The organism is Cysteiniphilum sp. (assembly GCF_057495195.1).
In genome coordinates this window covers 1-43,815 of the sequence record NZ_JBXTEF010000062.1, presented here as the reverse complement: position 1 = coordinate 43,815, position 43,815 = coordinate 1, and the positions used below count along the sequence as shown (strand labels likewise).

Sequence of the window (43,815 nt, the reverse complement as noted above, 5' to 3'; positions counted from 1 at the left end):
CTAGCTTGGTCGAGCTTTCAGACTTTACAAGGAGAAGAATTAAATGAATAGAAAAGATCCCTATAAACCTATGCTTGCAAAGAGGGGAATTAAAATCACCGTCGCCCCATTCCCCTTTTTGCAAGAGGGGTGGCAGCCGTAGGCTGACGGGGTGTTTATAAAATCATAGCTTTTTCTAAAGTGCGTAACGCCAGTCACTAAGTAATAATTCAAAAATAAGTTGAGTTTTAATTATTCCCCTCACCCGTGCAGCTTAAGCTGCACGACCTCTCCCGCAAGAGGAGAGGTAATAGCTGACGCAAATTATTCTTGATTTATTACTCAGTTTGCTATGGATGGCAATAAATTCGCTTTATCTAATGCATAAGAAATTAAACTGCTGTTAAACTTGCAATAGGTGAGTAAACCTCTACAATCGAGCAATAAAATTTCATTCACACATTGGGAGTGTCCACACATGGATATGACACAATTGTTTGTCGATTTATCACGTACTCAATTTGCGTTTACGGCTATTTTTCACTTTGTTTTTGTACCATTGACACTTGGGCTGTCATGGATGCTTTTTATTATGGAAGCTGCTTATGTCAAAACGGGTAAGCAAGTATACAAAGATATGACTAAATTTTGGGGCAAACTTTTTGCGATTAACTTCGCAATGGGTGTTGTTACTGGGATTACTATGGAGTTTGAGTTTGGCTTAAACTGGGCATATTTTTCGCGCTTTATTGGGGAGAGCTTTGGTACAGTATTAGCCATTGAGGGTTTGACAGCCTTTATGACGGAAGCCACGCTTTTTGGTTTGTTTTTCTTTACGTGGAATAAGGTCAGTAAAAAAACACATCTATTGATTACCTTTTTCTTGGCATTGGGTACTAATTTGTCGATTGTTAATATCTTAGTCGCAAACAGTTGGATGCAGCACCCTGTAGCAACATTCCTAAACCCTGAAACAATGCAGATGCAATTAACAAGCTTTGTGCAGATCTATATGCAGGAGCTAGCACAAATTCGTATTGGGCATGTTGCTTTTGCGGGTTATTTAGTGTCAGCAGCATTTGTTGTAGGGATTAGCGCATGGTATTTATTACGTAAGAGAAATACTGGATTTGCGATGCGTTCACTTGCTGTGGGTCTTGGCTTTGGTTTATGCTCTTCGATCTTTATTTTCTTTTTGGGTGATGCTAATGGTCTTGCTGTTGATAAGTATGAACCCGCTAAAATGGCTGCTATTGAAGGGCAGTGGGAGACACAAAAAGCACCTGCTGCTTGGTCAGCTGTTTCTTTTCCATCACAAGAGCATGAGAAAAATTATTTTGAGATTCAAATTCCATGGATGTTGAGCTTAATTGCGGGGCACAGCTTGTCTGCAACAGTGGAAGGATTGAAGCCTATTATGCGCGAAAATAAAGAGCGCATTTATGATGGCTTAGTCGCATTAAAAGCATTGGAGCAGATCAGAAATGGCAAAGGGACAGCTCATGATTTTGATATTTTTGATCCGAAAAACCCAGAGACCAAAAAGTATCGTGACAATATTGGCTATGCCTTTATATTGCAGGCGCATGCCAAAGATCCACACAATGCAAGTGCGGCAGAGGTTGCTAAGGCTGTTAAGGATACTATTCCAGAAGTGTGGCCAGTATATTGGAGCTTCAGAGTGATGCTTGCCTGTTGGGCCATTGTGTTTTTTGTTATGGTTTTTGGTGCAGTACATGTATTGCGTCGTACATTGCTTAAATATCGCTGGTTCTTATGGTTAGCAGTTTTTGCGATTCCATTACCTTATATTGCGGCTGAAGCAGGTTGGATTATTGCTGAAATGGGGCGTCAACCATGGGTGGTGCACGGTATATTGCCAACAAGCATGGGGGCGTCAACCTTGGCATCATGGAATATTGTGGTCAGCCTTGCCTTTTTTGCATTGCTATATGTTGGGCTGTTTGTTGTGGAGTTAATTGTTATGTTCAAGGTTGCACGCAAAGGGCCAAAATCATTAGGTAATGGCAATTATGATTATAAGGAGCATCAATAATGTTATTTGATTATATGACCTTACAAATTATCTGGTGGGCAATTATTCTTTTGGTCCTTATTCTTTATGCGACAACTGCAGGATGTGACTTTGGCGTGACGATCATGATGCCGTTTATGTCTAAACATAAAGGCTTTAAAGAAAATGATGTTGAGAGACGCTTAGCGCTAAATACCATTGCCCCTACGTGGGATGGTAATCAAACGTGGATTGTTATCGGTGGTGGTGCCTTATTTGGGATTTGGCCAGCTGTTTATGGCACGATTTTCTCAGGGTTATATCCGGCATTACTATTAGTGCTATTTACCTTTTTCCTGCGTCCTCCTGGATTTGATTATCGTAGTAAACTTGATGGCGATGGTTGGCGTAAATTCTGGGATTGGGGGCTTTTTATTAGTAGCTTTATTCCCGTGCTAATCTTTGGCTTGGTGCTTGGCGCGCTATTCCATGGGTTACCGTTTTATCATGATGACTTCTTATTAAGATCGGTATATGCCGGTAATGCCTTTGCTAGTGTGTTATCACCTTTTGCTATTTTGTGCGCATTGTTAGCATTAAGCATGGTATTGATGCATGCATGTTTGCACTTAAATCGGCGTTTGTCAGGTGAGTTAGGCTTGCGTTTTCGTCGTTTATCTAATCTGTTTATCATCATTAATTTACTTCTTATTACCATTGGCTTGATTATGTTGGCATATGTTATCCCTGGGATGATTATCACCGGGACGCCAGCAAGCCTTGCGTTTAACACACAGGTGGATGTGGTGACAGGTGGATGGCTGCATAATTACGCGTCACATCCATGGATGTGGATCGCACCCATTTTATGTTATGTGATGCTATTACTTGCTGCCATTACCAAAGAGAAAAATGAAGCGCTTGCTTACTGGTGTTCCGCTTTCGCAATTGCTGCAATTATGTGTGCGGCAGCATTTGCCTTGTTCCCGTTTATAGTGCCTTCCAACTGGGTTGGGAGTAATGGCTTTGGTAGCCAGAGTTTGACGATTTGGAATGTATCAGCCTCTGAATATAGCCTGATGGGTATGCTATATATTACGTTTGCATTTATGGTATTGATTGTTGCTTATAAACTTTGGGGCTTTCGTGCTGCATGGCGCGGTAAGTCTAAACTTGATAAAGATGACTTAGAGCAAAATAGTCATACATTCTACTAATTGGGTTAATAGAGGAATTTAATATGTGGTATATCACCATTATGATTATGTTAGCGATTTCAATGTATGTTGCTTATCGCTTTACACTGTACGTTGATGAAAAAATTGAAAAAGGGAAGTACAAAGAAATCAGTGATGATCCAAATCATGTGGCTAATAAAGGGGATCACCCTGAATAAAAACGGATAAAAAATAAAATATCTAAGGATTAGATTAGGCTTTGATAATGCCTTGCGTTCTTTCTTGATGCTCTTGAATTTCTTTGGCCTGTACCGATAAGGTCGCTGTTGGACGTGCCAGTAAACGCTGCACACCAATTGGCTCACCAGTCAACTCACAATAACCGTATTCACCGTTTTCAATATGCTTTAGTGATTCATTGACTTTGCGTAATAACTTACTCTGGCGATCGACAGTACGCAAATAAAGTTGCTGCATCTCCTGTGAGGTAGCAACATCATTTAAATCGGTGTTACGTTCAGACTCAGCCAAGCTTTTCTTCGCGCTATCAATTGCTTCACTTAACTCTTGTTTTTGCTGAAGTAATAGTTCCTTGAAAAAAGCCAACTGCTCTTCATTCATATATGCATCTTCAGGCATATTTAGTAGTTCTTTTTCTGTCAGCATAGCGGCCTCCATTAACGAGTTAGTTTTTTATTAGGGCGTTTTTATATCATAAAAAATAATCGATCACTAATAAATTTACTGCATATAAGTAAAAAAAGTAAAACTTAGTCATTAAGTCAAGAAAAGTGCTGAAAAAAGCGCAGGAATTTTATGGGATCTTTGATTGGAAGATGATAAGCAATAAAGAGGTTTCAAAGGTTATGAGTTATGGATTTTACCGCCCAAAAGCATCACAAACTTCTTCAACACTGAACACCGTAACATGATTTACGATCGGTATATATTGCGATCAATTTGCTTTTCACTATTAGCAACAACCGCAGTAACAGAGATATCACCTGTGACATTCACAGTTGTTCTGACCATATCAAGAATGCGATCAATACCGATAATAAGTGCAATACCCTCAACCGGTAAGCCGACTTGAGTTAATACCAGCGTTAACGTAATTAAACCAATACCAGGGACACCCGCAGTACCAATTGAGCTTAAGGTGGCGGTGAGTATGACCATAAGATACGCGCCTAAACTTAAGTCAATGTTGTATATATGTGCGATAAACACGGTAGCCACACCTTGCATAATGGCAGTACCATCCATATTGATCGTAGCACCTAAAGGAATCGTGAAGCTTGCGACTTTATTATTAATGCCAATTTCTTTCTCAGCGGTTTCTAATGTCACTGGCAAAGTCGCGTTACTACTTGCTGTAGAGAAGGCAAATAATTGCACGCGCAGCACTTTCTTAAAGAAGGTAATCGGGTTGAGACGTGCTAATATGCCTACAAGAATACCATTGGTAACAAAAAGGTGGATAAACAGCACAATGAGTACGGTAAAGAAGTAACCCAATACATAAACAAATTTATCAAGATCAGTTGTGATGACAAGCTTAGCAATCAGAGCAAATACACCATAGGGCGTAAGTGCAATAATGATGCTTACAAGTGACATGATCACCTCATTAATATCATCAAACCAATATTTGATCCGTGTACCGGCTTCTTTAGCAAAGTTAATGGCAATACCAAACAACAGTGCAAAGACGATGATTTGTAACAAACGCCCTTCTGCTAGTGAGTTAATGGGGTTGGCTGTAAATAAGCTTAGAATTGTTTCCAAGAAGCTTTGCGCAGGTGCTGCATGAAAGCTCAAATTTTCCGTTGAAATATTCGCACCTTTACCAACTTGAAACAATATTGACACAACAATTGCCAGTGTGATGGCAATGGCAGTAGTGCAAACATATAAGATAATCGTTTTGCCACCAATACGTCCTAAGGTTTTAGGGTCAGCAACGTTGCTTGCACCACAAACAATAGATACAAAGACTAATGGGACAACGAGCATCTTCATCAAAGTCAGAAATATTTGCCCTATAAGATGCAGTACCCCGCCGGTGATATAGGTGTTAACCCAATAGCTATCAGCAAAGGGGTGAAAAATAAGCCCAACGATAATACCTAACGCCATACCAATTAAGATGTTGCGAGTGAGTTTCTTGTTTGTCATGAGATCTCCCTTCTATTTTTATACCTTTCTTATAGCACTATATACCGTTCATAAAGCATTTTACAGTATTTCTGTCATTGAATTTTTCAACATTAAACACGGAAAAATGATGCACGAGCGGCATAGTATAAAAGTGGATTAATTCAAGCGCAGAACTACTGCAATGGTTTACGCAACCAGATCCATAAAAAGGGAATAAGAATAATGATAATATCAGCAATAACGATGGTCGTAACATAAGCATAAATATTTTGTATATGTGAAAAAGCCGGCGGAAAAATCCCTAAGAAAATGCCACTTAAGCAAGCAAGGATACCAAAAATACAAATGGTATTTAAAAGCAGGTTGTTGTTGGCGCCAACATGAAAAATTCGCTCAATATGCGGTTCTTTATAACGTAAACGCATGGCTGCAGCAAAGACCAGAATCCACATGAAAACTGTAAACTGTGATGTTAATGCGATCAATAATGCAAAGGCAGATTGAATTGTCGGCATAAACAAAAATACAAAGGATAGCAGACTACCAATAATACCTTGAATCAACAGCACATTGGTTGGCATGTGATTATTGTTAAGTTTAGCAAAAGCTTGAGGTAAAAGTTTCTGTTGAGCGACCTCTTGCATGGCGCGAGCAGGACCTAATATCCAAGTGCTAAGGGCTGCGATCATGCCAACGACGATAAGTAAGGCAATAAGTCCTTGAAACTCACCAAGACCGGCAAGATTAAGTACGGCACTAATCCCTTGAATTAATCCACTCATAGGGTTAATTGAGTTTTGAGGTGTGATAATCACCAAGGCAAGTGTTGAGATGATCGACAGTAGCACAATAATCACAATTGATAAGATCATTGCCTTGGGAATACTACGTTTAGGGTTTTGCACATTTTTAACATGAAAGCTTGTTGCTTGAATGCCTGAGTAGCTTGCCAAAGTTTTGACAAATAGCGCAAAAGTCACAAATGATAACTCGGGTAACCAATTATGGAAGTGGTTAAAATGAGCATTATCTTGTCCCATGATCAGAAAATAAATCGCGCCAGCAAGTAACAATACACTGGGTAAAATCATGCCCAACAGTGCACCGATGACATTAAGAATAACAACTCGTCGCATGGGTAAACAGTTAAACAGGGTTAATATCCAGAAAATGGTAAGCATAGTAAGACAAAGGGTGAGCTTACTATGTTCGATCTGATCAAAGCCGATATAAACAATCGTGGCTGCAATTGCCGATAGACTTGCTGGGAAGCTTATGACATTATTAAACCACTCCATCCAGATTGTGATTAAGCCAGTTTTCTCACCAAATGCACGCTTCACCCAAGTGTATACGCCGCCATTATCTTTCACTAACATGCCGCCTAATTCAGCACAGACTAGAGCGCTCGGAATCAGAAAAAAGATCGCAGCTAAAAGATAAAAGAAAATAGAGGCCAGGCCAATCGTTGCCATAAAGGCGATGGAGCTCAGACTAATGATTGCAGTGATGTTCATGAGTGTCAATTTCGACACCGTCAGTGTTTTATCGTAAGACATAAATTTAAATGTACTATAAATATTAGGCGCTATCTTGCCGTATAAAAAATAAATAGCAAGTTGGGGTATGCATTTGTAAATGCGTTTACTTATACCCATCGTAAATCATTTTGCGGTGTTTGGTTGTAAAGGAGTTTGTGATGGGTATAGATAAATTCAGCAAGAAAAAGTGGCTAAAATAGACGAAATTCGCTAGGCTTTAGCTTACTTTTGATTGGATGAAATGGACTGAATTTATGGTAAGACGTATATTACTGCTATTGGTTACATTGATTATTATTTTGGGTGGTGCTTATTACTTTTTTGGCGCGCATGATAAGGGAAGTAATCAGGCACAAAGGATCGATTTAAACTCAATTGATCCAGCGGCTCAAAAATTATATCAAGCGTTGCAAACAGCTAACTTCATTGAGCAGGGATCAAAAGCGACAGAGCGCAATATGTATGTGATCTTTGATCCCAATTGCATGTTTTGCCATGCATTATTTGAGGCCACTCAAAAGCAAGTAGATGCTGGCAATTTGGCAATTCGCTGGGTACCCATTGGCATTATTAAGCGTTCAAGCCCATTAAAAACAATGGCTATTTTAAGTGCAAAATCACCGCTTGACGCACTAAAGCAAAATGAAGCGAGTTTTAATTATGCCAAAGAGGAAGGAGGCATCACACCAGTGACCAATCCGACAAGCAAAGAAATTGAGCAATTTAATCATAATATGATGATTTTAAAAGGGTTAATTAACTCAGTGCCTGTCGTGGTTTATAAAAATGCAGCAGGTCAAGCAAGAATAAGTGGTGGAGCATTGCTCCCCTTAAAAGCCGATAGTGCTGCATTGACAGAGAATGAACAGAAAGTTGATGTGTTTGTAAAAAGCGTTGCAAAAAGTTGGTAAATAAATGATTGTATTTGTTATTTATGCCGTTGTATTGGCATTTTTCTGGATTAAAACCTTAATCTCAAGTTGCGCCAGTGATGATGATCATCAGATCAGTTATTTTCTTGAGCAAAAATACCTTAAGATCAAACGTTATAAACAATATGGACTGTTGTATATCGTGACATTATTTTATCTGGTGTCTGTGTCAATGGTGTCAGCACGTTATATGCCGACAGAAAAGCATGTATTTACAAATACGGCCTCACAGCTTAATCATGCGTGGCAGGTGATGCGCTCTTTTCCGTGGTGGTTGCAGTTATTGTTTTTTATCGCACTTGTATTATTTGTTGGTATGTTTGCATTACCTTTAGCGAATTACCTGAAAGATAAGAAGCGTAAGAAATCATGAGTGGCAAGTATTATATTGGCATTATGTCGGGCACCAGTATGGATGCCATTGATTGTGTTGTCGTTGAATTTAAAGACGATTCATTTAGTCTTAAAGCACAGCACAGCTTCGCCTATCCCGCGGAGATTAAATCGAGAATTAAAAATATCTTCGCGCAAAACTATCAGTTATCGTTATTTGATTTCGGTGATTTAGACTATCAATTAGCCGAAAGCTATGCGCAGTGCGTTAAGCAAATGCTAATAGCAAATAACCTCAATGAAAAAGATATTATTGCTATTGGTTGCCATGGGCAGACGGTTTATCACCAGCCACAAGGCGCGCGTAAATTCAGTATTCAATTAGGTAGTGGTAATGTGCTCACAGCACTGACAGGTATTCCAGTTATCAATGACTTTCGCAATAAAGATATGGTTTTTGGTGGGCAAGGTGCGCCTCTCGTACCGGCATTTCATCAAGCATTTTTCGCGGATAAAGATCTGCCGCGAGTCATTCTCAACTTAGGCGGCATCGCTAATATTACTTGTCTACACCCTAAGAAAACGCTTATTGGTTTTGATACGGGACCTGCCAATACCTTGATCGATCAATGGATTAATAAACATCGTGGTGATGCTTATGATCAAGCAGGTCATTGGGGGCGCAGTGGTCTATTATTGCCAACATTATTAGATCAGTTAATGCAAGATCCTTATTTTGCGCAAAGTGCACCTAAAAGTACGGGGCTTGAGTATTTTAATCTGCAATGGCTAGAGAATCATTTGTCTACCGATGAGCATATACAAGATGTGCAAGCAACCTTACATCATTTAACAGCACGCTCGATTGCTGAGGCTATTTTAGCTTATCAAGCAGATACTAAAGCGCTTTATGTCGCAGGTGGTGGTGTGCGTAATGAGTTTTTATTGGACTTGCTTCGAGAATATTTACTAGATATCAATGTGCAGGCAATCAATGCTTTGGGTGTTGATGAGGAATGGATTGAGGCAATTGCCTTTGCGTGGTTTGCTTATTGTCATATCAATAAGATAAAAATACCATTCTCGTCGACAACAGGAAGTAAAAAGGATGTTATTGCAGGAAGTTATCATGCTTGTTAATACAGTGTGATATAGATACCCACGAGCGCAGCTCGTGGGTATCTATTTTAGTAGTGATCTACCCCGTCAATTTGGGACACTTTTGGTTTTCGGATTTCATACTATCTTCAAACTGTTTTGGTGTCATGTAATTTATCGTTGAATGTTTCCTTTTGGTGTTATAGTAAACTTCAATATACGAAAAGATTGATGTTTTTGCCTCAGCTCTTGTTTTATAGTTTTCATCATGTACTAACTCGACTTTTAAAGTGCCAAAAAAGCTTTCGCAAGCGGCGTTATCATAGCAGCAGTCTTTACCGCTCATGCTTGAAATTAATGCGTGCTTGCTTAGCAAATTTTGAAAATCAGATGAACAATATTGGCTGCCCTTATCTGAATGAATAATAGTGCCAGTAGGAAAATGTCTTCTAAACAGAGCCATTTCTTACGCATCACATACTAGTGTAGCCTTCATGCGTTTATCCATTGCCCAGCCAATAACCGCGCGTGAATATAGGTCGATTACGACACACAGATATAGCCAACCTTCGTCTGTGGGGATATAACTAATATCCGTTACCCATTTCTCATTAGGCTTTTTCGCATTAAAATTCTGTTGTAGAAGGTTATCACTAACATGTTTATTATGATCAGAATCCGTTGTTACCTTATATCGTCGTGCCGCTTTAGAAACAAGACCCATCAGTTTCATGCGCCTAGATACTCTATCTTCTGTAACCTTCCAACCTTGGTCTTGTAAAGTACGATGGACACGTGTTGCACCATATCTGGCCTCATGCTCATTAAAAATGGTTACAATTGCTGTGTCTAACTGGTTATCATTGACCTGACGTTTGCTAAGAGGCGTTTTTAGCCAGCGATAATACGCCGATGTGCTAACACCAGTGACTTTGCATAATGTTGTCACGGGAAGTTGTGACCTATACTGATAGACAAATGCGTACTTTACGTGTTGTGGTTCGCAAAGTACGCTGCTGCCTTTTTTAAAATTTCACGCTCCGTTTCCGCTTGTTTTAATTTTCGTTTTAACTGAGCATTTTCAGCAATCAGTTGCTGATAACAGGTTTTATAATCAATTTTTTCTGGTGGTTGGTCAGACATGCTCTGTGCTATCCAGCTGCATAGTGTTTTATAGTTTATGCCCAGATTATCCGCTATTTGTTTACGATTAGCATCTTTTTCTAGAGCTAATTTAACTGATTCATTTTTAAACTCTTGTGTGTGACGAGATTTTGCCATTTTTTGCTCCTCATTCTGGTGGACTTACTGTCCCAAATTGAGGGGGTACATCAGTTTAGCAATTTCTTTTTGGGTTATCATGATTGTCTTTGAATGTTCGCGTGAACATTAAGGTAAATCAATAAAATGCAAGTGTCAAATATTTGTGTAAATTAAATACATTATCATGTTTTATGTTATTTATATGTTTCGTGTGATGTTGTAAGGTTTTATATTTTTTTTATATTTCCGAATAAAAGCCCTATCGAATTTTTATTCTCATCACTCGTACAATTTAGCCTGAGTGATTATTGTCAACATTAAGAGAGGTGTTTTAGATGACAATATTTTCAGGGGTGATAATGGCTTTATTAGCCATTTATATGATTATTGTTTTAATTTTCCCAGAGCGATTTTAGGTAAAAGTATGTATCACAACATTTGGTTATTCGTTATTTTTATTGGCGTTTTGTTAGTTATTACAAAGCCATTAGGAACATATATTTATAATGTTTATCATGGACGAAGAACGTTTTTAGATTGGTTTGCCTCACCACTTGAATGTGGGTATGGCAAGCTAATAGGCGCTAATCTTAATAAAGAGCAAAGCGCTAAACAGTATTTGTTGAGTCTATTCGTGTTTTCAGCATTTGCATTTTTGTTTGTATTTAGTCTGCTGATGTTGCAAGCTTTTTTGCCCTTAAATCCACAGCATATTGACAATATGACCTGGCATCAGGCATTTAATATCGCAGTTAGCTTTGTTTCTAATACCAACTGGCAAAGTTACTCGGGTGAAACTGGGGTGAGTTACTTATCACAGATGGCAGTACTTGCTGTACAAAACTTTGTATCAGCAGCGGTAGGCATATCAGTGGCTATCGCTTTGTTTCGTGGCATTGCGAGAAACAATGAAACAACGATCGGTAATTTTTGGTCAGATGTAGGTAAGGCGATATTTTGGATCTTACTACCGCTTTGTATTGTCATTACTATTGTTTATATATTGCAAGGAGTGCCACAAAACTTCATGGATTATGTGCATGCACATACTTTATCAGGTGCCGAGCAAATTATCCCACAGGGTCCTGTGGCATCACAAGAAGCAATTAAATCATTAGGTACTAATGGCGGTGGATTCTTTAATGCCAACTCGGCACATCCTTATGAAAACCCAACAGCATTAACCAATTTTATTCAAGTCTTAAGTATCTTCTCCATTGGAGCAGCACTAACTTATACTTTTGGTAAGTGGGTAGGAAACACTAAGCAAGGCTGGTTTATTTTGGTAGTAATGGGGGTGTTGTTCATAACCTCATTAAGTATTATGACCTATGCTGAATTAAAAGGCATGCCCAATCCACAAAGCACGCATATTGCCGATATCTATGGGCAATCTGGACATTTGGCTAATCTTGAAGGTAAAGAGGTGCGTTTTGGTATTTTCCAATCCACGCTTTATAACACGGTGTCAACATCAGCTTCAGATGGTGGTGTCAATAGCATGCTTGATAGCTACACACCAATTGGTGGAGCAGCGGCATTGGTCAATATGGCGCTGGGTGAGATTATTATCGGCGGCGCGGGCACGGGGATGTATAGCTTTTTACTGTTTATGTTGTTAAGTGTTTTTATTGCCTCACTCATGGTGGGAAGAATTCCAAGTATATTAGGTAAACGTATTGAAGGCACGCAAATGAAATGGGTGATGCTTGGTGTGCTTATTTCTCCTTGTTGTGTGCTTATATTTACCGCGATTGCTGCCGTGTTACCAAGTACTTATGCAAGTCTTACCAATACAGGTGCACACGGGTTTAGTGAGATTTTATATGCTTACACTTCGGCCGCTAACAATAATGGTAGCGCGCTTACAGGTTTAAATGCCAATACACTGTTTTTAAATGTCACTCTTGGTGTGGCTATGTTATTAGGGCGGTTTGTTACGATTGCTGCGGTAGTTATGCTTTCAGGCAGTTTAGTTGCAACAAAACGTGCCACGGGTCAAGCCGGTTATAGCTTACTCTCAACAACAAGTATTTTATTTGGTGTATTAGTATTATTTACCATTTTAATCGTCGGCGGTCTCACGATTTTCCCAGCATTATCACTGGGACCGATTCTTGATTACGTCACGTTTTAATTTTTTTAATCTTTTAGATCATTGATATCTTTTATAGTTTGGAGTTTATGAAAATGGCACATCAAAATAGATCAATCTTTTCAAAAGCATTGATCACGCCGGCGATTAAAGCGGCATTTATAAAGTGTAATCCAAAAGAGATGTATTGCAATCCAGTGATGTTTTGTGTTTATATCGTTACAATCTTATGTTCGCTCTATCTCATACAAGCATTCGTTAGCAGCAAAGAGATTGGCTTTACATTACAAATCACTTTATGGTTATGGATAACCCTTTTATTTGCTAACTTTGCTGAGAGCATTGCCGAGGGCAAAGGCAAGGCGCAAGCTGATAGTTTACGCGCCACAAAGTCACAGTTAAGTGCCAAGCGTTATAATGAAAGTGGTGAGCTGGAAGTACTTGCTGCTGAGTTATTACGCGCAGGGGATATTGTCTTAGTGCAAACCGGTGATTTCATGCCGGCAGATGGGGAGGTGATCGAGGGCATTGCAACGATTGATGAGTCTGCAATTACTGGGGAATCACAACCAGTGGTTAGAGAAGCAGGCTCTGATAGCTCAGCAGTCACAGCAGGCACCAAGGTGACTTCTGATGAGATCAAAGTGCGCGTTACCTCTAATCCCGGTGAAAGCTTCTTGGATAAGATGATTGCTTTGGTCGAGAATGCCAAACGCTTGAAAACGCCGAATGAAATTGCTTTAACGATTTTATTATCAGGGTTGACGCTGATTTTTATCGTGGCTGTTTGCGCGCTTTATGGTATGGCACAATTTAGTCATGTAACACTATCTGTTGTCGTATTGATTGCATTATTCGTGACCTTGATTCCAACGACGATTGCAGGACTGTTATCCGCCATTGGTATCTCGGGCATGGATCGTTTAATGAAAGCAAATGTTGTAGCACTTTCTGGTCGTGCTGTCGAGGCATCAGGCAATATCGACGTATTGCTGTTGGATAAAACTGGTACGATCACCTTAGGTAATCGCTTTGCCACCGAGTTTTTGGTTATTAATGGTGTCAGTGAGCGCGATCTAGCTTATGCTGCATGGTTATCTTCATTAGCGGATGAAACACCAGAGGGTAAATCGATTGTCAAACTTGCCGAAAAACGCTTTGGTTTTAAGCGTGAGGGTATTGATTTAGTTCACGCACAGATGATCCCTTTCTCAGCCTATACACGCATGAGCGGGATTGACTATAACGCGCTTAATATCCGCAAAGGGGCCGTGAGTGCCATTACTAAGCATCTGGGCAATCACTCGCCAGATACGGTAAGTCACAGTTTTACTTTAATGGTTGAGCGTATTGCTGAAGAAGGAGGTACACCATTAGCAGTTTGTCAAAATAATGAATTATTGGGGGTGATTTATCTTAAAGATGTGATTAAACCCGCGATTAAAGAGAAGTTTGATGAGCTAAGAAAAATGGGAATTAAAACGGTGATGATCACGGGTGATAATCCTTTAACGGCAGCGGCAATTGCTGCTGAAGCAGGCGTTGAGGATTTTATCGCGCAAGCCTCACCGCAAGACAAATTAGACTACATCAAAAAGGTGCAAAAAGAAGGCAAAACCGTGGCAATGTGTGGCGATGGCACTAATGATGCGCCTGCTTTAGCTCAAGCTGATGTCGGTGTTGCCATGGCAAGTGGCACAACGGCAGCACGCGAGGCGGGCAATATGGTCGATTTGGATTCAGATCCTAAAAAGCTGATTGAAATCGTGCGTATTGGTAAGCAGATTCTGGTGACGCGTGGGGCATTAACAACCTTTAGTATCACCAATGACGTGGCTAAGTATTTTGCGATTATTCCAGCATTGTTTGTGGTCAGTTTCCCAAGCTTAAATGCGCTTAATATCATGCATTTACATTCGCCGGTGAGTGCAATCTTATCAGCAGTAATATTCAATGCATTGATTATTGTATTTTTAATTCCGATGGCACTGGTTGGTGTTAAAAATGTCAGTGTCAGTGCGCATAAGCTGCTGCAGCGTAATCTGTTGTTATACGGTTTAGGGGGTATTTTAGTACCATTTGTTGGCATTAAATTAATCGACATGATCATTACAGCTGTTGGCTTAGTGTAAGGAGAGAAATGATGTTTTATGAAATTCGTCGTGGGTTGATAGCAATGCTTTTTTTCACGATTATCTTAGGTGTTTTTTATCCCTTATTGATGGCGGGTATTGGTTTTGTCGTTGCCAAAGATCAGGCACAAGGCTCGTTGGTTAAATACGATGGGCAGGTTGTTGGCTCAAGCCTGATTGGACAAAATTTTGCCGATAATTTATTTCAATCTCGACCATCGGCAAATAACTATGATGGGCTTGCCTCAGGTGGCACGAGTATGGCGCTTAATAATGTAAATTTAGTTAAAGGTGTACAGGCTCGAATCGAGGGTTTGCAGCAAAAATACGGGACTAACAAAATCCCTGCTGATTTGGTGTTTGCTTCAGGTAGTGGCTTAGATCCAGATATTTCACTGATGGCAGCAAAATATCATGCGCCATATATCGCCAAGGTCAATCATTTACCAGTTGCTAAAGTTCTTCAATTGATTGATGACAATACAGCGCATCACCTGTTTAATCCAGCAACGGTTAATGTGCTTAAATTAAACTTGGCGCTGCAAGCATTTAAACAAAAGTTGGGTTAAACTAGTGCATATATTGTTTAGCGGAATCATCTATGGCGAATGAGCACATGCCGACTTATGAAAATTCTAACGATCATAAAGTCGATGCGTTACTGAATCTTGCAAAGAAGTCGGAGAGGTCTAAACGTGGACGATTAAAGATTTTCTTGGGTGCTGCTCCTGGTGTAGGTAAAACCTATGCGATGTTAACACGTGCCCAAGAACTTAAGCATGCAGGACATGATGTGGCTATTGGTTTGGTGGTAACACATGGACGTAAAGAGACGGAAAATTTAGTTGAGGGTCTTGAGCAAATTCCACTAAAAGCCTTAGCTTACAAAAGCAAGGTGTTTAATGAGCTTGATGTTGATGCTATTATTCAACGCAAACCTGAAACGGTGATCATCGATGAATTACCGCATAAAAATCTTGCAACCGAACGTAACAAAAAGCGCTATTTAGATATTGTTGAAATTCTAGAAGCGGGGATCAATGTCTATACCGCAATTAATATTCAGCATATCGCAAGTTTGAGCTATGAAGTCGAGGAGATTACTCAGGTCAACGTTGAAGAAACTGTTCCTGATAGTTTTATTCAATCAGCCGATGAGCTGATGATCGTTGATATCACGCCTGAGGAGTTGATCAAGCGCTTAAATGAGGGGCGAGTTTATCATCACGACATGGCAAAACGCGCATTGTTACGCTATTTCCAATATACCAATCTGGCAATACTTCGAGATTATGCGCTACGTTTAGCCGCTTCGCATGTTGGTGAAGATGTACGCTCATATAAGAAGCTTTATGATTCACATGCCAATATTGCCGCTTCACCTTGTGTGCTGGTTTGTTGTGCCTATGATGCGTCAACGCCAAGACTGCTTAGAAAAGGCAAGCAGCTTGCCACGATCGCCAATGCGCGATTATTAGCGATATTTATCCATAACCCGCAAAAGCAACTATCGCGTGTCAAATTACGAGAAATTAGGCGTTATAAAACGTTGGCAATTGAGTTAGGTTATCAATTAGAACATATCTCAGGTGGCAGGCTATCAAAAGCGATTATTCGCTATGCCAATGATCACAATGTCACTGATATTGTCATTGGTAAATCAAGACGAGCTAAATGGCTAGATTGGCTGTTGGGTTCAGTTGTTTATGATGTTATTCGTCATAGTGAGCATAAGCAGGTGCATGTGATCAGCACATATAAAGCGCGCCTCTCTGATCTTTTCTCGCGCTTTAAAGAAGCTAAGCAAAGTAGCAATACAACGTGGATGAATATCATTAAAGCATTAGCAATTACGTTTGTATCAGGGCTCTTTATATTCTTTGGATTAAGTTTTGTCGGTTTATCTGGGCAATCACTTATTCTGGTGTTGACTTTAATACTATGTGCTTATCGCTATGGGCTTAAGGCATCAATTGCCTCGTCAATTCTAAGCTTCATAATGTACATGTATATGTATTTGACGCCTACTTTCCAATTTACGATTGGCACTTTTTCACAAGTCATTACCTTTATCATATTTATGTTAGTTGTTTTGATAGTGAGCCAACTAACGGCACGTACGCGGCGCTCATTAAAGGTATTACGGTCACGTGAAAAGACTTTATCGATGCTTTATAAATTCTCCAATGAGATTACGATCAAGCAGAAAAATCAGTCGTTTTACCAACGCTTTTTAGAAGCATTAACGCAATACTTTGATTATGAGTTTGCATTTATCGTTGCTGATGATCATAAGTTATATGAGACCATTCCCAATTCATGTCAGTTAAGTGATAAAGAGCAAGCCGCTGTGCGTTGGTGTTGGAGTAATAAAACGGCTTGTGGCAAAAGCACGCAAACCTTTAGCGCATTACCATGGTATTTTGAGCCATTGATTGTTGATGGGCGTATGCTTGGCATTATTGCCATTTGTGTGAAGTTTGAATATAAAGTCGAAGCTTTCATGTTTGATCAAATACTCATTAAAACGATGCTGTCACATGTTGCTAATGCATTATTGCAGCAGCGTTTATCTCAACAAGAGCAAGAAGCGATGATTTTAAAAGAGCAGGAAAAGCTGCAAAAAACATTACTATCATCGGTGTCTCACGATTTTAAAACACCGTTGGCATCGATCACTGGTGCCTTATCTAGTGTATTAAGTTATGGCGAGATGTTTTCCAAAGAGGATAAAGCCGAGATGCTTACTGTTGCTTTAGAGGAAAGCAAACGCTTAGATCAATATATCGATCATATTCTGCAGATGTTGAAGTTTAGCGCAGGTATCACCATTAATAAGCAAAACGTGCCGTTAAAGACATTAATTAACGAGGTGCTGGCTGTTGCCAAAAAACGTTTTGTAAGTCACCAGTTTAAGCTGCAATGTCTTGATAAAGACCTTGTCATTAATGGCGATAAGCTGTTATTGGAGCAAGTTTTACTTAATCTTATTTCCAATGCGGTTAAGTTTAGTGCGGCTAACAGTCAAATCACTTTGAGCTTAAAGTATATAAACACTTGGGCAGTTATTGAGGTCATTGACCAAGGCATTGGACTTGAGCAGGAAGAGCTAGAGAGTGTATTCTCAATTTTTCATCGACTCAAAAAATCAGATAGTTATACTAAAGGGCATGGACTAGGTCTTGCCATTTGTAAGGATATTGTTACAGCCCATCATGGTGAGATTTATGCCACCAGTGAAGGTGCTCATAAAGGCAGTACATTTATTGTTAAATTACCGATAGTGAATCCATATGAACAAGAAAATATTATTAATTGATGATGAAGCGCAAATTCGCAAATTCTTAAAGAAAACCTTGTTGGTTCTTGGCTATGATGTCTATGATGCCGTCAGTGCTGAACACGCGACAGAGATTTTAAACCAGCAGCATCCTGATCTTATTCTATTAGATCTAGGTTTGCCTGATCAGGATGGACAAAAATGGTTAGCAAATCTAAGAGTTAAACACCTGCATGTACCAGTGATTGTGGTATCTGCCAGATGTGATGGTGATGAAGTGGTCAAAGCACTTGAGAATGGAGCTAATGATTATGTCAGAAAACCGTTTGATATGCCCGAGCTAGTTGCGCGCATTAAGCGCAACCTTGAGCTTGTTGATGCGTTTAAAGCTGAGGACAAGGCAGCAGAGTCTGTTTATCAGTTTGAAAATATGCGTGTTCATATTGCCGATCATCGCGTGATGATCAATGATGAAGTGGTTCATTTATCAAAAAAAGAATTTCTGCTGTTGAGTGTGTTTTGTCGAAATGCGGGTAAACTATTGACCCAAAATCAGATCTTGCAGCAGATATGGGGCGAGTATTTTGCCGATGAAGTACAGTATCTGCGTGTTTACGTCGGACAATTGCGCAAAAAACTTGCTGCCTGCACCAAACAGCCATTGATTACAACCGAGTCCGGCGTGGGATATCGGTTTGTTAAGGTGGATGTTTATCAATAGAGAATGATCAAAAAATAGATGGTACTATTTTTCACCTCTTTCCTTGCGGGATAGGTCGTAGAGTATAGGCGACACGGGTGAGGAGTGATTCAACTTATTTATTCATCTATAATAGTTTGCCTTACATCATCTTCTTAACAATATCATCCTTAGCAATATACTTATGATAAAGTGCCGCTAAGATGTGTAGTATGACAAGCACGAGTAGAATATAGGCAAACCAAGGATGCCAGCTAAAAATTTCACTGCCAAGCTCTGGGTTTTGCGGCAACAAGATAGGCACATTAAACCAATAGAAAAATTGCCATTGACTTTGAAACAGTTGTGAGGCGATAAGTCCCGTCATTGACATGCAAAATACACAAAGATAAAGACCGAAGTGGACAATCTTGGCAAGAAAAATATGTAAGGATGACATCGCTTTAGGGTAAGGGATTTTCTTTGATAATAAGCGGGTAATGATCAGTAGAATCACCACAACAGCTAAAGACAAACCGATTGATTTGTGTATTGTCATAAAAAATGCACCATTGAGCTTGGCAAATAAATCATCAAAGAAAAAACCAATTAAGAGTTGCAAGATGACACCAAGCGCAATGAGTAAGTGAAGCAGTCGAATAAGAAAATTGTACTTCATTGTTTCTGATCCTTATCAAGTGAGTTTTCCAAATTATATGGCTCTATACCCATCATAAACCGCTTTACAGAATTTCTTGCTTTGTATTCTGCGCGCTTTTACCAAGTTTGATTTTGATAATAGTTCTAGCTATTACCTGCAATCCAACTTGCCAAAATCTTCACAGGCTACTTTACAAATAAACACCGCAAAATGATTTACGATGGGTATAGTATAAACAAAAAAACATAAATCACCATCAACTGCTAGGCGATGCTCGAAATAGTTTCTATACTTAGTGCTATCATTGGTAAAGAAGGACTAAGCTGCAATGAAGAAATTATTTGGTTCATTAAATAAAAAAGCAGACAAAACACAAGATCAAGCATCTGATGTAGAGCTAGAAAATGACGAATTTGATTCTGAGGTATCAAGCCAACAAAAAGGTAAAACGCCGCTAACAAAACAGCAAAAGCTGATGGTGCTAGGTGGTGTGGGTGTGGCATGTGTGCTAGTATTTCAATTGTTTATTATTACTAATCAAAAAGAAATCCAAGCGCATCAAAAGGTACTGCAGTCTCATATTGAGGATCAGGCAGGTGCCATTAGAAATACGCTATCAAATATCATTCACGCGGAAGCTGAGCAGGTGAGAAAGTCTGCAGATGCCAAAATTGCTGAATTAAAACAGATGATTTTAAACAGTAATACTGAGGCAGTAACGCAGTTACAGCAAATGCAAATGAAGTTAGATGAAGTGCAAAAACAGACCAAAAGCTTAGATAAAGTCAGTGATGATTTGGCGAAGCAGTTTTCAGCCAAACTTGCGCAAATAGCAGCAAGTAGCACATCAAATGATAAGGGTCAAGCTATGCAATCAATCATAACTATGCCAACAACGACGGATAAAGTAGCGACAAACTATAAGATTTACTCTGCTAATAGTTATGGTCTTGTGCTGCAATCTACCAATGGGACATTTACGATTGCTAATATTGGTAAGATGTTGCCAGGCTTGGGCGAGATTACGTCAATAACTGCCAATGAAGTGATTGCAGGGGATTATAAGATTATTAGTGACCCCAAAGGATTTAAGCTTGATGAGTCTGCTGCAATTTCAGCATACCAATAGTTATAACGCTAGCATGTGACGCAGTTATTTGCCATAGAGAGAAATAAAGATGGATCTTATTGTATTTGAGCTGATTATTATAGCTGCATCGATGTTTGCAGGTATCCTTGGTGCCCTAGCAGGTCTTGGTGGTGGGGTGATTATCACGCCTTTTTTAGTTCTTGGATTTGGCATTGATATCCGTTATGCAATGGGGGCGGCATTAACCTCGGTGATTGCTACGTCATCGGGTGCTGCGATTTCATACCTTAGAGATGGGATAAGCAATATTCGTATTAGTATGTTTTTATCAGTGGCAACAACGATTGGCGCAATCTGTGGTGCAAGCCTTGCGGTGGTGATGAATAAAGACATATTATCACTTATCTTTGGGGTTATGCTGCTTTTAAATATTATGATTTCATTACTGAATAAGCCAAAAAACACAGTGATTGAATCAAGTAAACTGGCGCAAAAATTACAACTCCCAGATACCTATCAAATAAAAGACAAAATAGAGTCTTATGCTGTTGTTGGTGTTGTCCCTGGCTTTGTTGTTATGTGGATTGCAGGTGTGCTATCAGGGCTTTTGGGTATCGGTTCAGGTGCTTTTAAAGTATTGGGCATGGATCAAATCATGAAGATCCCCTTTAAAGTGACTACTGCAACCAGTAATTTCATGATCGGTATTACCGCTGCGGCAAGTGTTGGTATTTATCTTAAAGCAGGCTATATCGAGCCATTATTTGCGGCGCCCGTGGCATTGGGTGTTTTTGTTGGTGCATTCTTAGGTGCTAAATTATTGCCGATCATTCCGGTAAAAACCTTGAAAACAGTCTTTTTAGTGCTAATTGCTATTATCGGCGTGCAAATGATTTTAAATGGCTTAGGAGTTCACTTATGAGCGACAATAGCGCTAGAGCAGAAAAAATAAAAAATCTGAAAAGCCAAAAAGACCAAAAAAATCAAAAAAAACCTGACTCAGCAACTATTGTTATGGTAATGATGGTGTCAATTATTGTCTCCATTTCAGTAGTGTTTGTTGCTGAAGTGCTTTATCTGATGGATTATAATGAAATCGTGCACTTGTCGCATGTTTTTAGCGGTGAGCCTAAACGCTTGGAAGATGTTAATCTGATTGTTTCAACAGCATTTCATGGCAGTATTAAATCATTATTGCAACTCGGGGTGTTGTTTATTTTAATCAACCCGATCGTACGTGTGGCAATTACGGCCTATAACTTTAAACGCCAGAATAATAAGTGTTATGTTGTTATTAGCTTAATGGTATTAGTGGTGTTATTGATTAGCTTTTTTAGCCCAGATGTTATATAGTCTCTGTCATTGCCAAACGCATGGAGAAAAATGTGCAGCAACAGACGATCAATCATCATATTGAAATTCAAGGTATTGGCTTACATTCAGGTGTTAATGTCAATATGCGTTTATTGCCGGCAGCGGTTGATCAAGGGATTGTTTTTCGGCGCACGGATTTATCCCAAATGCATGATATTAAGATTACACCCTTTAATATTACTGAAGCAGTGATGTGCACGTTGCTGGTTTCGCCAAATGATAAAACAATAACGGTATCTACGATTGAACATTTAATGTCAGCACTTTGTATGTTTCAGGTTGACAATGTCATTGTCGAAATCGATGCGCCAGAATTGCCAGTCATGGATGGCAGTAGTATTGCCTTTGTTGAAGCATTACAAAAAACAGGGGTAAAAGCGCAAGATAAAAAGCGTCAAGTAATTAAGGTGTTAAAGACAATACGCGTCACTGATGAAGATAAGTTTGCAGAAATTTCCCCGAGTGATGAGACGCGTTATCGATTTGAAATCAAATGGGATCATCCAGTGATTGCCGCTACCCCCTTAGTTGTTGAGTTTTCAGGTAATCAACAGGAATATATAGCGCATGTTGCTAAGGCACGCACGTTTGGTTTTGTTGAGCAATTGGAATACTTGCATGCAAATAATCTTGCAAAAGGTGCTTCACTTGACAATGCTGTTGGTGTTACTAATGAGGGTGTCGCAAACTCTGAAGGGTTAAGATATCCCGATGAATTTGTAAAACATAAACTGCTAGATGCCATTGGTGATTTTTATGTCGGTGGCGCAATATTAGGATATTTCAATTGTTATAAATCTGGACATACGCTCAATAACAAACTCTTAAGAGCCTTATTTGAAGATAAGAGTGCATGGAAGCTGCTTTAAATTTTTTCTAAGCATGCGAGATAGTGTGAGACTAGATAGTTAGCATCATAGTAATGTGGTTGCGTTAGCATGATGAATGCCTGATAATTGGCAGCAGTTCATAAGCGCTATCTCATGTTAGCTAAAACTGTTAAAATAAATCATGGTAAACGTAATGGATATAAGCTCGGTCACATTGAATAATCTCTATGTTTTTAAAGCGGTTATTGAAGTCGGTTCAGTGTCGGAAGCAGCTAAGCTTTTAAATAAGAATCAATCAACGGTAAGTGCTGCATTGAGACTGATTAGAAAGGCATTTGGTGAGGATGTGATGCAGATTCAGGATGGACGCTGTGTGGCAACTGCCAAGGGCTTGCAACTGTGCAGTTATATCGGCCATATTGTCGGGCTGGCAAAACACAGTAGTGCAGAGGCGGAGAAAAAGTGCTATAAAGTGCTGACCAGTGATTTTTTCGCGCTGTTATATATGCCTGATTTTATTGAAGCCTGCAGGGTTCATGATATTGAAATCGAAATGGAAGTATTGAAGCTTAAAGACTTAAACAAAGCACAATGTGATGTGAGTCAATTTGATTTATTTATTGGCATGGAAGACCGTGTGTTGAGTATTCCAACACAGCCATTGATGGAAACACAGTCGGTTGTGATCACAAGTCAACAAAGTAATTTCGATAAAATGACCTTGGTTGATTATCTTCAAGCAAAACATATCACCATGCACGATAAAGAGACACCTTATATTCGTCAAACTATCGGACATCATCCGCGCAGTAAGGTGGTGTTGTCTAACAGTATTTTGACGTCGATGAGTTTATTAAGCAGTATGCCCAATACGGTGATGTCTACCGAGTACCACCTATATCAGTACTACCGTGATATTTTTAAGTTAAAACGTGTCAATTTTGATTTTGCCTTTGAGAAAAAACTGGTTTTCTATAGTTGGCGCAAAACTGTGCATAGTGAAGAGCTGGCAAGATTTTTCATGCAGTGGTGGGAAAATAAGGTGGTGTTGGGTGACACGGCAATAAATAATGAAAGCTTAACGAAATAAGCTTGCCCCAACTAAAGTGACTACAGCGATAATCAATAATATAATTGCGCTAATAATTTTGATACCTGCAGCACGTGATGCATTACGCCATTCACCGTGCTTAAGTCCCCAGAAATTAGACATTAAAATAATAAATGTCATAAACAATGGCCAAGCAATAATCGGACCTAAAGCACCTAGAATTTGTGAGGCTTTGGCATAACAAACCGTTGATTCAAAAAACATTACTGCCATGGCAATAATCAATAGTTGATCTTTTAAGGTCATTTTTCGTCTGTAAACGGCTTGAATTTGACCTTGAATCTTAGCGTTTAACATCGCAAAGTAGATGACATAAGGTATAAAACCCCCAACAAATACAAAAAACCACGGCAATATCGCAAGAATAAAGGGGTTATTGACTTCATTTGTCAGTGTGGCATATGCACTTAATGCATAGGCATAGCTAGCCCCTTGAAGTGCAGAGCTTATTCCTGCAAAAATTGTAATCAAAATGGCAAATAATGCCACCTTAGTTGCTTTGTTGGTTATATTAGTTAAGGCTTCTTTCTCACGTTGTTGTGCAGCAAGCCCTGCCAATAATACGCCAACTAATAAGAAAACAACCGCTATGATTACTAAACTGACAAACCCCGTGCTTAACTGCTGTTGTGGGAAGAATATCAGTGGGATAAGTGTGCCACCTGCCGTACCGATACCAATATTGATAACAAAAGCAACACCAATACCAATATGTTTAAGGGCAACACTTAAACAAACCATGCCGATACCCCAGATTAAACCGGCAATCAGTGGAATAACAATTGCCATGCTAGGTACCTGCAGTAGCAAGCTGAAAAACGCCGGATCAACTATCAAAAAGGTCAAAAGGGGGATAATAATAAATCCCCAGAAAGCAAAGTTAAGCCACATCTTGACTGGGTTGATTTGCATATGTTTTGTTGGAGCGGCAAAGCTGCCGTTTAAAATGCCCGCTAAAATCGAGAAAAATAAGGCGCTAATAATCGTCATTGTAGTAGATGATAATCAAATGTTTTTCTTAATGCGTCTTGCATGGATACTTTGGGTGCCCAATGAAGATGTGTTTTAGCATTCTCAATGGATGGCACACGGCGATCGACATCTTGATAGCCTTCACCGTAATAGTCTCCTGCAGTTGTCGCAATGATTTTGGTGCTCTCAGCACGAACTTTGTATTCAGGATAACGTTTCATCGCATCAACGGTTAACTCTGCTAATTCTTTAATTGAGTATTCATTATCTGGATTGCCAATATTAAAAATACGGCGATGTGCTTCGTTATCACGTTTTTTAACGATCTCAATCAAAGCATCGATGCCATCATCAATATAGGTAAAGCAACGACGTTGTGTGCCACCATCAACCAGCTGTAAATCTTTACCATCGATAATATTTGAGACAAATTGCGCTAATACGCGGGCACTACCTTTTTTAGACGATTTGATTTCATCTTGCTTGGGACCAATCCAGTTGAATGGTCTAAATAACGTGTAATTAAGCCCTTCTTGCATGCCATAAGCGTGAATGACACGATCAAGTAGCTGCTTAGAGCAAGAGTATATCCAGCGCGGCTTATTGATAGGTCCTGTCACTAAAGCGCTGGTTTCTTCATTAAATGGAATGTCTTTGCTCATGCCATAGACTTCTGATGTCGATGGGAAAATAAGGTGTTTTTTGTGCTTAACACATAGCTTCACAATATCAACATTTGATTCATAGTCGAGCTTATAAACAAATAATGGATCAGAGACATAAAGCGCGGGGTTGGCAACAGCAACCAGTGGGAAAATAACGTCACATTTTTGGATATGTTCTTCAACCCATTCCATATTCTCAAGTACATTATCTTTAACAAAATGTAAGCGTGGATGATCCAAGAATTCCGTGATTTTATGATCGGAAAGATCCATGCCATAGATTTCCCAATCGGTATCCTTCAAGATCTTTTCCACCATACTGCTGCCAATAAAGCCATTGACGCCTAAAACTAATAATTTAACGGACATGTTGTTACCTTTTTTATTCACTTTCTTTTCTATTCTCAGTGGGTGACTTATCTTTTGAATCAGTCGTTGTTATATAGTCTTTAATGATAAATCGTGGTCGTTTACGTACTTCTTCATAAATCCGCCCGATATATTCACCAACGATACCAAGCCCCATTAACAGCATACCAATGAGAAAATACATGATTGCAAAAAGCGTAAATACGCCATCAGCATCAGGACCAAAGGCAAGACGCTTTACAATCAGATAAATAAATAACAAGATACTCAAAAATGACACGACCAAGCCAGTCATCGTAAAGAACTCAAGCGGTGCCTTTGAGAAGTTGGCAAAGAAGTCAAAATTATAACGAATTAACTTATACAAGTTATAGCTTGAAGTGCCTTCTTCACGCGCGGCATGACGCACGCCAACGTCAGTTGGATTTGATGAGAAGCTATGTGCTAGTGCAGGCAAAAAGGTTGAGTTCTCACCGGTAGCAACAACGCGATCAATCACGTCACGCGTGTAGGCTCTAAGCATACAACCCTCATCAACCATATCAATGCCGGTTAACTTTAAACGCAATGAATTATGTAATTTGGAGAAAAATAAACGCCATTTTTTATCTTGGCGATCCATGCGATAACCACCAACGACATCGTGACCTTGCTCGATTTTCTCTAGCAATAGTGGAATATCTTCTGGATAGTTCTGTAGATCAGCGTCCATGGTTACGATCACTTCGCCATCAACATGCTCAAAGCCTGCCATAATCGCCATATGTTGTCCAAAGTTGCGATTAAAGTTAATTACCTTAACTTCATTTGGACGCTTGTCATGCATCTGGCGCAATAGCTCAATTGATTTATCTTTACTGCCATCATTGGTAAAGATAACCTCATAGGGTTTGTTAATGGCGTCAAGTGCCGGGAAAAGGCGTGAAAAAAGTGTAGGCAATACTTCTTCTTCATTGTATATCGGAATTACCACACTTAAATAAGGCTTAGTCATATTAGCTCCTTAAGCTCTTAATATTTTGTTAAGTGCGTCAAGCGCATCATCTTGTTCAGCAAAGGTCATATCTGGGAAAAGAGGCAAGCTAATCACATTAGTACCAATCTCCTCAGCATTGGGGAAATCGCCTTTTTTAAAGCCATATTTGTTAGCGTAATAAGGGTATAAATGTGCGGCTTCATAATGCACACTGCAACCAATATTATGTTGTTTTAGTTGAGTCATGAGCTCATCACGCGTGATTTTAGCAACCTGTGTATTTAAGGTTGGCGCAAACAAATGCCATGCATGCTTGTGCTCAAACTGTGGTGCTTTTGGCAGGATGAGTGCGTCAAAATTTGCAAGCTTTTCATAATAGCGCTTTGCTAATTTCGTACGCTTTTCAATGAAACCATCTAAAGCAGGTAGCTGGTGTATGCCAAGTGCTGCTTGCAAATCCATCATATTATATTTAAACCCGGGGTAAACGATCTGGTAGTGTGCACTACCTTCTTTACCAAAGCGATTCCACGCTTCACGATCCATACCATGAAAACGTGTCAAAGAAATATGCTTGGCAATCGCATCATCACGTGTCACAACGCAACCGCCTTCGCCAGTGGTCATGTTTTTATTCGGATGAAAGCTAAAGACTTGCATATCACCAAAGGTGCCTAGTTTTTTACCTTTATACTCAGCACCAATCGAATGCGCTGCATCTTCAATCACGGCGAGATTGTACTTCTTAGCTAACGCGTAAATAGGATCCAAATCCACAGGTAAGCCAGCAAAATGCACGGGCATAATCACTTTAGTGTTAGGTGTGATTGCCGCTTCAATTTTCGTGACATCGATATTGTAGGTATCACGTTCAACATCGACAAGCTTAACTTTGGCACCAACGATTTCGATGACATTTAAAGTGGCTGCAAAGGTCATCGGTGTCGTGATCACTTCATCATCTGGTTTTAAATCAAGTGCCAACAAGGCTAAATGTAATCCGGCAGTTGCAGAATTTAAACATAAGGCATGTGGTGCATCATGGTATTCTTGAAGCATACTTTCAAATTTTTTAAGCTTTGGACCCGTTGTTAACCAACCAGAGCGCAAGCTATCAACGACGTCGGCAATCGCCTCTTCTGAAATGCTTGGTTTGGCAAAAGGTAAAAATGTATCTCTCATTTATTTGTCTCTATTTACTGATTAATGTTGATTTATGGTTTTGCAACCAAATAAACGCCTAAAATAATCACAAAAATTCCGGCAACACGTGTTGCTGTCAGGGTTTCACCTAATAAAAAATAACCGGCAATTGCAGTGACAATGTATCCAATAGATACCATTGGATAGGCTAAACCAACTGGCACGCGTGACAACACCATAAGCCACACGACAACACTGATGACGTAACACATAAGCCCTAAAATCACAAAATAATTCGTCGCAACCTTCCAGCCAATTGGCCAAATATTGGCGAGTGTGAAACTAAACTCTCCAATGCGATCCATGCCAAACTTCAAAAACAGTTGTGCTGAGGCGTTTAAAAGTACACCAAACAACAATAGACTCCATACAACAACGGTCATTTTTTATTACCCTCTTATGACTTAAATAAAAGTTTAAGTCCAAACCACATTCAATAGTCTAGCATTGTAATGGCTTTAAGAGTTAAAGACAAACACATCGCATTAAGAAACACAGAAACTAATCATGAGTATTATTTATATCTCAATGTTTGATAGCATTTTCTGCAAATAGTGTTGGTCAGTTTTATCAAAAGCACCTTTGTCATCTGAGTCTATGTCTAATACGGCAAACAGTTCATTATTAATAATCCAGGGCACGACAATTTCTGATATGGTACTGCTCGAGCACGCAATATGGTAAGGCAGTAAATTAACATCATCTACAATTTGTGTTTGCCTTGTTCTGGCTGCTTTACCACAAACGCCACGATCAAAAGTAATGTTTAAACAACCATGCCCACCTTGGTAAGGTCCTACTTTAAGTACATCATTGCCAGTATTCCGATAAAACCCAACCCAGTCAAAATAACAAAACGCTTGTTTTAACTCACAACAGATCGTTGCCATAATAGCAATTAGATCGGTTTCTCCTTCAATCATTAATGCAATACTATTTAGTGCTTCTTTATAAGCTTTTTGTTTTGACTCTGGTGAATATATTCGTGACATTTATTGATACCTGTTATTTAGCTTGATTACTGTTGAATATAATTAACCAGACTCTCCACCTCATCATGCTTTTGATGATAGCGAGAACTTGCCCATTTGGTTAGATCACCGATAGATAATAACCCCAAAAAAGTATTATTGTCATCATAGACTGGCAAGTGGCGAATACGTTTTTCAGTCATAAGTTGCAGGGCTTCTTGCGCAGTTTGATTGTGATTCATTGAAATGATCTGCTCGCTCATAATATCTGCAACAACATGTTTCTTTAAGTCATGATTGCGTGCAGAGACTTTAAATAAAAAATCACGTTCAGTGATAATGCCATGAAATTCATTGTTATCGATAACAAGTAGTGAGCCGACTTTATGTTCAGCCATTTTTTGAGCTGCTTCAAATAAACTGCTATTGGCGCTAATGCTAAAAACGCGTTTTTCTTTATTTACGATTTCTTTGAGTTTGCTATGCATGAGGTTGCTCCTTATGGTTTAGTCAGAACATCGTGTTCTTTCATGTTCTAGAGTATAGCCTAACCTTTGCAAGATAATTGTAAAGAGCAAATTATTGCAAGGGATGGAAAAAATAAATTTTTATTGTTGCGATTCGCAGGTGATGATGATAGCTTGTGTTTATTGTCATTGAAAAAGCTCAAGGAGGCTTGTGATGTTAAAATTAGTCAAAAAACACATGCTGCTTCCACTTTCTTTTTCCCTTGAACTATCTCTACGACTGCCTCGCTGGTAGGCAGCTATTTAATTCCCCTTTTGTATTTTACAGTTATATTTTATTATCACATTTAAGCAAACTAAGTAAATCACGTATCATTTTTTGGAGGATAACGTAAGTGAATGAGCAGGGTTATATTTGGCAAAATGGTCAATTTATCGAGAAAGAAAAAGCGGTTGTGAGTGTAATGACCCATGCATTACATTATGGTTCAGCGGTGTTTGAAGGAATCCGCGCGTATAAAACACCCAAGGGCACTGCGATTCTAAAGCTAAAGGAGCATATGCAGCGTTTTGATTATTCAATGCGTGCCTTGGGTATGAATCCGCCCTTTGGTGTTGAGCAAATGTGTCAAGCAGTCATTGACACCGTTAAAAAGAGCGGGCTTGAGTCTTGCTATATTCGACCGCTGGCTTTTTATGGTGATAATCAAAGTGTTGGTGTATTGCCAAAGTCTGATCATCCGATTGAGGTCATTATCTGGTGCTTACCAATGGGGCGTTATTTGGCTGCTGAAAGTGTCGATGTGATGGTCAGTAAATATATTCGTATCCATCCGCAATCAACGATATGTGACGCTAAAATATCAGGTCATTATGTCAATAGTATGCTTGCCAGTATGCAGATTCGTGGCACGCATTATCATGAGTCTTTGCTATTGGATGCGGATGGCAATGTTGCTGAAGGGGCGGCGCAAAATATCTTTTATGTTAAGAATAATGAGATTTTTACAACACCTTTGGGTACAATCTTAGATGGTATTACACGACGGATGATTATTCAAATTGCCAAGGAGCAGGGTTATACGGTGCATGAGCAATATTTCAAGGTTGAAGATATTATCAACGCCGATGAAGCATTTTTCAGTGGCACGGCTGCCGAGATTACACCGATTCGTAGTATTGATGACAAGAAAATTGCCGGTCATGGTGAAATTGGGCGTGTTACTAAACATATCAAGGAGTGTTTTAGCGAAATCACTCAAGGCGTTAAAGCGCTTGACGCCTTAACCTACGTCTAGGGGCATATAGCTACGCCCATAAAAGAATTATTTTGAGGAAGGAGAGTTAACGATGAGTACACAAACCAAACAACATAATAAGCAACGTGTTTATATTTTTGATACCACATTGCGTGATGGTCAGCAATCACCAGGGGCGGGCATGAATTTTGAAGATAATATTGCTTATGCTGATTATGCGCATGCACTGAATATCGATGTCTTAGAAGCAGGTTTTCCTTCGGCAAGCCAATTGGATTTCCAAATTGTGCATACAATTTCTGAGCGTATGGCTAATCGGAAATCTAATATGGTCATTGCTGGACTTTGCCAGCTCAGAGAGGCGCAAGTTTTAAAGACGATGGAAGCGTTAAAGCCGTCACTTGCTATTGGTAAAGCGCGCATCCACGTTTATTTGCCGGTTGATCCTAACTTAGCGCAAGCAAGTTTAGGAGATAAAAATGATGAGCAAAAACACATCGATGACGTCTATCGTTTGATTAAGATTGCAACCGATCAAGGTTATGAGGTCGAGTTTAGTGCTGAAGGTTATTCGCGTTTAGCAGATGGTTTTGGCTATGTTACCGAAGTGTTTAAATCCGCAGTAAAAGCCGGCGTGTCAGTGATTAACTGTCCTGATACAATCGGGGGGGCGTGTGAGCGTGAAGGTGATGAGTATTTTGTGAAAAACATGACAAAACACGCGTGCATTATTAAAGAAGCTTTCCCTGATAAAGATATTATTTGGTCGGCACATTGCCATAATGATTTTGGTTTAGCATTGGAGAACTCAATGAATGCGGTTTTTGATGGTCCGGCACGTCAAGTTGAAGCATGCATTAATGGTGTAGGTGAACGCGCGGGTAATGCGGCATTAGAGCAGTGTGTGATGTTTATCGATGCTTTTGGCAAACAACAAGGTGTGCATTATTACACCAATATCAATATCAATGGCTTGAAAGAAGTCTCGGATTTTATTGCCCAAAAAATGCTACCTAAGCAGCCGCATTCACCGATTGTTGGCTTAAATGCAACACGACATACCTCAGGTGGGCATACCAATGCAATCTTGAATAACCCATTGGCTTATCAGCCATTTGATCCAAAATCCATCGGTAGTGAGATTTCCTTTGTGTTTGGACCATTATCTGGCGGTAATCATGCTAAGAAAATTATCGAAGACTTTGGTTATGTCTGTGAGGAGCGTGAAAAAGCGAAAGTCGCTCAACAGATCAAAGATATTTATCACGAGCGTCGCAAGGGGGTAACTGATCTTGAGTTATTGAGTGCCTATAAGAAAATCCGTGCACCGATTAAAGCAAGTAAAATTGCTTATGGTAAATCAGAGGATAGCAGCTCGGTAACGATAACAGGGCAGTTCTTCGATCAAGAGGATCTAAAAGTTGAGTTAGCAGGTGAAAATTCGGCACTTGCCGCATTGCTCAGTGCGACGGATAAATACATTCCAGGCATTGAGGTTAAAGATTATTATGCAAAGTCTTTAACAGAAGCGGGTGTGCGCTCAAGCTCAGAGGCGACGATTATTGTTAGCGCACCAAATCATAATGCCTATAAAGGCATTGCCAAAGATCATGATATCGAGATATCAGCGCTAAAAGCATTTATCGAAGCGGTGAATCAAATGTATGTAGATGCTAATTATCGTAGGCACAATACATCGACACAAACAAATCAACAAGAGGTGTCTCATGGCTAAAAATATTATTGATAAAATATGGGATCAGCATGTCGTGGAGTCCAAAAAAGGCTTTCCAGATATCTTTTATATCGATCGAATGTTGATGCATGAGGTTACTTCAGCGCAAGCATTTGATAAGTTGCGTGAATTAAATATCCCTGTGCGTAACCCACAATCCATTGTAGCGACTTTAGATCACAGTATCTCTACTTCACCGATTGATCGCACGCAGATGAATGACCCCATTGCCAAGGCGCAAGTAGAAACGTTGCGTAAAAATGCCAAAGAATTTGGTGTTGAGCTATATGATTTTGACAGTCAATATCAAGGCATTGTTCATGTGATTGGGCCTGAGCTTGGCTTTACTTGGCCGGGAAGTACGATTGTCTGTGGTGATTCACACACTTCAACGCATGGTGCCTTTGGCGCATTAGCGTTTGGTGTTGGTACTTCCGAAGTCGGACATGTCATGGCGACAAATTGTATTTTGCAATATCGTCCTAAAACGATGAAAGTGCACTTCAAAGGTAAGCCGTCAAGTTATGCAACAGCAAAAGATATTGTGATGAAATTAATAGCTGAAATTGGCATAGGTGGTGCTACTGGATTTGTGATTGAGTATAGCGGTGATGCAATAAAAGCATTATCGATGGAAGCACGAATGACTTTATGTAATATGTCAATCGAGTGTGGTGCCAGAGCCGGATTAATTGCGCCAGATGAGATAACTTTTGATTATCTTAAAGGGCGCAAATACGCACCTGATGCTGAACATTGGGAAAATACAGTGAATAAATGGCGCACCTTAACAAGTGATGACAACGCCAGCTATGATAAGGTTGTGGAAATTGATATTGAGGGCTTGCAGCCAATGGTTACGTGGGGGATCAATCCACAACATGCCGTGGCAATTAATGAATCCATTCCATGCTTAGACAGCATTCCAAAGCATCAGCAAAAATTAGCTAAAGAAGCCTATCGCTATACCGGATTTAGTGAAAATGAAGCGGTTTTGGGGAAAGCGATCCAATGGGCGTTTGTTGGTAGTTGCACCAATGGACGCATTGAAGATATGCGTGCAGCCGCTACTGTATTAAGAGGACATAAAATTGCGCAAGGGGTAACGATGTATATCGTGCCAGGCTCTGAGAAAGTCCGTGCGCAAGCGATTTCTGAAGGGTTGGATAAGATATTTATCGAGGCAGGTGCTGATTTTAGAATGCCAGGATGTTCCATGTGTCTGGCGATGAATGATGATAAAGTGCCAGCAGGACAACGCTGTATCAGTACCTCAAATCGCAATTTCATCGGTCGTCAAGGGACGGGTAGCATTACTCATTTGGCCTCACCGCAAACGGTAGCCGCAAGTGCGATTAAAGGGGTGATTTGTAGTGTGGCGCAGTTAGAACAAGAAGGAGTATTGGCATGAAAGCATTTCAAACGCTAACAAGTAAAGCAATTCCGATGTGGTTAAGTGATGTTGATACCGATATGATTATTCCGGCACAATACTTAACACAAACGACGATAGCCGGTTATGGCGAGCATCTTTTTACCCGTCTAAAATCAGCAGATCCAGAGTTTGTATTTAATCAAACACGATTTAAAGGTGCTCGAATCCTTATTAGTGGTAACAACTTTGGCTGTGGGTCATCGAGAGAACATGCCGTTTGGGCATTACAACAAGCAGGTGTTGATGTGATTTTAGCACCTTCTTTTTCTGATATCTTTTTCAATAACTCAGCTAAAAACGGATTGTTATTGATTGCCTTAGATGGCGAGCTATTAGAGAAATGGTGTGAAAAAGCACAAAGTGAAGATCTTGATATAACCGTTGATTTAGCGACACAAACCATTACCGTAGATGGGGTATCTTATCATTTTGATTATGATCCTTTTCGCAAAGAATGTTTACTTCAAGGTCAAGATGATATGGGTTATTTATTGTCTAAAGATCAGGAGATTAGTCGGTTTGAAAAGTAACTGGCTATCATCAGATATTTGGAGTGATACTGTGAGTAATGAATTAGATAGACATTCAACTGTTGCAAAAAATGCAACAGTTGAAATGGAGGACGACTGCAAGATAAAGCAGGATATTGAGTACTATAACTTGGGTGTTATTATTTCAGTAGGCTAGAGAGAACATTATGATCAAAAATGAAAAAGCGTTTATTCTCACTGGGGCACCTGGAAGTGGTAAAAGCTCTTTACTTAAGCTGTTATCGAAGGAAGGAGTGGCTTGTGTTGATGAGCCTGCCAGAGCGATTATTGCTCAACAAAGGAAGGTTAATGGTCAGGGGCTTTCGATAAAAATCCTTTTTTATTTAAAGAGCTTATGCTATCTCGTGCACTTCAACAATATGAGGCGGCTTTACATAGTGATGCGTTAACCATTTTTGATCGGGGTATTCCAGATCTAATCGCTTATTCACAGTGCTTTGACTTAGCTTCGGGTGCTGAAATGAGAGCGGCTGAATTATATCGCTATAATCAAAAAGTATTTTTTGCGCCATCATGGGCTGAAATTTTTAAAAATGATGATGAGCGTAAGCTGACATTTGATCAGACATGTGATTTTGGTGAAAACCTTAGAGTAGCATATCAACAATTGGGCTATAAGCTTGTTGAGTTGCCATACGACACTCTGATTAAAAGAGTTGAATTTATTCTAGACATTCTAAATAGGGGTGGATGAATTTATGATTGAACTAAACAAAAAATTACAAACTCTTGAAGAATCGTTGTGGCTTGAAAAAACAAGGTTTGATTTCGCTTATATGGACAGTGTTTTAGATGTGACTTTCTTTTTATTCCGGATAAGTTATCCATTATGGGGGTTAACTCCGTAATAGTGAGATTTTTATGTATGAAAGAAAAATAAATTTACCTTTACCTCGGGAGCAAATTTGCTAGGTGGTAGAGCTTTACCAAGTGGAATTTTAATTCTGCCTTGGCAAATATTCTTACAGCGGTTATGGAATGGTGAATTATAGATAAGTAGAAGGTGCTTAAAAAATGAAGAAAACAATCGCAATTTTAGCAGGGGATGGTATCGGTCCTGAAGTAATGGCATGTGCCATTGATGTGTTAGATGCAGTTGCTAATAAATACAACCACGAATTCACGTATAAAGAAGCTCTAATTGGTGGTGCTGCCTTTGATGTTTATGCTGAGCATTGCCCTGAACAAACCATTGAAATTTGCAAATCTGCAAATGCCATTTTATTTGGTTCAGTGGGCGGTCCAGTTGATGCGCAAAATGATCCTAAATGGCAAGGTTGTGAAGCCAAAAGCATTTTAGCCTTACGCAAAACGTTTGATTTTGGGGTGAATATTCGTCCAATTAAAATGTTTCCGGCATTAAAAGATAATAGCCCTATCAAGAATGAACGCATTGTCAATGGTGCTGATATTGAGATCTTTCGTGAGTTGTCAGGAGATATTTATTTTGGTGAGCATAAGCGCTTTGTCAATAAAGAGGGTATCCGTTGTGCTACGGATGTGGCCGAGTATGATGAGCAGACGATTCGACATATTGTCAGAGCTGCCTTTAAGCGCGCTAGTGAAAGACGCAAGATCTTGACCTCTATTGATAAAGCCAATGTATTAGATACCTCAAGACTTTGGCGTGATATCGCTAATGAAGAAGCGAAAAACTTCCCAGATGTTACCTTAAAGCACATGTATGTTGATAATGCAGCAATGCAGCTAGTGTTGAACCCTGCGCAATTTGATGTGATTGTAACGGGTAATTTATTTGGTGATATCTTATCGGATCTAGCATCGGTGTTGCCTGGTTCTTTAGGGCTTGTACCATCGATTAGCTTGAATAAAGAAGGCTTTGGCTTATATGAGCCGGCAGGAGGTTCAGCCTTTGATATTATAGGTAAAGATATTGCTAATCCGATTGCGCAGATTCTATCAGCAGCACTTATGTTATCTTATTCATTTGGCATGCATGAGGAGGCGATAGCGATTGATCAGGCAATTGATCAAGTCTTAGCACAAGGTTTTAGAACCGCGGATATTGCGGGTGGTGCTACAAGTATAGGCAGTAAAGAGATTACGCAGAAGATTGTCACAGCACTGACAGAATCAGCGTTAACCTATTAAGCGAGTTGTGAATGCGTGAAATAAACGAAGTATTTAGAAAGCTGCAAGTATTAAAAAAGCGTGCTTATGCGCCGTATTCAAATTTTAGTGTTGCTGCAGTGGTTGAGCTTAAAAACGGTGATGCTTACGAGGGTGTCAACGTTGAAAACGCAAGCTTTCCCGTGGGTTCATGTGCTGAAATGGTGGCAATTAATGCGGCGGTTGCCAGTGGTGCGCGTAAAGGCGATTTTAAAGCGATCTATGTTACAGCGGATGCCAAAAAGCCGGTGACACCATGCGGTGCTTGTCGACAAGTCATGGCGGAGTTTTTTGATAATGATGTTGCTATTCACCTATTTAATAACGATGGCAAGGAGTATGAGCAATATTCAATTGATCACCTGCTACCGGAGCGATTTTGTCTTTGACGATTACCCTTAGGATGACGCTTGGCATTTTGTCCATCGCGATGTTCAATCTTTGGCTTTTTAGGTGTTACTTTCTTGATGGTTTTATAATTATGCGGATTAGATTGCGGTAGGCTGTGTACCGGATCAAAGTCATCAATAATAACGCGCTCGAGCGCTCTTTTTAAGAGTCTCTCAATATCGGCTAACTGTGGGAAATCATCGGCACTGACCAAAGAAATCGCCTCTCCTGTAGCGCCCGCGCGTCCTGTGCGTCCAATGCGATGGACGTAATCTTCCGGCACATTCGGTAAATCAAAGTTGATCACGCAAGGCAATTGACTGATATCCAAGCCACGAGCAGCGATATCTGTTGCCACTAATACTTGTACTTCATTGTTTTTAAAATCACTTAATGCTTTGGTGCGTGCGCCTTGGCTTTTATTGCCATGAATCGCAGCACTCTTGATATTCGCTTTTTCGAGTTTACCAACAAGATGATTGGCACCATGTTTAGTGCGTGAAAAAACCAAGACTTGTGCCCAATTATGGGTTTTAATGAGTTTGATGAGTAAGTTAGTTTTTTGTTTTTTATCAACCGGAGCGATCCAATGTTTGACTTTGGGTGCTGCTTGATTCGGTGGGCTTACTGAGATTTCTAAAGGGTTATGGACAATAGATTTAGCAAGCTCTTTGATCTCAGGGCTAAAGGTTGCTGAGAACATCAAGTTTTGGCGCTTTTTGGGTATAAGTGTTAGAATTTTGCGAATGGCATGTATAAAACCCATATCGAGCATGCGATCGGCTTCATCAAGGACTAAAAATTTCAAGCGATCAAAACGTATGGCATTTTGCTCATATAAATCAAGTAACCGCCCAGGCGTTGCCACCAGAATATCAGCACCCTTACGTAAGCGCATCATTTGTGGATTGATTTTAACTCCGCCAAAGACCACACAAGAGCGCAAGTGTAAGTTCGTGCTATACGCTTGAATATTTGCATCTATTTGGGCGGCAAGCTCGCGTGTTGGCGTTAAGATAAGGGCATGCGTTTGATTGGCTGTTGATTGTGGTCCTTGTGCTAACATTTCTAAAATAGGCAAGGTGAAGGCTGCAGTTTTACCCGTGCCGGTTTGTGCTGCAGCAAGCACATCACGCCCGCTTAAGACCGCTGGGATGGCCTTTTGTTGGATGGGAGACGGTGATTTATAACCTTGTTCTGTCAGCGCATTTAAAATGGCAGTGCTTAAACCTAATGAGGAGAATGACATCGATATTTACAAACATTGAATAATTTGTGCTAAGCATAGACATATTGACAGAGAATGGATAGTTATTTTTTAGTTTTCAGAATGTGTTTGATAAAGAATGTCCCCACCTCGGTCAAAGCTTGTTATCTCACCTTTGAGCTTCCATTGCGGGGTAAGTGAGAAGGTAGCAATCCCTTGCTGCTCACCGGTAAATACCCCAACACCGTAGCTTAGATAAAGTCTTGAAGTTACTTGTTTGCCAATGAAAACTGCCGTATTGTTTTGCCCTGTTGTTGTGTTGTTTGTGGTATTGGTTGGGTTGTTGCTTAAGTTGCCAAGTGAAAACTCAGCAAGAGAGAGTTTATCTTTGAGCTCATCGATGACCCCGCTACCCCCTTCGTTAATCGCAATTAAAAGTGCTGCTTGCGATAACGCATCAGATGATGTTTGGCTGCTATTGGCATTATTGAGTACTTGACCAAATAAGATATAAGAAAGAATATCTGTTTGAGACATGCTCGGATCTGAGAACAGTTGTATTTTTGGATTATTTGCCATGCCAGTGATTTCAATGCCGATGGTGTCAGGTGCGTTTGATTGCGTCAGCTTGACAGAGGTTGGGATATTGTAAAATGTGGTAATTACCAGCATCGGATTACCAACTGGCGAGTTATTAAATTGAATAGTTGATTTAGGGTCTACACTAAAGGTCTTACCATAAGCGCTAAATACGCCATTAACTGGTTGCAGCGTACCAACGCCAAGCATTGGTTGGTTCGGTTGGCTAATGATATTTAACTTGCCTTGAATATTAGTATCAATTCCAAGCCCTGAGATATGGGCATTTTTACCCATATCGATATTGAGATCCATGCTAAACGGCGTGCTTTTTTGTGTTTGTATTGCTTGATTACTATTGTTGACATAGACAACATCGTTTTGAATGGTGTTTTGTAGACTACTGCTTTTCATATCAGCAAGATTAACAATCAATTTATCGATAAAGATATTGCCACTTAAGCTACTGCTGCCATTGTTTTGGCTAAAGTTTAAAGTAGGGCTTACAGTGACTTCCATATCAGGCGTGTTAAGCACTAACAGTTTTTTGCCATTGATATTAATATTGGTATTTGGTGAGGCACCGTGCAGATCGACAAATCCATTAACGGTTAATGGTGACTGCTGCATATTGGCAGTGAGATTAATCTTAGCATTCAGTGGATTGCGTATCAGGATATTGGCGTTGATATCATCTAAGGTGGTATTTAATGGCAGTAACTCAATTTGTGCATCTTTAAGTGCAATATCACCATCAACGTGCGGGTCAAACAACGTGCCAGTGACTTGCAAGCGGCTATTTAAATCACCTTTATTAATTAACGTTGGGAATTGTGGGATAAAATTACTGATCCAATCAAGGCGTGTTGATGACAGCTCAAGCGCGCCAGTTAATTTTGCTTTGCTCAAATTATATAAATCAAAATTATCACTATTAAGCTTAAGTGCCAGTGTATTTTGCGGAAAGGAAATATTGCTGTTTAATATGAGCTTTTGGTCTTGAAGTGATAGATCTGTATTGAGGTTGGTAGTGTAGGATAACTGATGAATCGGCACAATCTGTTGCAGTTGCTTAAACCATGAGGTGTTGCTCGCAAAGAACAAGCCATGTCCAGAGATGCTAAAATTGGCTTTGGGATCACTGTTAGGCGCTTGTAAATAGTTCCCCTTGAAACTTAAGGCAAAGCTGTCACCGCCATAAGGCAGATTAGGGATAAACTGCGCAGGGGTTATCTCACCAACTGTTTGAACCGCAATGGCATTAGGAGCTAATGAGGCGTTGATGCAAAAATGATTATCATTGGATGCCAAAAGACACAGATCACTTATGCTACTTTTATTGGGACTAAACGCTAAATCAACGGCTTTCGTCAGATGCCAGTTTTGTTTAAAGGTTTTACTGGTAAAGTTTAAAGTATTGAGCCTCGCCGTAATTTGTGACAGTGATAAACTTTGTAATTGCATCTTAATCAGTGTTGAGATTTTATTAGAATCGGCATTGAGTGTTAATGCGCGATTATCAACAGCTAACACAAGCTTAGAGAGATCAAATTGCTTATAGAGAAAATCATGGACATCAAGCGTCATTCTGAGTGCTTTGGTTGCCTTATCATTGATATCAATTTTACCTTGTGAGTAGATATTGCCACTGACATTGAAAGGGTAAGCATTAAGATTATTCACAAAAACTTCCCATTGTGCTTGAATATCTTGCTTGGATTGCGTGAGTTTGACTTGTACACGATCATCATTGCGAGGGTTAAATAGCTTGAATTGATTTAGGTGAAAAGCGCCATCGCTGCTAGATAGGTTTATATGACAACGTAACTCAGTATCGTTGCTAAAAATATCACAAAAACTGGTTTTAAGTCGAAGATCATGACCAGTAGTATTAAGCTTACCACCGATATTGAATTTAAGTGGTACCGCTGGATTTAAAGAGGTGAGATTAACGGACCAGTCCAATTGGTCATTAAATAGCAGTGTATTATTAATCGTGGCAAGATGATCAAGTTTAAGCTGATTAACGATTTCCCCTTGATCGAAGCTTGAAATAAGTGAGTAAGGATAGGGGCTTGTTTTGTAGTGAATAATACCATCGCTCATGATACTAAATTTATCTGCAAAATTACCAATGATTTGGGTTTGTGTGCTTCTAATATTGGCACTATTTTGTTTAGCAGATAGATTGACTTTTAAATGCGTTTTAAAAGGCGCGTTTAATATAATATAACCGCTATTTACCGTTGCGCTGGCTGAATAAGCGGGGACATTGGCGGAAACTTTGTTAAGCGCTAGTTTGTCATCAACTAAATTAATACCGTCTGCACTGACGTTTGTCGCATGAACGATTAATTGCTTATTCATTAAATATTGCACATCGTTAACTTGAATATTTTTAGCATAGAGCGCAAGTGGCATACTAAAAGGGCTATCATCTTTATGTGCTTGATCATTATGATCGCTATCTGTTGAATGTGTGTTGACATCAACATAAACCTTGTCCAAGGCTAGACTTTTAACATCAAGCGTTTGGCGACTGATCAAAGACCATAATGATAATGACAATTCAACTTGGCTTAAGCGAATATCCACGGTGTCGTTTTTAATGTCAAGCTCATCAAGTTTGAGTTGGTTAATTTGACCTGAAATATTGCCTTTAACACTAATGCCAAGGGGCTGTAAAAAATGATTGGCCATTTTTTGTGTGATCTTTAATCCCGGTGTGGTAAATAATAAAAATCCAAGCGTCAGTGCAATGATCAATATTAGGCTTACGAGCGTGATTAAGCACCATTTAACTGTTTTACGTAACTTTGTCATAGGCTTATCCCGATGCTTAAATCAAAGCGCCAATGCTCATTACTGTGATTCAATGTGCGTGTGAAAAATATCATAAAGGGTCCAAGTGGTGTTTTATAGCTAAGACCGATACCTGCCGCACGCAGAATATCAACATCACTAAAGTTAGGCTTATTGGCAGCATTACCCAAATTGTAGTAAAGCATTGAGCTGAAGTTGCCATAAATGCGTTGCTCAATGCCTGCAAGACCTGTGGCAAGATAGCGACCACCCGTGACATTGCCATTGACTGTCGGCCCTTGGCTTAAGAAGGGATAACCCAAAAGGTTACTGACACCACCTGCGTAAAAACGAAAATTTGGGGCAATATTTTGAATGTTATCAACCGTAATAAATCCCCAGTTTGCGCCAAATAGCAAACGGTTCCATTCGGGGTTAATAGGGAGTGAGTAATAAATGCTCATGCTGTTGCGAATAAAATCCTGATCTGAAAGTGGAGACTTGATGGAAGCTTGCAATAGTTCATTCCACACCAAGCCCTGACGCCAAAAGCCATTTTGCCAACTGCCGTCGTAGAGAAGGGTTAAAGCCGGAACAAGGTATTTACCATTGGTATTATTGGGGTTAGCGACGGTGTCATAATTGGTAAGATATTGCTGTAAACTCACGGTAGTTTGCCAATTGCCATATTTGTGGGTGCGAGCAATACCAAAATTGGTTTGGCGTTCATTGTAAGTATCGGTTTCGATATAGCTTTGCTCAGCGATAAGACTCCAGTTATCATGTAGTGGATCTTTTCCTGGAAAAACATAGCTTGTGCTAAAGGTGCTATTAGCAGGAGACGCTGAGACGTTAAAGGAAAACTGCTGTCCGGTATCGGTAACATGACGAAAAAGCGTGCCAAAACTTACCCTAGGACCTGTGAATGTGCCATAACCCACGCCAAAAGTATAAGTGCGCGCATGACCTGCTGTTAAGTTTAAATCCACTGGAACGGTCTTGTTAACTTTATCGCGCTTAGAGATTTTAGGGACAAGCTGAGCATTGCTAAAATAGCCGCTATCTTGTAAACGTTTATTGGCTTTGGTAATTTTTTTCTGCGACATGGCATCACCGATGCTGACCTTGATAATATCATTGATAAAACGCTCAGCATAATCATAACGCTGTTGCTTGATATTAATGGCACCGATCTTATAACGCTCACCAGTATTAACGGTTAAAATCACCTCAGCAGTGTATTTAAGCATGTTAATGCGAACTTCATGTTCTGTGAGTTCACTATCGAGGTAACCTGCGTTAAAAAAGCTGTCAGTCAGTAATGCTTTGGATTTCTCATAGGCAGTTTGCGTTAAAATATCGCCTTGCTTTAGTGGCAAGGCATTTAGCGTCTTAGTAGCGATTTTAGAATGTTGACCTGAGCCATTGATATTAACGGTTAATGCATCAATATGTAATGGTTCATTGAGTTTGACATTGAATGTGGCGATCCAAAGGTTATCTTTGACACTAAAGTCTGTGGTAATGACTGGCTTATAGTAACCATAGGGCTCGAGTAACGTTTTGATTTCATCATCACTTTTTTTAAGTAGTAGTTGCATTTGATTAGGGTGAGAAACAGCAAATTTTTTAAAGCGTGATAAGCTGATATTATCAAGAATGCTTGATGTGATTTTGTTATCACTAATACCATTTATGACAATATCGAGAGTTGGGGTTTTTGCATCACTTTTATTGTCATCAGCAGCGTACAAGAAGCTAAGGCTAAATATAAAAAATATACAAAGAATAGTCTTCCTTAACATCTTAATATTGCTCTATAGGATCATGTTGTTGATAAAGTGTAGTATAGTATAGGCTAACTTGAGGTGTAGATAAATAAGCTAAGTATGTCATTAGTAACTAAAGAACAGTGGATGGCGTATGCGCTATTAGAGGCAAAAAAAGCGCAAGAGCATAATGAAGTCCCTGTTGGTGCGATTATTGTCAAAGATAATCAAATCATTGGGAGAGGCTTTAATCAGATGATTATGAATAACGACTCAACAGCGCATGCTGAGATGGTTGCATTGGGTGATGCGGGTCAAATGATGCAGAACTATCGCTTACCTGAATGTGATCTCTATGTTACTTTAGAGCCATGTATGATGTGTTTAGGAGCGATGGTGCACGCACGTATCAGAACACTTTATTTTGCGACTAAAGAACCGAAAGCAGGTGTTGTCTGTTCAAAAGCACAGTTACATACGCAGCCATTTTTAAATCATTATTTGAATGTGGAAGGTGGGATCTTGGCTGATGAGGCTAGCGATATGCTTAAAGCGTTTTTTAGTGAGCGGCGGTTGCAGAAAAAG

The 43,815-nt window shown here is 39.7% G+C and carries 42 protein-coding genes and 2 pseudogenes; 27 read left to right on the top strand and 17 right to left on the bottom strand.

Annotated features, from left to right (window positions below; genetic code table 11):
• Positions 1-457 precede the first annotated feature (457 nt).
• The 3 genes from ACY10D_RS05455 to ACY10D_RS05445 are packed head-to-tail and all read left to right on the top strand — an operon-like array spanning position 458 to position 3,389.
• Positions 458-2,035: a cytochrome ubiquinol oxidase subunit I gene (locus ACY10D_RS05455; protein WP_486999755.1), complete on the top strand. Its 1,578-nt coding sequence runs from the start codon at positions 458-460 to the stop codon at positions 2,033-2,035.
• Positions 2,035-3,210 carry a cytochrome d ubiquinol oxidase subunit II gene (gene cydB, locus ACY10D_RS05450; RefSeq protein ID WP_486999754.1) on the top strand — a complete coding sequence of 392 codons (1,176 nt, stop codon included), beginning with the start codon at positions 2,035-2,037 and terminating at the stop codon, positions 3,208-3,210. The genes ACY10D_RS05455 and cydB overlap by 1 nt, the downstream gene beginning before the upstream one ends.
• 23 nt (positions 3,211-3,233) lie before the next feature.
• Positions 3,234-3,389, top strand: a complete 156-nt coding sequence (locus tag ACY10D_RS05445; RefSeq protein ID WP_486999753.1) for a hypothetical protein — start codon at positions 3,234-3,236, stop codon at positions 3,387-3,389.
• A 34-nt stretch (positions 3,390-3,423) separates the two neighbouring features.
• Here ACY10D_RS05445 and dksA read toward each other — a convergent pair whose 3' ends face one another.
• The 3 genes from dksA to ACY10D_RS05430 all read right to left on the bottom strand — a co-directional run bounded on the left by dksA (position 3,424) and on the right by ACY10D_RS05430 (position 6,890).
• Positions 3,424-3,837: an RNA polymerase-binding protein DksA gene (dksA, locus tag ACY10D_RS05440; RefSeq protein ID WP_486999752.1), complete on the bottom strand. Its 414-nt coding sequence runs from the start codon at positions 3,835-3,837 to the stop codon at positions 3,424-3,426.
• A 267-nt stretch (positions 3,838-4,104) separates the two neighbouring features.
• Positions 4,105-5,349 carry a dicarboxylate/amino acid:cation symporter gene (locus ACY10D_RS05435; protein ID WP_486999751.1) on the bottom strand — a complete coding sequence of 415 codons (1,245 nt, stop codon included), beginning with the start codon at positions 5,347-5,349 and terminating at the stop codon, positions 4,105-4,107.
• A 155-nt stretch (positions 5,350-5,504) separates the two neighbouring features.
• Positions 5,505-6,890, bottom strand: coding sequence for an APC family permease (locus ACY10D_RS05430; protein WP_486999757.1), 1,386 nt, complete (start codon positions 6,888-6,890; stop codon positions 5,505-5,507).
• Between the two features lie 236 nt (positions 6,891-7,126).
• On the opposite strand from ACY10D_RS05430, the gene ACY10D_RS05425 reads away from it, so the two are divergent.
• The 3 genes from ACY10D_RS05425 to ACY10D_RS05415 are packed head-to-tail and all read left to right on the top strand — an operon-like array spanning position 7,127 to position 9,277.
• Positions 7,127-7,783 carry a hypothetical protein gene (locus tag ACY10D_RS05425; RefSeq protein ID WP_486999750.1) on the top strand — a complete coding sequence of 219 codons (657 nt, stop codon included), beginning with the start codon at positions 7,127-7,129 and terminating at the stop codon, positions 7,781-7,783.
• Positions 7,784-7,787: 4 nt separating this feature from the next.
• Positions 7,788-8,177, top strand: coding sequence for a hypothetical protein (locus tag ACY10D_RS05420; RefSeq protein ID WP_486999749.1), 390 nt, complete (start codon positions 7,788-7,790; stop codon positions 8,175-8,177).
• Positions 8,174-9,277, top strand: coding sequence for an anhydro-N-acetylmuramic acid kinase (locus tag ACY10D_RS05415; protein ID WP_486999748.1), 1,104 nt, complete (start codon positions 8,174-8,176; stop codon positions 9,275-9,277). The genes ACY10D_RS05420 and ACY10D_RS05415 overlap by 4 nt, the downstream gene beginning before the upstream one ends.
• A 58-nt stretch (positions 9,278-9,335) precedes the next feature.
• Here ACY10D_RS05415 and ACY10D_RS05410 read toward each other — a convergent pair whose 3' ends face one another.
• The 3 genes and pseudogenes from ACY10D_RS05410 to ACY10D_RS05400 all read right to left on the bottom strand — a co-directional run bounded on the left by ACY10D_RS05410 (position 9,336) and on the right by ACY10D_RS05400 (position 10,516).
• On the bottom strand, positions 9,336-9,698 hold the full coding sequence (locus ACY10D_RS05410) for an IS3 family transposase (RefSeq protein WP_486999747.1): 363 nt from the start codon (positions 9,696-9,698) through the stop codon (positions 9,336-9,338).
• Positions 9,699-9,701: 3 nt separating this feature from the next.
• Positions 9,702-10,205: pseudogene (locus ACY10D_RS05405) on the bottom strand (IS3 family transposase); the annotation flags it as partial.
• 17 nt (positions 10,206-10,222) lie between these two features.
• On the bottom strand, positions 10,223-10,516 hold the full coding sequence (locus tag ACY10D_RS05400; protein WP_486999746.1) for a transposase: 294 nt from the start codon (positions 10,514-10,516) through the stop codon (positions 10,223-10,225).
• 317 nt (positions 10,517-10,833) lie between these two features.
• On the opposite strand from ACY10D_RS05400, the gene ACY10D_RS05395 reads away from it, so the two are divergent.
• Genes ACY10D_RS05395 through ACY10D_RS05370 form a run of 6 tightly spaced genes read left to right on the top strand, consistent with a single transcriptional unit; the run spans position 10,834 to position 18,726 of the window.
• Positions 10,834-10,914 carry a potassium-transporting ATPase subunit F gene (locus tag ACY10D_RS05395; RefSeq protein ID WP_486999756.1) on the top strand — a complete coding sequence of 27 codons (81 nt, stop codon included), beginning with the start codon at positions 10,834-10,836 and terminating at the stop codon, positions 10,912-10,914.
• Between the two features lie 8 nt (positions 10,915-10,922).
• Positions 10,923-12,635, top strand: coding sequence for a potassium-transporting ATPase subunit KdpA (gene kdpA, locus ACY10D_RS05390; RefSeq protein ID WP_486999745.1), 1,713 nt, complete (start codon positions 10,923-10,925; stop codon positions 12,633-12,635).
• A 53-nt stretch (positions 12,636-12,688) separates the two neighbouring features.
• On the top strand, positions 12,689-14,725 hold the full coding sequence (kdpB, locus tag ACY10D_RS05385) for a potassium-transporting ATPase subunit KdpB (protein WP_486999744.1): 2,037 nt from the start codon (positions 12,689-12,691) through the stop codon (positions 14,723-14,725).
• 8 nt (positions 14,726-14,733) lie between these two features.
• A complete protein-coding gene (gene kdpC, locus ACY10D_RS05380; RefSeq protein WP_486999743.1) occupies positions 14,734-15,294 on the top strand; it encodes a potassium-transporting ATPase subunit KdpC in 561 nt (186 codons plus the stop codon).
• A 32-nt stretch (positions 15,295-15,326) separates the two neighbouring features.
• Complete coding sequence (locus ACY10D_RS05375) at positions 15,327-18,044, top strand: ATP-binding protein (RefSeq protein ID WP_486999742.1); 2,718 nt, start codon at positions 15,327-15,329, stop codon at positions 18,042-18,044.
• The gene (locus tag ACY10D_RS05370) at positions 18,019-18,726 is read left to right on the top strand and encodes a response regulator transcription factor (RefSeq protein ID WP_486999741.1); all 708 of its coding nucleotides are present in this window, start codon (positions 18,019-18,021) and stop codon (positions 18,724-18,726) included. Before ACY10D_RS05375 ends, ACY10D_RS05370 begins: the two co-directional genes overlap by 26 nt.
• Positions 18,727-18,847: 121 nt before the next feature.
• Here the strand turns inward: ACY10D_RS05370 and ACY10D_RS05365 are convergent, their stop codons facing one another.
• On the bottom strand, positions 18,848-19,363 hold the full coding sequence (locus ACY10D_RS05365; protein ID WP_486999740.1) for a cytochrome b: 516 nt from the start codon (positions 19,361-19,363) through the stop codon (positions 18,848-18,850).
• Positions 19,364-19,673: 310 nt separating this feature from the next.
• Here ACY10D_RS05365 and ACY10D_RS05360 point away from each other — a divergent pair, with 310 nt between their 5' ends.
• From ACY10D_RS05360 to ACY10D_RS05340, 5 genes are all read left to right on the top strand, one after another.
• Positions 19,674-20,474 (top strand): hypothetical protein, encoded by an 801-nt coding sequence (locus tag ACY10D_RS05360; protein ID WP_486999739.1) that lies wholly within the window; start codon positions 19,674-19,676, stop codon positions 20,472-20,474.
• A gap of 49 nt (positions 20,475-20,523) precedes the next feature.
• On the top strand, positions 20,524-21,357 hold the full coding sequence (locus ACY10D_RS05355) for a sulfite exporter TauE/SafE family protein (RefSeq protein ID WP_486999738.1): 834 nt from the start codon (positions 20,524-20,526) through the stop codon (positions 21,355-21,357).
• Positions 21,354-21,788, top strand: a complete 435-nt coding sequence (locus ACY10D_RS05350) for a DUF1634 domain-containing protein (RefSeq protein WP_486999737.1) — start codon at positions 21,354-21,356, stop codon at positions 21,786-21,788. The genes ACY10D_RS05355 and ACY10D_RS05350 overlap by 4 nt, the downstream gene beginning before the upstream one ends.
• 32 nt (positions 21,789-21,820) lie before the next feature.
• Positions 21,821-22,678, top strand: a complete 858-nt coding sequence (gene lpxC, locus ACY10D_RS05345; RefSeq protein WP_486999736.1) for a UDP-3-O-acyl-N-acetylglucosamine deacetylase — start codon at positions 21,821-21,823, stop codon at positions 22,676-22,678.
• Between the two features lie 154 nt (positions 22,679-22,832).
• Positions 22,833-23,729, top strand: coding sequence for a LysR family transcriptional regulator (locus ACY10D_RS05340; protein ID WP_486999735.1), 897 nt, complete (start codon positions 22,833-22,835; stop codon positions 23,727-23,729).
• Here ACY10D_RS05340 and ACY10D_RS05335 read toward each other — a convergent pair.
• The 7 genes from ACY10D_RS05335 to ACY10D_RS05305 form a co-directional block, all read right to left on the bottom strand.
• Positions 23,718-24,740 (bottom strand): L-rhamnose/proton symporter RhaT, encoded by a 1,023-nt coding sequence (locus ACY10D_RS05335; protein WP_486999734.1) that lies wholly within the window; start codon positions 24,738-24,740, stop codon positions 23,718-23,720. The genes ACY10D_RS05340 and ACY10D_RS05335 overlap by 12 nt on opposite strands.
• Positions 24,737-25,756 carry a bifunctional UDP-4-keto-pentose/UDP-xylose synthase gene (locus tag ACY10D_RS05330; RefSeq protein ID WP_486999733.1) on the bottom strand — a complete coding sequence of 340 codons (1,020 nt, stop codon included), beginning with the start codon at positions 25,754-25,756 and terminating at the stop codon, positions 24,737-24,739. Before ACY10D_RS05330 ends, ACY10D_RS05335 begins: the two co-directional genes overlap by 4 nt.
• Positions 25,757-25,769: 13 nt before the next feature.
• The gene (locus ACY10D_RS05325) at positions 25,770-26,750 is read right to left on the bottom strand and encodes a glycosyltransferase (RefSeq protein WP_486999732.1); all 981 of its coding nucleotides are present in this window, start codon (positions 26,748-26,750) and stop codon (positions 25,770-25,772) included.
• Positions 26,751-26,759: 9 nt separating this feature from the next.
• On the bottom strand, positions 26,760-27,914 hold the full coding sequence (locus ACY10D_RS05320; RefSeq protein ID WP_486999731.1) for a DegT/DnrJ/EryC1/StrS family aminotransferase: 1,155 nt from the start codon (positions 27,912-27,914) through the stop codon (positions 26,760-26,762).
• A 32-nt stretch (positions 27,915-27,946) separates the two neighbouring features.
• Positions 27,947-28,318, bottom strand: a complete 372-nt coding sequence (locus ACY10D_RS05315; protein WP_117003242.1) for an EamA family transporter — start codon at positions 28,316-28,318, stop codon at positions 27,947-27,949.
• Positions 28,319-28,453: 135 nt separating this feature from the next.
• Positions 28,454-28,927 (bottom strand): GAF domain-containing protein, encoded by a 474-nt coding sequence (locus ACY10D_RS05310; RefSeq protein WP_486999730.1) that lies wholly within the window; start codon positions 28,925-28,927, stop codon positions 28,454-28,456.
• Between the two features lie 26 nt (positions 28,928-28,953).
• Positions 28,954-29,394: a CBS domain-containing protein gene (locus ACY10D_RS05305; RefSeq protein WP_486999729.1), complete on the bottom strand. Its 441-nt coding sequence runs from the start codon at positions 29,392-29,394 to the stop codon at positions 28,954-28,956.
• Positions 29,395-29,768: 374 nt separating this feature from the next.
• Here ACY10D_RS05305 and ACY10D_RS05300 point away from each other — a divergent pair, with 374 nt between their 5' ends.
• The 9 genes and pseudogenes from ACY10D_RS05300 to cdd all read left to right on the top strand — a co-directional run bounded on the left by ACY10D_RS05300 (position 29,769) and on the right by cdd (position 36,872).
• Positions 29,769-30,671, top strand: coding sequence for a branched-chain amino acid transaminase (locus tag ACY10D_RS05300; protein WP_486999728.1), 903 nt, complete (start codon positions 29,769-29,771; stop codon positions 30,669-30,671).
• A gap of 52 nt (positions 30,672-30,723) precedes the next feature.
• Entirely contained in the window at positions 30,724-32,367 is a 1,644-nt protein-coding gene (locus ACY10D_RS05295) for a LeuA family protein (RefSeq protein ID WP_486999727.1), read from the top strand.
• Entirely contained in the window at positions 32,360-33,778 is a 1,419-nt protein-coding gene (leuC, locus tag ACY10D_RS05290) for a 3-isopropylmalate dehydratase large subunit (RefSeq protein WP_486999726.1), read from the top strand. Before ACY10D_RS05295 ends, leuC begins: the two co-directional genes overlap by 8 nt.
• The gene (leuD, locus tag ACY10D_RS05285; RefSeq protein WP_486999725.1) at positions 33,775-34,332 is read left to right on the top strand and encodes a 3-isopropylmalate dehydratase small subunit; all 558 of its coding nucleotides are present in this window, start codon (positions 33,775-33,777) and stop codon (positions 34,330-34,332) included. Before leuC ends, leuD begins: the two co-directional genes overlap by 4 nt.
• Positions 34,322-34,489, top strand: coding sequence for a hypothetical protein (locus ACY10D_RS05280; RefSeq protein ID WP_486999724.1), 168 nt, complete (start codon positions 34,322-34,324; stop codon positions 34,487-34,489). Before leuD ends, ACY10D_RS05280 begins: the two co-directional genes overlap by 11 nt.
• A 10-nt stretch (positions 34,490-34,499) precedes the next feature.
• Entirely contained in the window at positions 34,500-34,742 is a 243-nt protein-coding gene (locus ACY10D_RS05275; protein ID WP_486999723.1) for an AAA family ATPase, read from the top strand.
• A pseudogene (locus ACY10D_RS05270) lies at positions 34,676-35,047 on the top strand (AAA family ATPase); the annotation flags it as partial. The gene ACY10D_RS05275 and the pseudogene ACY10D_RS05270, both read left to right, overlap by 67 nt.
• Before the next feature lie 320 nt (positions 35,048-35,367).
• Positions 35,368-36,465, top strand: a complete 1,098-nt coding sequence (leuB, locus tag ACY10D_RS05265; RefSeq protein WP_486999722.1) for a 3-isopropylmalate dehydrogenase — start codon at positions 35,368-35,370, stop codon at positions 36,463-36,465.
• An 11-nt stretch (positions 36,466-36,476) separates the two neighbouring features.
• Positions 36,477-36,872 carry a cytidine deaminase gene (gene cdd / locus ACY10D_RS05260; protein WP_486999721.1) on the top strand — a complete coding sequence of 132 codons (396 nt, stop codon included), beginning with the start codon at positions 36,477-36,479 and terminating at the stop codon, positions 36,870-36,872.
• On the opposite strand, the gene ACY10D_RS05255 is transcribed toward cdd, so the two are convergent.
• The 3 genes from ACY10D_RS05255 to ACY10D_RS05245 all read right to left on the bottom strand — a co-directional run bounded on the left by ACY10D_RS05255 (position 36,842) and on the right by ACY10D_RS05245 (position 43,266).
• The gene (locus tag ACY10D_RS05255; protein WP_486999720.1) at positions 36,842-38,122 is read right to left on the bottom strand and encodes a DEAD/DEAH box helicase; all 1,281 of its coding nucleotides are present in this window, start codon (positions 38,120-38,122) and stop codon (positions 36,842-36,844) included. The genes cdd and ACY10D_RS05255 overlap by 31 nt on opposite strands.
• Before the next feature lie 69 nt (positions 38,123-38,191).
• A complete protein-coding gene (locus tag ACY10D_RS05250) occupies positions 38,192-41,482 on the bottom strand; it encodes a translocation/assembly module TamB domain-containing protein (protein WP_486999719.1) in 3,291 nt (1,096 codons plus the stop codon).
• Positions 41,479-43,266 (bottom strand): autotransporter assembly complex protein TamA, encoded by a 1,788-nt coding sequence (locus ACY10D_RS05245; RefSeq protein WP_486999718.1) that lies wholly within the window; start codon positions 43,264-43,266, stop codon positions 41,479-41,481. The genes ACY10D_RS05250 and ACY10D_RS05245 overlap by 4 nt, the downstream gene beginning before the upstream one ends.
• 84 nt (positions 43,267-43,350) lie before the next feature.
• Between ACY10D_RS05245 and tadA the strand changes: the two genes are divergently transcribed.
• Positions 43,351-43,815: tRNA adenosine(34) deaminase TadA (gene tadA, locus ACY10D_RS05240; RefSeq protein ID WP_486999717.1), on the top strand; the 465-nt coding region annotated here is incomplete at its 3' end.

Coding starts and splice junctions, on each gene's coding strand:
- leuD (WP_486999725.1), top strand. CDS start 33,775: ATGAAAGCATTTCAAACGCTAACAAGTAAAGCAATTCCGATGTGGTTA.
- ACY10D_RS05335 (WP_486999734.1), bottom strand. CDS start 24,740: ATGACGATTATTAGCGCCTTATTTTTCTCGATTTTAGCGGGCATTTTA.
- ACY10D_RS05350 (WP_486999737.1), top strand. CDS start 21,354: ATGAGCGACAATAGCGCTAGAGCAGAAAAAATAAAAAATCTGAAAAGC.
- ACY10D_RS05295 (WP_486999727.1), top strand. CDS start 30,724: ATGAGTACACAAACCAAACAACATAATAAGCAACGTGTTTATATTTTT.
- ACY10D_RS05330 (WP_486999733.1), bottom strand. CDS start 25,756: ATGTCCGTTAAATTATTAGTTTTAGGCGTCAATGGCTTTATTGGCAGC.
- ACY10D_RS05455 (WP_486999755.1), top strand. CDS start 458: ATGGATATGACACAATTGTTTGTCGATTTATCACGTACTCAATTTGCG.
- cydB (WP_486999754.1), top strand. CDS start 2,035: ATGTTATTTGATTATATGACCTTACAAATTATCTGGTGGGCAATTATT.
- kdpC (WP_486999743.1), top strand. CDS start 14,734: ATGATGTTTTATGAAATTCGTCGTGGGTTGATAGCAATGCTTTTTTTC.
- ACY10D_RS05340 (WP_486999735.1), top strand. CDS start 22,833: ATGGATATAAGCTCGGTCACATTGAATAATCTCTATGTTTTTAAAGCG.
- ACY10D_RS05430 (WP_486999757.1), bottom strand. CDS start 6,890: ATGTCTTACGATAAAACACTGACGGTGTCGAAATTGACACTCATGAAC.
- ACY10D_RS05400 (WP_486999746.1), bottom strand. CDS start 10,516: ATGGCAAAATCTCGTCACACACAAGAGTTTAAAAATGAATCAGTTAAA.
- ACY10D_RS05375 (WP_486999742.1), top strand. CDS start 15,327: ATGGCGAATGAGCACATGCCGACTTATGAAAATTCTAACGATCATAAA.
- kdpB (WP_486999744.1), top strand. CDS start 12,689: ATGGCACATCAAAATAGATCAATCTTTTCAAAAGCATTGATCACGCCG.
- ACY10D_RS05245 (WP_486999718.1), bottom strand. CDS start 43,266: ATGTTAAGGAAGACTATTCTTTGTATATTTTTTATATTTAGCCTTAGC.
- ACY10D_RS05320 (WP_486999731.1), bottom strand. CDS start 27,914: ATGAGAGATACATTTTTACCTTTTGCCAAACCAAGCATTTCAGAAGAG.
- ACY10D_RS05370 (WP_486999741.1), top strand. CDS start 18,019: ATGAACAAGAAAATATTATTAATTGATGATGAAGCGCAAATTCGCAAA.
- ACY10D_RS05445 (WP_486999753.1), top strand. CDS start 3,234: ATGTGGTATATCACCATTATGATTATGTTAGCGATTTCAATGTATGTT.
- ACY10D_RS05410 (WP_486999747.1), bottom strand. CDS start 9,698: ATGGCTCTGTTTAGAAGACATTTTCCTACTGGCACTATTATTCATTCA.
- ACY10D_RS05395 (WP_486999756.1), top strand. CDS start 10,834: ATGACAATATTTTCAGGGGTGATAATGGCTTTATTAGCCATTTATATG.
- ACY10D_RS05420 (WP_486999749.1), top strand. CDS start 7,788: ATGATTGTATTTGTTATTTATGCCGTTGTATTGGCATTTTTCTGGATT.
- ACY10D_RS05310 (WP_486999730.1), bottom strand. CDS start 28,927: ATGTCACGAATATATTCACCAGAGTCAAAACAAAAAGCTTATAAAGAA.
- cdd (WP_486999721.1), top strand. CDS start 36,477: ATGCGTGAAATAAACGAAGTATTTAGAAAGCTGCAAGTATTAAAAAAG.
- ACY10D_RS05305 (WP_486999729.1), bottom strand. CDS start 29,394: ATGCATAGCAAACTCAAAGAAATCGTAAATAAAGAAAAACGCGTTTTT.
- ACY10D_RS05360 (WP_486999739.1), top strand. CDS start 19,674: ATGAAGAAATTATTTGGTTCATTAAATAAAAAAGCAGACAAAACACAA.
- ACY10D_RS05275 (WP_486999723.1), top strand. CDS start 34,500: ATGATCAAAAATGAAAAAGCGTTTATTCTCACTGGGGCACCTGGAAGT.
- ACY10D_RS05425 (WP_486999750.1), top strand. CDS start 7,127: ATGGTAAGACGTATATTACTGCTATTGGTTACATTGATTATTATTTTG.
- ACY10D_RS05315 (WP_117003242.1), bottom strand. CDS start 28,318: ATGACCGTTGTTGTATGGAGTCTATTGTTGTTTGGTGTACTTTTAAAC.
- ACY10D_RS05365 (WP_486999740.1), bottom strand. CDS start 19,363: ATGAAGTACAATTTTCTTATTCGACTGCTTCACTTACTCATTGCGCTT.
- ACY10D_RS05355 (WP_486999738.1), top strand. CDS start 20,524: ATGGATCTTATTGTATTTGAGCTGATTATTATAGCTGCATCGATGTTT.
- ACY10D_RS05435 (WP_486999751.1), bottom strand. CDS start 5,349: ATGACAAACAAGAAACTCACTCGCAACATCTTAATTGGTATGGCGTTA.
- ACY10D_RS05415 (WP_486999748.1), top strand. CDS start 8,174: ATGAGTGGCAAGTATTATATTGGCATTATGTCGGGCACCAGTATGGAT.
- ACY10D_RS05250 (WP_486999719.1), bottom strand. CDS start 41,482: ATGACAAAGTTACGTAAAACAGTTAAATGGTGCTTAATCACGCTCGTA.
- ACY10D_RS05255 (WP_486999720.1), bottom strand. CDS start 38,122: ATGTCATTCTCCTCATTAGGTTTAAGCACTGCCATTTTAAATGCGCTG.
- kdpA (WP_486999745.1), top strand. CDS start 10,923: ATGTATCACAACATTTGGTTATTCGTTATTTTTATTGGCGTTTTGTTA.
- ACY10D_RS05325 (WP_486999732.1), bottom strand. CDS start 26,750: ATGACTAAGCCTTATTTAAGTGTGGTAATTCCGATATACAATGAAGAA.
- leuC (WP_486999726.1), top strand. CDS start 32,360: ATGGCTAAAAATATTATTGATAAAATATGGGATCAGCATGTCGTGGAG.
- leuB (WP_486999722.1), top strand. CDS start 35,368: ATGAAGAAAACAATCGCAATTTTAGCAGGGGATGGTATCGGTCCTGAA.
- dksA (WP_486999752.1), bottom strand. CDS start 3,837: ATGCTGACAGAAAAAGAACTACTAAATATGCCTGAAGATGCATATATG.